General features: G+C 74.7%; 52 protein-coding genes. 22 read left to right on the plus strand and 30 right to left on the minus strand.

Going from position 1 to position 49,676, the window contains the following annotated elements; genetic code table 11:
• The 8 genes from VGI02_RS05005 to dapE form a co-directional block, all read right to left on the minus strand.
• Positions 1-74 (minus strand): DUF3117 domain-containing protein (locus VGI02_RS05005; protein ID WP_331626220.1); only part of this gene is annotated, 74 nt, incomplete at its 3' end.
• Positions 75-219: 145 nt separating this feature from the next.
• Positions 220-804 carry a DNA-3-methyladenine glycosylase I gene (locus VGI02_RS05010; protein WP_331626170.1) on the minus strand — a complete coding sequence of 195 codons (585 nt, stop codon included), beginning with the start codon at positions 802-804 and terminating at the stop codon, positions 220-222.
• The gene (locus VGI02_RS05015) at positions 801-1,262 is read right to left on the minus strand and encodes an SRPBCC family protein (protein ID WP_331626171.1); all 462 of its coding nucleotides are present in this window, start codon (positions 1,260-1,262) and stop codon (positions 801-803) included. The genes VGI02_RS05010 and VGI02_RS05015 overlap by 4 nt, the downstream gene beginning before the upstream one ends.
• On the minus strand, positions 1,249-1,689 hold the full coding sequence (locus VGI02_RS05020; protein ID WP_331626172.1) for a DivIVA domain-containing protein: 441 nt from the start codon (positions 1,687-1,689) through the stop codon (positions 1,249-1,251). Before VGI02_RS05020 ends, VGI02_RS05015 begins: the two co-directional genes overlap by 14 nt.
• A 36-nt stretch (positions 1,690-1,725) precedes the next feature.
• Positions 1,726-2,667 (minus strand): glucosyl-3-phosphoglycerate synthase, encoded by a 942-nt coding sequence (locus tag VGI02_RS05025; RefSeq protein ID WP_331626173.1) that lies wholly within the window; start codon positions 2,665-2,667, stop codon positions 1,726-1,728.
• Complete coding sequence (locus VGI02_RS05030; RefSeq protein WP_331626174.1) at positions 2,664-3,224, minus strand: LOG family protein; 561 nt, start codon at positions 3,222-3,224, stop codon at positions 2,664-2,666. The genes VGI02_RS05025 and VGI02_RS05030 overlap by 4 nt, the downstream gene beginning before the upstream one ends.
• Positions 3,221-4,030 (minus strand): LOG family protein, encoded by an 810-nt coding sequence (locus VGI02_RS05035; protein ID WP_331626175.1) that lies wholly within the window; start codon positions 4,028-4,030, stop codon positions 3,221-3,223. The genes VGI02_RS05030 and VGI02_RS05035 overlap by 4 nt, the downstream gene beginning before the upstream one ends.
• Before the next feature lie 173 nt (positions 4,031-4,203).
• Positions 4,204-5,295, minus strand: coding sequence for a succinyl-diaminopimelate desuccinylase (gene dapE, locus VGI02_RS05040; protein WP_331626176.1), 1,092 nt, complete (start codon positions 5,293-5,295; stop codon positions 4,204-4,206).
• A gap of 40 nt (positions 5,296-5,335) precedes the next feature.
• On the opposite strand from dapE, the gene dapD reads away from it, so the two are divergent.
• A complete protein-coding gene (dapD, locus tag VGI02_RS05045; RefSeq protein WP_331626177.1) occupies positions 5,336-6,316 on the plus strand; it encodes a 2,3,4,5-tetrahydropyridine-2,6-dicarboxylate N-succinyltransferase in 981 nt (326 codons plus the stop codon).
• A gap of 70 nt (positions 6,317-6,386) precedes the next feature.
• On the opposite strand, the gene VGI02_RS05050 is transcribed toward dapD, so the two are convergent.
• Positions 6,387-7,556: a PucR family transcriptional regulator gene (locus tag VGI02_RS05050; RefSeq protein ID WP_331626178.1), complete on the minus strand. Its 1,170-nt coding sequence runs from the start codon at positions 7,554-7,556 to the stop codon at positions 6,387-6,389.
• A 156-nt stretch (positions 7,557-7,712) separates the two neighbouring features.
• Here VGI02_RS05050 and hpnC point away from each other — a divergent pair, with 156 nt between their 5' ends.
• The 8 genes from hpnC (at position 7,713) to VGI02_RS05090 (ending at position 17,464) form a co-directional block, all read left to right on the plus strand.
• Positions 7,713-8,591, plus strand: a complete 879-nt coding sequence (hpnC, locus tag VGI02_RS05055) for a squalene synthase HpnC (protein ID WP_331626179.1) — start codon at positions 7,713-7,715, stop codon at positions 8,589-8,591.
• Positions 8,588-9,544, plus strand: a complete 957-nt coding sequence (locus tag VGI02_RS05060; RefSeq protein ID WP_331626180.1) for a squalene/phytoene synthase family protein — start codon at positions 8,588-8,590, stop codon at positions 9,542-9,544. Before hpnC ends, VGI02_RS05060 begins: the two co-directional genes overlap by 4 nt.
• On the plus strand, positions 9,541-11,007 hold the full coding sequence (gene hpnE, locus VGI02_RS05065; RefSeq protein WP_331626181.1) for a hydroxysqualene dehydroxylase HpnE: 1,467 nt from the start codon (positions 9,541-9,543) through the stop codon (positions 11,005-11,007). The genes VGI02_RS05060 and hpnE overlap by 4 nt, the downstream gene beginning before the upstream one ends.
• Entirely contained in the window at positions 11,004-12,140 is a 1,137-nt protein-coding gene (locus VGI02_RS05070; protein ID WP_331626182.1) for a polyprenyl synthetase family protein, read from the plus strand. The genes hpnE and VGI02_RS05070 overlap by 4 nt, the downstream gene beginning before the upstream one ends.
• Position 12,141: 1 nt before the next feature.
• Positions 12,142-14,094 carry a squalene--hopene cyclase gene (gene shc / locus VGI02_RS05075; protein WP_331626183.1) on the plus strand — a complete coding sequence of 651 codons (1,953 nt, stop codon included), beginning with the start codon at positions 12,142-12,144 and terminating at the stop codon, positions 14,092-14,094.
• On the plus strand, positions 14,091-15,683 hold the full coding sequence (gene ispH, locus VGI02_RS05080; RefSeq protein WP_331626184.1) for a 4-hydroxy-3-methylbut-2-enyl diphosphate reductase: 1,593 nt from the start codon (positions 14,091-14,093) through the stop codon (positions 15,681-15,683). Before shc ends, ispH begins: the two co-directional genes overlap by 4 nt.
• Before the next feature lie 2 nt (positions 15,684-15,685).
• Positions 15,686-16,702 (plus strand): adenosyl-hopene transferase HpnH, encoded by a 1,017-nt coding sequence (hpnH, locus tag VGI02_RS05085; RefSeq protein WP_331626185.1) that lies wholly within the window; start codon positions 15,686-15,688, stop codon positions 16,700-16,702.
• A gap of 102 nt (positions 16,703-16,804) precedes the next feature.
• Positions 16,805-17,464 (plus strand): VC0807 family protein, encoded by a 660-nt coding sequence (locus VGI02_RS05090; protein WP_331626186.1) that lies wholly within the window; start codon positions 16,805-16,807, stop codon positions 17,462-17,464.
• On the opposite strand, the gene VGI02_RS05095 is transcribed toward VGI02_RS05090, so the two are convergent.
• Entirely contained in the window at positions 17,461-18,600 is a 1,140-nt protein-coding gene (locus tag VGI02_RS05095; RefSeq protein ID WP_331626187.1) for an MGDG synthase family glycosyltransferase, read from the minus strand. The two genes, VGI02_RS05090 and VGI02_RS05095, sit on opposite strands and share 4 nt — an antisense overlap.
• A gap of 20 nt (positions 18,601-18,620) precedes the next feature.
• Here VGI02_RS05095 and VGI02_RS05100 point away from each other — a divergent pair, with 20 nt between their 5' ends.
• From VGI02_RS05100 to VGI02_RS05110, 3 genes are read left to right on the plus strand one after another with little or no spacing between them, the layout of a single operon-like run.
• Complete coding sequence (locus VGI02_RS05100) at positions 18,621-21,098, plus strand: MGDG synthase family glycosyltransferase (RefSeq protein WP_331626188.1); 2,478 nt, start codon at positions 18,621-18,623, stop codon at positions 21,096-21,098.
• Between the two features lie 33 nt (positions 21,099-21,131).
• Entirely contained in the window at positions 21,132-22,100 is a 969-nt protein-coding gene (locus tag VGI02_RS05105; RefSeq protein ID WP_331626189.1) for a DMT family transporter, read from the plus strand.
• Entirely contained in the window at positions 22,097-22,819 is a 723-nt protein-coding gene (locus tag VGI02_RS05110; RefSeq protein WP_331626190.1) for an SDR family NAD(P)-dependent oxidoreductase, read from the plus strand. The genes VGI02_RS05105 and VGI02_RS05110 overlap by 4 nt, the downstream gene beginning before the upstream one ends.
• Before the next feature lie 32 nt (positions 22,820-22,851).
• Here the strand turns inward: VGI02_RS05110 and dapC are convergent, their stop codons facing one another.
• The 11 genes from dapC to VGI02_RS05165 all read right to left on the minus strand — a co-directional run bounded on the left by dapC (position 22,852) and on the right by VGI02_RS05165 (position 34,851).
• Positions 22,852-23,955, minus strand: coding sequence for a succinyldiaminopimelate transaminase (dapC, locus tag VGI02_RS05115; protein WP_331626221.1), 1,104 nt, complete (start codon positions 23,953-23,955; stop codon positions 22,852-22,854).
• A 5-nt stretch (positions 23,956-23,960) separates the two neighbouring features.
• A complete protein-coding gene (fdxA, locus tag VGI02_RS05120) occupies positions 23,961-24,281 on the minus strand; it encodes a ferredoxin (RefSeq protein WP_331626191.1) in 321 nt (106 codons plus the stop codon).
• A 211-nt stretch (positions 24,282-24,492) separates the two neighbouring features.
• A complete protein-coding gene (locus VGI02_RS05125) occupies positions 24,493-25,329 on the minus strand; it encodes a hypothetical protein (RefSeq protein ID WP_331626192.1) in 837 nt (278 codons plus the stop codon).
• Positions 25,330-25,597: 268 nt separating this feature from the next.
• Complete coding sequence (locus VGI02_RS05130) at positions 25,598-25,960, minus strand: hypothetical protein (protein WP_331626193.1); 363 nt, start codon at positions 25,958-25,960, stop codon at positions 25,598-25,600.
• Between the two features lie 23 nt (positions 25,961-25,983).
• Entirely contained in the window at positions 25,984-26,853 is an 870-nt protein-coding gene (mshB, locus tag VGI02_RS05135) for an N-acetyl-1-D-myo-inositol-2-amino-2-deoxy-alpha-D-glucopyranoside deacetylase (RefSeq protein WP_331626194.1), read from the minus strand.
• 43 nt (positions 26,854-26,896) lie between these two features.
• The gene (locus VGI02_RS05140; RefSeq protein WP_331626195.1) at positions 26,897-27,913 is read right to left on the minus strand and encodes an ABC transporter ATP-binding protein; all 1,017 of its coding nucleotides are present in this window, start codon (positions 27,911-27,913) and stop codon (positions 26,897-26,899) included.
• On the minus strand, positions 27,910-28,959 hold the full coding sequence (locus VGI02_RS05145; protein ID WP_331626196.1) for an ABC transporter ATP-binding protein: 1,050 nt from the start codon (positions 28,957-28,959) through the stop codon (positions 27,910-27,912). The genes VGI02_RS05140 and VGI02_RS05145 overlap by 4 nt, the downstream gene beginning before the upstream one ends.
• 7 nt (positions 28,960-28,966) lie before the next feature.
• A complete protein-coding gene (locus VGI02_RS05150; RefSeq protein ID WP_414638197.1) occupies positions 28,967-29,893 on the minus strand; it encodes an ABC transporter permease in 927 nt (308 codons plus the stop codon).
• A 4-nt stretch (positions 29,894-29,897) separates the two neighbouring features.
• Positions 29,898-30,824 carry an ABC transporter permease gene (locus tag VGI02_RS05155; protein WP_331626198.1) on the minus strand — a complete coding sequence of 309 codons (927 nt, stop codon included), beginning with the start codon at positions 30,822-30,824 and terminating at the stop codon, positions 29,898-29,900.
• Between the two features lie 99 nt (positions 30,825-30,923).
• Positions 30,924-32,540, minus strand: a complete 1,617-nt coding sequence (locus VGI02_RS05160; protein ID WP_331626199.1) for a peptide ABC transporter substrate-binding protein — start codon at positions 32,538-32,540, stop codon at positions 30,924-30,926.
• A gap of 175 nt (positions 32,541-32,715) precedes the next feature.
• Positions 32,716-34,851, minus strand: a complete 2,136-nt coding sequence (locus tag VGI02_RS05165) for an ABC transporter substrate-binding protein (RefSeq protein WP_331626200.1) — start codon at positions 34,849-34,851, stop codon at positions 32,716-32,718.
• Positions 34,852-35,083: 232 nt separating this feature from the next.
• Between VGI02_RS05165 and VGI02_RS05170 the strand changes: the two genes are divergently transcribed.
• Positions 35,084-35,431 (plus strand): hypothetical protein, encoded by a 348-nt coding sequence (locus VGI02_RS05170; RefSeq protein WP_331626201.1) that lies wholly within the window; start codon positions 35,084-35,086, stop codon positions 35,429-35,431.
• 7 nt (positions 35,432-35,438) lie between these two features.
• Here VGI02_RS05170 and VGI02_RS05175 read toward each other — a convergent pair whose 3' ends face one another.
• On the minus strand, positions 35,439-35,861 hold the full coding sequence (locus tag VGI02_RS05175) for a (deoxy)nucleoside triphosphate pyrophosphohydrolase (protein ID WP_331626202.1): 423 nt from the start codon (positions 35,859-35,861) through the stop codon (positions 35,439-35,441).
• A gap of 68 nt (positions 35,862-35,929) precedes the next feature.
• Here VGI02_RS05175 and VGI02_RS05180 point away from each other — a divergent pair, with 68 nt between their 5' ends.
• The 3 genes from VGI02_RS05180 to VGI02_RS05190 are packed head-to-tail and all read left to right on the plus strand — an operon-like array spanning position 35,930 to position 38,038.
• Positions 35,930-36,223: a 4a-hydroxytetrahydrobiopterin dehydratase gene (locus tag VGI02_RS05180; RefSeq protein ID WP_331626203.1), complete on the plus strand. Its 294-nt coding sequence runs from the start codon at positions 35,930-35,932 to the stop codon at positions 36,221-36,223.
• 5 nt (positions 36,224-36,228) lie between these two features.
• Positions 36,229-37,401 carry an MFS transporter gene (locus VGI02_RS05185; RefSeq protein WP_331626204.1) on the plus strand — a complete coding sequence of 391 codons (1,173 nt, stop codon included), beginning with the start codon at positions 36,229-36,231 and terminating at the stop codon, positions 37,399-37,401.
• 46 nt (positions 37,402-37,447) lie between these two features.
• On the plus strand, positions 37,448-38,038 hold the full coding sequence (locus VGI02_RS05190; protein WP_331626205.1) for a hypothetical protein: 591 nt from the start codon (positions 37,448-37,450) through the stop codon (positions 38,036-38,038).
• A 35-nt stretch (positions 38,039-38,073) separates the two neighbouring features.
• Here VGI02_RS05190 and VGI02_RS05195 read toward each other — a convergent pair whose 3' ends face one another.
• Together VGI02_RS05195 and VGI02_RS05200 are read right to left on the minus strand one after the other, a co-directional pair.
• Positions 38,074-38,703, minus strand: a complete 630-nt coding sequence (locus VGI02_RS05195) for a hypothetical protein (RefSeq protein ID WP_331626206.1) — start codon at positions 38,701-38,703, stop codon at positions 38,074-38,076.
• 103 nt (positions 38,704-38,806) lie between these two features.
• A complete protein-coding gene (locus VGI02_RS05200) occupies positions 38,807-39,514 on the minus strand; it encodes a GPP34 family phosphoprotein (protein WP_331626207.1) in 708 nt (235 codons plus the stop codon).
• A 196-nt stretch (positions 39,515-39,710) separates the two neighbouring features.
• Between VGI02_RS05200 and VGI02_RS05205 the strand changes: the two genes are divergently transcribed.
• Positions 39,711-40,484 carry an isocitrate lyase/PEP mutase family protein gene (locus VGI02_RS05205; protein ID WP_331626208.1) on the plus strand — a complete coding sequence of 258 codons (774 nt, stop codon included), beginning with the start codon at positions 39,711-39,713 and terminating at the stop codon, positions 40,482-40,484.
• A gap of 279 nt (positions 40,485-40,763) precedes the next feature.
• Here VGI02_RS05205 and VGI02_RS05210 read toward each other — a convergent pair whose 3' ends face one another.
• Positions 40,764-41,126, minus strand: coding sequence for a VOC family protein (locus tag VGI02_RS05210; RefSeq protein WP_331626209.1), 363 nt, complete (start codon positions 41,124-41,126; stop codon positions 40,764-40,766).
• A 95-nt stretch (positions 41,127-41,221) separates the two neighbouring features.
• Positions 41,222-41,857 carry a maleylpyruvate isomerase family mycothiol-dependent enzyme gene (locus tag VGI02_RS05215; RefSeq protein WP_331626210.1) on the minus strand — a complete coding sequence of 212 codons (636 nt, stop codon included), beginning with the start codon at positions 41,855-41,857 and terminating at the stop codon, positions 41,222-41,224.
• 220 nt (positions 41,858-42,077) lie between these two features.
• Here VGI02_RS05215 and VGI02_RS05220 point away from each other — a divergent pair, with 220 nt between their 5' ends.
• Both VGI02_RS05220 and VGI02_RS05225 read left to right on the plus strand, forming a co-directional pair.
• Positions 42,078-42,269: a hypothetical protein gene (locus tag VGI02_RS05220; RefSeq protein WP_331626211.1), complete on the plus strand. Its 192-nt coding sequence runs from the start codon at positions 42,078-42,080 to the stop codon at positions 42,267-42,269.
• Between the two features lie 218 nt (positions 42,270-42,487).
• Positions 42,488-43,501: an LLM class flavin-dependent oxidoreductase gene (locus VGI02_RS05225; protein ID WP_331626212.1), complete on the plus strand. Its 1,014-nt coding sequence runs from the start codon at positions 42,488-42,490 to the stop codon at positions 43,499-43,501.
• An 18-nt stretch (positions 43,502-43,519) separates the two neighbouring features.
• On the opposite strand, the gene VGI02_RS05230 is transcribed toward VGI02_RS05225, so the two are convergent.
• The 4 genes from VGI02_RS05230 to ychF form a co-directional block, all read right to left on the minus strand.
• Entirely contained in the window at positions 43,520-43,834 is a 315-nt protein-coding gene (locus VGI02_RS05230) for a muconolactone Delta-isomerase (RefSeq protein WP_331626213.1), read from the minus strand.
• A gap of 78 nt (positions 43,835-43,912) precedes the next feature.
• Positions 43,913-44,179: a hypothetical protein gene (locus VGI02_RS05235; RefSeq protein ID WP_331626214.1), complete on the minus strand. Its 267-nt coding sequence runs from the start codon at positions 44,177-44,179 to the stop codon at positions 43,913-43,915.
• Between the two features lie 30 nt (positions 44,180-44,209).
• Complete coding sequence (locus VGI02_RS05240) at positions 44,210-45,166, minus strand: cyclase family protein (RefSeq protein ID WP_331626215.1); 957 nt, start codon at positions 45,164-45,166, stop codon at positions 44,210-44,212.
• A 52-nt stretch (positions 45,167-45,218) separates the two neighbouring features.
• Positions 45,219-46,292 (minus strand): redox-regulated ATPase YchF, encoded by a 1,074-nt coding sequence (gene ychF, locus VGI02_RS05245; RefSeq protein WP_331626216.1) that lies wholly within the window; start codon positions 46,290-46,292, stop codon positions 45,219-45,221.
• 114 nt (positions 46,293-46,406) lie between these two features.
• Between ychF and VGI02_RS05250 the strand changes: the two genes are divergently transcribed.
• The 3 genes from VGI02_RS05250 (at position 46,407) to VGI02_RS05260 (ending at position 49,652) form a co-directional block, all read left to right on the plus strand.
• Complete coding sequence (locus VGI02_RS05250) at positions 46,407-46,967, plus strand: methylated-DNA--[protein]-cysteine S-methyltransferase (RefSeq protein WP_331626217.1); 561 nt, start codon at positions 46,407-46,409, stop codon at positions 46,965-46,967.
• Positions 46,968-47,006: 39 nt separating this feature from the next.
• Positions 47,007-48,431, plus strand: coding sequence for a DNA recombination protein RmuC (locus VGI02_RS05255; RefSeq protein WP_331626218.1), 1,425 nt, complete (start codon positions 47,007-47,009; stop codon positions 48,429-48,431).
• Positions 48,432-48,533: 102 nt separating this feature from the next.
• A complete protein-coding gene (locus VGI02_RS05260; protein WP_331626219.1) occupies positions 48,534-49,652 on the plus strand; it encodes a DUF6542 domain-containing protein in 1,119 nt (372 codons plus the stop codon).
• Positions 49,653-49,676 lie beyond the last annotated feature (24 nt).

Here is a 49,676-nt window from a genome sequence, read left to right on the forward strand (position 1 = left end):
CGCATCACGATGCCGCGCCCCTCCTTGGTGACCTCGAGGGGACCGTCACCGGTCCGGGGCTTCATGGCCGCCATAGTCGTACTCCCTCCACACGGTCTCGGCGGCGACGGACCGGCGCCACCAGCGGTGGGCGTCGCGCGCCACACGATGATTCTTCCCCATCCGTTCGCCGCGCACGACACCGGAGCGATCATCGGGCGTGGCGGGACGGTCGGGCGGTCAGGAACGAGCGCTGCGGAAACACCCGGAGAGGTGCTCGTCGACCATCCCGGTGGCCTGCATCAACGCGTGCGCGGTGGTCGGCCCGACGAAGCGCAGCCCGCGCTTGCGCAGCTCCTTGGCCATCGCCGTGGACGCCGGCGTGGTGGCGTGGACGCCCTCGAGGGTCTCCGGCGGGGGCGCAGGTGGGTCGGGCGCGAACGACCACAGCAGCGCGTCCAGCCCGGGCCCCTCCTCCTCGATGCGCAGGACGGCGCGGGCGTTCGAGATCGCCGCGTCGATCTTCTGCCGGTTGCGGACGATCCCCGCGTCGTCGAGCAGCCGCGCGACGTCGTCGTCGGAGAACTCCGCGACCTTCCCGACGTCGAACCCGGCGAACGCCTCGCGGAAGCCGGGCCGCTTGCGCAGGATGATCAGCCACGACAGGCCGGACTGGAACGCCTCGAGGCACAGCCGCTCGTAGAGCGCGTCCCGGCCGTGCAGCTCGTGGCCCCACTCGGTGTCGTGGTACTCGCGCAGCAGCGGGTCCGAGGCCCCCCACGGGCACCGACCGACGCCGTCGTCGCCGACGATCGCCCCGGTCACGGCGTCTGTCCTGCCTCGGCCGCGCAGCGGAGGGCGAGGCGGCGCAGGGACACCGCGAGGCCGAGCCGGAACAGCGGCGAGATCACGGGCCAGCCGAGCGCCCCGAGGAGCCCGAGCGGGAGGTCCAGCCGCTCGCCCCACTCGAACCGGGACGCCCCGGGCCCCCGGTCGATGACCGTGAAGGTGCCGGAGCCGCGCACGAACGAACCGGTGTGGACGACGGTGGCCCGGTGCGGCGGGTCCCAGCCGACGATCCGCATGCTGTCGGTGACGCCGAGCGGGCCGATCCCGGTGGTGGCCGCGAGCTCGGAGCCGATGCCCACACCGTCCCCGTGCGTCACGCGGACCACGGTGCCGAGCATCCACTCGCCCTGGGACTCCCAGTCGGTCACCGCCTTCCAGAGCAGCTCCCCGGGGGCGTCGACGTCCACGCCGACGGTGATGTCACGGGTGACCATGGGAGATGCCCTTCGTGCTGGTCGCGGCGCCGGACGGCACGCCCGCGGTCGGGTCGGTGGGTGTGGGGTCCTCCTCCGGGGCCACCGGGGCGGGGTACCCGACGCCGGTGAGCGTCTCCGGATCCTCGCCCGCGGACGGCGGCAGGCTCTCGTGCACGGCCAGGCGTGCCCGCAGCGTGTCCACCTCGGCCGCGAGCCGGTCGAGGGCCCAGTCCACCTCGCTCATCCGGTATCCGCGGAACGACTGCTGGAACCGCAGCTCGCGCAGATCGCCCCCGGTGAGGTCACGCGCGGGCAATCGGGTCGGCGTGGCACCGGGCGGCATCGGCTCGAGATCCTCGCCCCGCCCGGCCAGCATCGCCGTCGCCACGTAGATCACGCCGGCGACCACCCCGACGACGAGGACGTAGACCAACGCGCTGCCCATGGGGTCGATCGTGGCACGAGGGACCGACAGCGGCCGTCAGGGCGGGTGGGGCGCCGTCAACGGGAGAAGCTCGCGGATCGGCGGCCGGTCGGTGGTGGCCACGTCGTGGACCTCGGGCAGCCACTGCCCGCCCACCGGCACGAACTGGGTCAACGGCCGGGAACCCTCGTCGAGGTCCGCGCAGCGGCGCAGCGCCACGTCCAGGACCTCCGCGGCGGTCACGCCCAGCGCCCGCAGGCTGCGGTGGCGGTGCTTGCGGACGCCGAGGTCGACCTGCCCGATCGCGCCCAGCCCCCGGGTGCGGTGGGTGTCGAGCAGCAGCCCGAGCTCGACGCCGTACCCGCCCGCGAACGGCAGCGACTCCAGCAGCTCCCGGGTCGCGGCGTACTCCCCGCCGAGGGGCTGGACGATTCCGGCGAGCTCCGGGCGCAGCGCGGCCAGCGCCGGCCGGGCGACCAGTTCGGTGACCCGGCCGCCGCCGGTGGCGAGCACGTCGTCCTCCGAGATCCGCAGCGGGCGGTGGTAGAAGCCCTTCACCAGCTCGACGCCGGGCACCGTCAGCAACGGCCCGAGCAGCGAGGTCACGAACCGCTCGTCCACGTCGACGAGGTCGGAGTCGAGGTAGACCAGGACGTCCCCGGTGGTCGCCGCCACCGCGCGCCACAGCACCTCCCCCTTGCCGGGCCGCACCACCACCCCCGGCAGGGCCTCCTCGCGGGTGATCACCCGCGCGCCCGCGGCGTGCGCGACGGCGACGGTGTCGTCGACCGAGCCGGAGTCCACGACGACGACCTCGTCCACCACCGTCCCGACCAGCGGCGTCACCGCCCCCACGACGCCGGCGACGGTGGCCTGCTCGTCGAGCGCGGGCAGTACCACCGAGACGGTGCGCCCGGCCTTCGCGGCCACCAGCTCCGCGGCCGTCCACGGCGGCTCGGTCCAGGTGCGGGCGGAGAACCAGGGTTCGTGAGTGCTCACGGCCGGGGCAGGACGTCCGCGGTGGCGGCCACGGCCTCGAGGGCGGCCCCCGCCGTCGTCGTGCGGGTCAGGGCGTCCAGCGACCCGCTCGAGAGGAAACCGGTCCCGGTCAGGCCCTCCAGCCACGCCAGCATCGGTGCGTAGTGGCCGGTGGGGTCGCAGAGCACCACCGGCTTGGCGTGCATGCCCAGCACCCGCGAGGTCCAGGCCTCGAACAGCTCCTCGAGGGTCCCCAGGCCCCCGGGCAGGGCCACGACGGCGTCGCTGCGCGCGTCCATGGCCGCCTTCCGCTCCCGCATCCCGTCGACGACGAGGAGCTCGTCCGACTCGTCGTCGGCGACCTCGCGGTGCACCAGGTCGGACGGGATGACGCCGAGGGTGTGGGCGCCGCCCGCGCGGGCGGCCCGCGCGACCTCGCCCATCATGCCGACCCGGCCGCCGCCGGAGACCAGCGTCCAGCCGCGGGCGGCGATCCCGGCGCCGAGCTCCCGGGCGAGCGCGAGGTGCTCCGGCGCGACCGGCCCCGAGGCGCAGAACACGCAGACCGCGAGGCTCACGGCTCGACCGGGCCGGGGTCCTCGACCAGCTCCTGGAAGCCCTTCTCCACGATCGCGACGACGTCGTCCACGTCGTCGGTGATCGTGATCAGGTCGACGTCCTTCGGGCTGATGACGCCGTGCTCGAGCGCGGTGGTCTTCAGCCAGTCGACCAGCCCGCCCCAGTAGCCCGAGCCGAACAGCACGACGGGGAAGCGGGTCACCTTGCCGGTCTGGACCAGCACGAGCGCCTCGAAGAGCTCGTCGAGGGTGCCGAAGCCGCCGGGCAGGCAGACGAAGGCCTGGGCGTACTTCACGAACATCGTCTTGCGGGCGAAGAAGTAGCGGAATCCGACACCGAGGTCGACCCACGGGTTGAGGCCCTGCTCGAAGGGGAGCTCGATCCCCAGGCCGACCGACAGCCCGCCTGCCTCGGAGCAGCCGCGGTTCGCGGCCTCCATGATCCCGGGGCCGCCGCCGGTGATCACCGCGTAGCCGGCCTGGGCCAGCGCGCCGCCGAGGGCCATGCCGGTCGCGTAGTCCGGGTGGTCCGGCGCGGTCCGGGCCGAACCGAAGACGGTGACCGCCCGCGGGATCTCGGCGAGCACGCTGAAGCCCTCGATGAACTCCGCCTGGATCCGCTGCAGGCGCCAGGCGTCGGAGTGGACCCAGTCGACCGGGCCGCGGGAGTCGAGCAGGCGCTGGTCGGTGGTCGACGAGAGCCGGGCCGGGTCCCGGTGCTCGGGGCGTCGTCTGTCGATGGTCGTCGGTCGCGGCGTCGTCAGATCGTCGGACTTCAGAGGATCGAACGGAGAGGGCCCGGTCATGCCCGCCAGCGTAGGGACGCCCGGACGTGGCGCGTCCCGCGGTCGCGCACCGGTCACCGGGAGTTGACCCGGTCGTCGTCTGGGCGGTTCGGAACGAACGACTCGTTTGTTGCTTCTAGCTGCACGAACGACCCGTTCGTTCGACACCAGATTGCGCCGGACGCACCACCGGGCTAGTCCAGATAGCCGCGCAGGGTCGTCGCACCCGCCGTGATGTTCCGGACGTCGACGTGCTCGTCGCGGGTGTGGGCGAGGTTCGGGTCGCCCGGACCGAAGTTCACCGCGGGAATCCCGAGCGCGGAGAACCGCGAGACGTCGGTCCACCCGTACTTCGCGACCGGCGTCGCCCCGCTCGCCGCGACGAACTCGGCCGCCGCGGGCGCGGACAGCCCCGGGAGCGCCCCCGGTGCGGCGTCGGTCACCCGGACCTCGAACCCCTCGAGCACCGACCGGACGTGGGCCTCGGCGTCGGGCAGGGAACGGTCCGGGGCGAAGCGGAAGTTCACCGTCACCGCGGCGGCGTCCGGGACGACGTTGCCCGCGACGCCGCCCTCGACGCGCACCGCCTGCAGACCCTCGCGGTAGACGCAGCCGTCGATGTCCACCTGGCGGGGCTCGTACGCAGCGAGCCGCGCGAGCACCGGCGCCGCGGCGTGGATCGCGTTCTCCCCCAACCACGAGCGCGCCGAGTGCGCCCGACGCCCGTGCAGGTCCACGACGACGCGCATGGTGCCCTGGCACCCGCCCTCGACCAGACCCGACGTCGGTTCCCCGAGGATCGCGAGGTCGGCGTCGAGCCACTCCCGCAGGTCCCGCTCGATGCGGCCCAGCCCATTGCGCGAGGCGTCGATCTCCTCGCAGTCGTAGAGCACGAGGGTCACGTCGTGGGCCGGTTCGGTGAGGACCGCGGTCAGGTGGGCCATCACCGCGACGCCGGCCTTCATGTCCGAGGTCCCGCACCCGTAGAGCAGGTCGCCGTCGCGGTGGGAGGGCACGTTGTCCGCGATCGGGACCGTGTCGAGGTGCCCGGCGAGCAGGACGCGGCGCTCCCGCCCGAGCGCCGTCCGCGCCAGCACCGCCTCCCCGGAGCGGACCACCTCGAGGTGCGGCTCGCGACGCAGCGCGGCCTCGACGACGTCGGCGAGCGCCTTCTCCTCCCCCGAGACGCTGGGGACGTCGACCAGCGCCGCGGTGAGGCCGACCGGGTCGGCGTGGAGGTCGAGCCGGGGAACGTCGATCAGGGGCAGGTCCGGGTCCGTGCTCACGGCGACCCACCCTAGGAGGCCGTCGCTAGGCTGGTCGGCGATGAGCACCCCGACCTCCCAGACCCCCACCCGCGCCGTCGGTGTCGGCATCGCGACCGTCACTCTCGAGGGCACCGTCCTCGACACCTGGTACCCGCTGCCGGAGCTCGCCGGCTCCGACCCGGTCACCGCGGAACCGGGCACCGTGATGGTCCCGGCCGGGGAGCTGGAGCCGGCGCTGGTCGACGCGCTGGGCACCGACGAGGCCCGGGGCGTCGAGGTCGTCGCGGTGCGCACCGTCGCGGACCTGTCCGGGCCGCCCGCGAGCGCCTACGACGTCTACCTGCGCCTGCACCTGCTCTCGCACCGCCTGGTCCGCCCGCACGGCGTCGACCTCACCGGCATGTTCGGGCTGCTCGCGAACGTCGCGTGGACCAACCACGGGCCGTGCGCCGTGCCCGGGTTCGAGCAGGTCCGGGCCCGGCTGCGCGGCCGCGGGCCGGTGACCGTGTACTCCGTCGACAAGTTCCCCCGGATGGTCGACTACGTCATCCCGAGCGGGGTCCGCATCGGCGACGCCGACCGGGTCCGCCTGGGCGCGCACCTCGCCGAGGGCACCACGGTGATGCACGAGGGCTTCGTCAACTTCAACGCGGGCACGCTGGGCGCCTCGATGATCGAGGGTCGGGTGTCCGGCGGCGTGGTCGTCGGCGACGGTTCCGACGTGGGCGGCGGCGCGTCGATCATGGGCACGCTGTCGGGGGGCGGCAAGGAGGTCATCTCGCTCGGGGAGCGCTGCCTGCTCGGCGCGAACGCCGGGATCGGGATCTCGCTCGGCGACGACTGCGTGGTCGAGGCGGGTCTCTACGTCACCGCGGGCACGCGGGTCACTCTCGACGATGGCTCCGTCGTCAAGGCGGCCGACCTCTCCGGGCGCTCGGGCCTGCTGCTGCGCCGGAACTCGACGACGGGCGCCGTCGAGGCCCTTCCCCGCACCGAGGGCGCGAAGGTCGAGCTGAACGAGGCGCTGCACGCGAATTAGGTGGGCGAAGCCCTGGTGAGCACTTTCGGGGGGTATAGCCCCCGAAAGTGCTCACCAGGCCGGAGGCCACCTACTCACGAGGCGGAGCCACCCAGGAGAGCGCCAGCATCAGCCGCGCCCGCACCTCCGGGTCGTCGAGCGAGTCACCGAACAGCTCGTGCAGCCGACCCATCCGGTACCGGACGGTCTGTGGGTGCACGTGGAGCTCCTCGGCCATCGACCTGCGGTCGCCCATGTGCCGCAGCCACGACCGCAACGTCTCGCGCAGCCGCTCCCGCGAGGACGGCGCCGACGCGTCCAGCGGGGCGAGGACCTGGTTGCCGAGCGCGTCGAGCAGCCGGCGGTCGCGGTGGACGATGATCGCGTCGAGGTGGTCGGCGACGAACACCGGATCGTCGGAGAGCAGGTGCTCCTTCGTCAGCCGCGCGGCGATCTCGGCGAGGTGCAGGCTGCGGGCCAGGTGCTCGGGAGGCACCGCGGCGCCGACGGTGGCGTGCGCGCCCCGCAGCAGGCCGGTGAGCGCGGCCCGCTCCGCCGAGCGCGAGCCGTTCGGGACCACGGCCCCGACCAGCGGCGGGCGACGGATCGGCAGCGACCGGGCGTCGAGCCGGGAGAGCGCCCGCCGCCCGGAGGCGTCGTCGGGCTCGACGAGCACCACCGACACCTTCTCCGGCACCGGCCAGTCGGCGCGACGGGCGGCCGCGCGCACCGCGGCGGGGTCGGAGGACTCCGAGAGCATGAGGTCGACGAGCTCTTCGCGGTGGCGCTCGCGCAGCGCCCCGGCCTCCTCCTGCTCGAGCACGTAGCCGTGGGCCGAGGCCGAGGAGAGCTGGTCGACGAAGAAGAACACCGTCTCGGCCAGGGCCGCCAGCGCGTCCGGCGCCAGCTCGACCTCGAGCGCCGCGGCCGAGACGTGGTGCCAGAAGACCCGGACGCCGATCTGGTAGACGGCGAGCAGGTCGGGCAGATGCGCGCCCTGCCGCCACTGGGAGCGGCCGAGGTTCTCGAAGAACTCCCGCTCGCCCGGACGGTCGATCGACCCGTCGTGCGTGAGCGAGATGATCCGACCCAGGACGGCCCGGACGCCCGCCGTCACCTCCTGCTCGTGCTCGGAGAGGAACTGCGCATAGTCGGGGACCCGGGCATCGAGTGCGTCGCGCACCTCGACCATGAGTTCGGGGACACGGCGCCCGACAGCGGCGGACAAGGCATCGAGCGACGGTGCGGAGATCTCGGTCAAACCCCACCTCTGCCTTCTGAGCCGCGACGAACGGCAGCTCTGCCCCCTACCCCGACGATAATCCGGCTCGTTCTGTGCCGCGATGACAAAAACGGGCGTTCGAACTGATCGTCCGAGTCAAGACTTGTCGCGTGCCCCACAAGCACCATCGACGCCATGGAAAATCGCGCGCCTGCCCCCGCCGACGGGACGTCGCGATTACGTGTCGCGGAGCGGGCGGAGAACTTCCCGGTCGCGCTGCGGGTGCTCCCCGCGCGCAGGCGGGCGGTGCTGCGCGCGATCTACGACGTCGTCCGGACCGTCGACGACGTCGGTGACGAGGGCGATCTCGGTCCCGTCGAGCGGCTCGCCGCGCTGGACGCGCTCGACGAGGATCTCGATCGCGTGTTCGCCGGTGGAGATCCGCACGACCCGGTGATCGGCGCCCTCGCGCCCCACGTCGGCCTGCTGCCCGCGGTGCCGTTCCACGACCTGGTCGCCGCGAACCGGGCGGACCAGACCGTCACCCGCTACGCCTCCCGCGACGAGCTGATCGGCTACTGCCGGCTGTCCGCGGTGCCCGTCGGGCGGCTCGTCCTCGCCGCGTTCGAGGTCGCCCCCACCGGCGCGATGCTCGCCCGGTCCGACGACGTCTGCGTCGCCCTGCAGCTACTCGAGCACCTCCAGGACGTCGCCGAGGACCGCGCACGCGGCCGCATCTACCTGCCCGCCGACGCCCTCGACGCCGCAGGCGTCGCCGAGACCGACCTGGACGCACCGAGCGCCTCCCCGGCGCTGCGCCTGCTCGTGCTCGCCGAGTCCGCCGCCGCCCGCGACCTGCTCGCCGGAGGCGCCGGTCTGGTCGGCCGGGTTGACGGCGCGGCCCGCCTCGCCGTCGCGGGCTACGTCGCGGGCGGCGCGGCGGCCGCCGACGCCGTCGACCGCACCGGGGGCGACGTCCTCGGGCGCACCGCCCGCACCCGCCGTCGGGACGTCGTGACCCACCTGGCCCGACTCGGACTCCGCCCCCGCAGGACAGGAGGTTCCCGCCCGTGACCACCGTCGTGACGGACGCCCGCACGGCCCGTGCCTACGCCACCTGCGAGGCCATCACCCGGACCCAGGCCCGCAACTTCCACTACGGGATCCGGCTCCTGCCCCCGGACCGCCGGGCCGCCCTCTGCGCGGTCTACGCCCTCGCCCGCCGCGTCGACGACCTCGGCGACGAGCACGGCGGGGCCGCCGCCAAGCGCGCCGCGCTCGCCGACCTGCGCACGCAGCTCACGACCCTCGACGACGCCCCGGGCGACGACCCGGTGATGCTCGCCGTCGCCGACGCGTCCCGGCGCTTCCCGATCCCGCTCGGCGCCTTCGACGAGCTCGTCGACGGGGTCGAGGCCGACGTCGCCGCCGACGACGCGTACGCCCGGGCCGGAACCCCGTCCGCGCCGTACCGCACCTTCGATGACCTGCTCTGGTACTGCCGGTGCGTCGCGGGCTCGGTCGGGCGCCTCTGCCTGGGGGTGTTCGGGACCCGCCCGGGCGCGGACCCCGACGGCGAGGCCCCCCGGCTCGCCGACGCCCTGGGCCTCGCGCTGCAGCAGACGAACATCCTGCGCGACGTCCGTGAGGACCTCCTCAACGGCCGCATCTACCTGCCCGCCGACGAGCTGGCGTCGGCGGGCGTGACGCTGCGCGTGCGCTCCGACGGCGTCCTCGACGACCCCCAGGGCGCCCTCGCCGATCTCCTGCGCGACGCCGCCGTCCGGTCCCGCGAGTGGTACGACGAGGGCCTGCAGCTGGTCGGGCTGCTCGACCGCCGCAGCGCCGCCTGCACGACCGCGATGGCCGGCATCTACCGGCGCCTGCTCGACGACATCACCGCCGACCCCCGCGCGGTCTACGACCGGCGGCTGTCCCTGTCCGCCCCGAAGAAGGCCCTGGTCGCCGTGCGCGCCCTGACGGGCCTGGACCCGGCGGGCGGGCACCGCAGGGGCGTGGGTCGATGACGCCGGGGAGACGGTCGCGGGAGCACATCGGCGGCGGAGCCCGGCCGTCGAGGCGGGTCGCGGTCCTCGGCGGTGGCCTCGCCGGACTGTCCGCCGCGCTGCGCTGCGCCGACGACGGGCACGAGGTGACCCTGCTGGAGAGCCGGGCGCGCCTCGGCGGCCTCGCCGGGTCGTTCCGGCGCCGCGACGCGCACGTCGACACCGGCCAGCACGTCTTCCTGCGCTGCTGCCACGCCTACCGCGGGCTGCTCGCCCGCCTCGACGTCACCGGCTCCACCACCCTGCAGGAGCGGCTCGACGTCACTGTGCTCCGCCCGGGCGCGGCCCCCGCCCGGCTGCGACGCGACCGCCCTCCGGCCGTCCTGGGCCTCCTCCCGGGGGCGCACCTCGCCCGGGCACTGCTGCGCTACGACCCGGTGCCGTGGCGCGAGCGGCTCGCCCTCCCCCGGGCCGCCGCCGCGCTGCGCCGCCTCGACCCCGCCGATCCCGCGGTCGACGCACAGAGCTTCGGCGACTGGCTGCGCCGCTACGGGCAGGGCCCCGCCGCGGTGGCGGCACTGTGGGACCTCGTCGGGACCCCGACGCTCAACGCCCGCGCCGACGAGGCGTCGCTGGCGCTGGCCGCGACGGTGTTCCGCCTCGGGCTGCTCGGCGACCCCGACGCCTCCGACATCGGCTGGGCGAGGGTTCCGCTCTCCGACCTGCACGACACCGCCGCCCGCCGCGCCCTCGACGACGCCGGGGTGCGGGTGCGGCTCGCCACCCGGGTCCGCCACGTCACCCGCGCCGACGACGGCTGGCGGATCACCGTCGCGGGCCGCGACGGCGCGCGGGACGCCCTCGCCGTCGACGCCGTGGTGTGCGCGCTGCCCCCGGAGGCGGCGGCCGCGGTGCTGCCCGACCCGGTCGGCACGCAGGTCGGCGACGCGGCCGAGGCACTCGGCGCGAGCCCGATCGTCGACGTCCACCTCGTCCTCGACCGCCCGGTGCTCCCGGTGCCGTTCGCGGCGGGCCTGGACACCGAGGTGCAGTGGGTGTTCGACCGCTCCGCGGCCCACGGCGCGCTGCCTGCGGGCGCCCAGTACCTGGTCGTCTCGCTCTCGGCCGCCGACGCCTACACCGGGCTCGGCGCCGCGGTGCTCGTCGAGCGCTTCCGCACCGAGCTGACCCGCCTCCTGCCCGCCGCGGCGGAGGCGCGACTGATCGACGGATTCGTCACCCGGGAGCCCCGGGCGACGTTCCGGCCGGCCCCGGGCAGCGGCGCCCGACGACCGGCCGCCCGGACCGCGCTGCCCGCGCTCGCGCTGGCCGGCGCGTGGACCGACACCGGATGGCCCGCGACGATGGAGGGTGCCGTGCGCAGTGGACGGACTGCGGCCGCCGTGGTGACCCGGGGACATGACGACCCCAGACCCCGATACGACGGCCCCGAGCGCGACGGCCGGGGACGGGTCGCCGCATGACCGCCGCGACGACCGACGGCGGGGCGGCGCTCCCCGATCCGGCGACCCCGTTCCCCGACCCGACGTTCCCCGACCAGACGTTCCCCGACCCGACGACGGTGGACGTGGCCGCCGTGCTGCGCCGCTGCCGGGACCTGGTCGACCCCGCACTGCGCGCGGTGGTGCCCCGCCTCGACCCGGCCAGCGCCGGCCAGACCGCCTACCACCTGGGATGGGTCGACGCCGAAGGTCGCCCGTCGCGGGGTGGCGGCAAGGCGCTGCGGCCGGCGCTGGCGCTGCTGGCGGCCCGGGCCTGCGGCGCGCAGGACGACGTCGCGGTGCCCGGCGGGGTGGCCCTCGAACTGGTGCACAACTTCTCGCTCGTGCACGACGACCTCATCGACGGCGACACCGAGCGGCGCCACCGCCCGACGGTATGGGCCCTCTGGGGCGCGCCCGCCGCGATCCTGGCCGGCGACGCGATGCTCGCGCTCGCCACAGAGGTGCTGCTCGAGGTGCCCGCCCCGGCCGCGGCCCTGCTTCTGACCCGGACGGTGCGCGAGCTGGTGGGCGGCCAGGTCGCCGACGTGGCGTTCGCCGACCGCGACGACGTGGGCGTCGACGAGTGCCTCGCGATGGCCCACGGCAAGACCGGGACGCTGCTCGGCGCGAGCACCGAGATCGGCGCCGTCCTCGCGGGCGCCCCCACCGGGGCCCGGGACGCGCTGCGGACCTTCGGCGCCGAGCTCGGCCTGGCGTTCCAGCTCGTCGACGACCTGCTCGGCATCTGGGGCGACCCCGCGGTCACCGGCAAGCCCGTGCTCGCCGACCTGCGGGAGCGCAAGAAGTCGCTCCCGGTCACGTGGGCCGTCGTTCACGGCGGCGACGCCGGACGCGACCTCGCCGCCTGGCTCACGCGGCCGGCCGACGGCAGTGCCGGTCCTGACGAGCTCACCCTGCGTCGCGGCGCCGCCCTCGTCGAGGCGGGCGGCGGGCGCGCCTGGGCGGGCGCCGAGGCCCGTCGTCGGCTGGCCGCCGCCGAGGCCGCGCTCGCGACGCTCGCCGATCGTCTGCCCACCACCGACCCCGCCACGACGCGGGCCCGGGCCGAGCTCGTCGCGCTCGCCCGCCACCTCGCCGACCGGGAGGCCTGAGTTGACGCTGTCCGTCCCCGCTGTCACCTCGACCGGCGTCCGCACCGCAGCGGACGCCCTCGAGGCCGGGATCGACCACCTGCGCTCGCGCCAGGACGCGGCCGGGTGGTGGAAGGGCGACCTCGACACCAACGTGACGATGGACGCCGAGGACCTCCTGCTCCGGCACGTCCTCGATCTCTCCGACCCGGAGCGCACCGCGGGCGCCGCCCGCTGGATCCGCTCCCAGCAGCGCGCGGACGGGACCTGGGCGACCTTCGCGGGCGGGCCCGGCGACCTCTCCACCACCGTCGAGGCGTGGGTCGCGCTGCGGCTGGCCGGAGACGATGCCGCCTCGAGTCACATGGCCGCCGCCGCCGCGTTCGTCCGGGAGCAGGGCGGGGTGGAGTCGACCCGGGTGTTCACCCGGGTCTGGCTGGCGCTCGTCGGGCTCTGGTCCTGGGACGACCTGCCCGCGATGCCCCCCGAACTGATCCACCTGCCCCGCTGGTTCCCGCTGAACGTGTCGGACTGGGCGTGCTGGGCCCGCCAGACGGTGGTCCCGCTGACCGTCGTCGCCACCCTGCGTCCGTCGCACCCGGTCGGCTTCGGCATCGAGGAGCTACGGGCCGGGACGGCCGCGCCCCGGTGGGCCCCGGTCTGGACGTGGTCGGGGTTCTTCTCCCGGCTCGACGTCGGGCTGCACGCCTATGCGCGCGCCGCCCGCCGCGGACCGGGACCGTTGGCCGCGATCCGCCGGGGGGCGATGCGCAAGGCCGGCGAGTGGATCCTCGCCCGCCAGGAGGCCGACGGCGGGTGGGGCGGCATCCAGCCGCCGTGGGTGTACTCGGTGATGGCGCTCGTGCTGCTCGGCTACCCGCGCGACCACCCGGCCGTCCGCGCCGCGATCGCCGGGCTCGACGGGTTCACCCTGGTCACCGGCTCGCCGGACGGCCCCGTGATCCGCCTGGAGGCCTGCCAGTCGCCGGTGTGGGACACCTGCCTGGCGGTCAACGCCCTGCACGACGCCGCCGTCCCCGCCGACGACCCCGCCGTCGTCGCGGGCACCCGGTGGCTGCTCGACGAGCAGGTCACCGCCACCGGCGACTGGACGGTGCAGCGGCCTGCGCTGCCGTCGGGCGGGTGGGCCTTCGAGTTCGCCAACGACGTCTACCCCGACACCGACGACACCGCCGAGGTCGTCCTCGCGTTGCGCCGCTCCGAGCACGCGGGGCTCGACGACGCCGACCGGGTGCGGCTGCGCGCCGCGGTCGACCGCGGCCTCGACTGGGCCGCGGGCATGGTCTCCGCCGACGGCGGATGGGGCGCGTTCGACGCCGACAACACCCGCGCGCTGGTCACCAAGCTGCCGTTCTGCGACTTCGGCGAGGTGATCGACCCGCCGTCGGCGGACGTCACCGGGCACGTCGTGGAGGCACTCGCGGCCGAGGGCCGGGCGGGCTCCGAGGTGTGCCGGCGCGGGGTCGCCTGGCTGCTCGACGCGCAGGAGGCCGATGGGTCGTGGTTCGGCCGCTGGGGCGCGAACCACCTCTACGGCACCGGTGGCGTCGTCCCGGCGCTGGTGGCGGCGGGGGTGGATCCCGCGTCGACACCGATCCGACGGGCGGTGCGGTGGCTGCACGCCCACCAGAACGACGACGGCGGGTGGGGCGAGGACCTGCGCTCCTACGTCGACCCGGCGTGGATCGGGCGCGGTGCCTCGACCCCGTCGCAGACCGCGTGGGCGCTGCTCGCGCTGATCGCCGCGGGTGACCGCTCGCCGGCCGCCGAGCGTGGGGTCGCCTGGCTGGTGGAGACGCAGCGCCCCGACGGCGGGTGGGACGAGGAGCAGTTCACCGGCACCGGGTTCCCGGGCGACTTCTACATCGCCTACCACCTCTACCGGGTCGTGTTCCCGATCTCGGCCCTGGGCCGCTGGGTGCACGGGTGGGACCTCGTCGGTGGTGGCGCATGACCGACACCGGACCCGTCGTCGCCACCCCGATGGCGATCGAGCGGCGGGCCGTCGCCGGGCCGGGTGGATGCCGGGTCCCGACGGCGAGCGTGATCCGCACCGGCGCGGGACCGCGGCGATCCCGGGAGGCCGCGCGGCGCCTGGCCGGTCGGCCGGTGCTCGTCGCCGGGGTCGCCGGAGCGCTGCGCGAGGTGCTCCGGCCCGGCGAACTCGTCGTGGCCGACGAGGTCGTGGGGCCCGACGGCGGGTCGGTGCGGGTGGCGAGCGCGCCCCTGCTGGCGGCGGCGCTGCGCGCGGCCGGGTTGACGGTGCACGTCGGGCCGGTGATCTCGGCCGAGCACGTGGTGACCGGTGCCGAGCGGCCGGCTCTGGGTCGCGCGGGGCCGTCGTCGTGGGTGAGTGGCGCCCCTCGCTCGTCAGGTGAGGGCAATGGACCATTGCTGCCACGGGGGCGGGCCCCACTCGCCGTCGACACCGAGTCGGCCTGGCTCGCACCGGAGGACGCCGCGACCCCGTTCGCCGTCGTCCGCGCGATCGTCGACACCCCGGAGCACCCGCTCGTGCACCCGGGCACCGTCGGGCGGGGGATCGCCGCGCTGCGCTCCCTGCGCCGGGCCGCGCCGGTCCTCGCCGCCTGGTCCGCGGCCCTCGGGGAGCGCGAGGTGCTGCTCGCCGAGCCGCGCTCGTTCTGCGCCGGGGTGGACCGCGCGATCGCGACCGTCGAACAGGCCCTCGACCGGCACGGCGCCCCGGTGTACGTGCGGCGCCAGATCGTGCACAACAGCCACGTCGTCGCCGACCTCGAACGCCGCGGCGCCGTCTTCGTCCAGGAGGCCGAGGAGGTCCCGACGGGCGCGACCCTCGTGCTCGCCGCGCACGGCGTCGCGCCGTCGGTGCGGCGGACGGCGGCCGCGCGGCACCTCGCCGTCGTGGACGCCACGTGCCCGCTGGTGACCAAGGTGCACGCGGGCGTGCGGCGCCACGCCGGGCGCGGCGCCACGGTGCTCCTCATCGGCCACGCCGAGCACGAGGAGGTCGAAGGCACCGTCGGGGAGGCGCCCGGGGACGTGATCGTCGTGGGCAGCGAGGCCGAGGCGGAGGCCGTGACCCCGCCCGATCCGGGGCGCGTCGCATCCGCCGTGCAGACCACGCTGGCCGTGGACGAGGCCGAACGGATCGCCGCGGTGCTGCGACGACGGTTCCCGGCGCTGGTCGAGCCGCGCTCGACCGACATCTGCTACGCGACCACCAACCGCCAGGCGGCCGTGCGCGCGGTCGCCGCCGAGGCCGACCGGCTCGTCGTCGTCGGCTCGGCGAACTCCTCGAACTCGGTGCGGCTCGCGGAGGTCGGGGCCCGCGCCGGGGTCGAGGCCCGCCGCGTCGACCGCCCCGACGAACTCGACCTCACCTGGCTCGTGGGGGCCCGGCGCGTCGCGGTCACCGCGGGCGCCTCGGCACCCGAGGCCCTCGTCGACGGCGGGGTCGGCAGCGTCGTCGACCTCCTACGCGGGCTCGGGCCCGTGACCGTCACCCCCCGGCCGACCACGACCGAGGACATCCGCTTCACCCTCCCCAAGGACGTGAGCTGACCATGGGATTCCCCCTCCGACAGAGCATCCGGCTCGGCACGTACCTCATGGCGCAGCGCATCCGTCGCCGGGAGAAGTTCCCGATCCTCGTCGAGCTGGAGCCGCTGTTCGCCTGCAACCTCAAGTGCGCGGGCTGCGGGAAGATCGCCCAGCCGGCGTCGCTGCTGAAGCAGCGGATGCCGGTCGAGCAGGCGGTCGGCGCCATCGAGGAGGCCGGCGCGCCGATGGTCTCCATCGCGGGCGGCGAGCCCCTGATGCACCCGCAGATCGACGATATCGTGCGGCAGCTGCTGGACCGCAACAAGATCGTGTTCCTGTGCACGAACGCGCTGCTGCTGCCCAAGCACATCGGGAAGTTCGCGCCGCACAAGAACTTCGCGTGGATGGTGCACATCGACGGCCTGCGCGAGCGCCACGACGCCTCGGTGCGCAAGGTCGGGGGCTTCGACGCCGCGGTCGACGCGATCAAGGCGGCCCAGGCGGCGGGGTTCAAGGTCTATACGAACACCACGTTCTTCGACACCGACACCCCGCAGGACGTCATCGACGTCCTCGACTACCTCAACGACGACCTCGGCGTCGACAACATGCAGATCTCGCCCGCCTACGCCTACGAGCGGGCGCCCGACCAGGAGCACTGGCTCGGCGTCGACCAGACCCGTGAGCTGTTCCGCAAGGCGTTCGCCGACGGGCGCCGCAAGAAGTGGCGGCTCAACCACTCACCACTGTTCCTGGACTTCCTGGAGGGCAAGCGGGACTTCGACTGCACCGCCTGGGCGATCCCGTCCTACTCACTGCTCGGGTGGCAGAAGCCCTGCTACCTGCTCGACGACGGGTACGTCGCGACCTATCGGGAGTTGATCGAGGACACGGACTGGGACTCGTACGGACGAGGCCGTAACGCCAAGTGCGAGAACTGCATGGCCCATTGCGGGTACGAGCCGTCGGCCGTCTTCGCGACGATGGGGTCGCTGCGGGAGTCGATCCGCGCGGCGACGGACACGGTCGGTGCGCGATAACGCGTGAAGGGCCCGTGAATGGTGGGGGTCCGGAAAGGCGGCGTCATCGGGGTCGCTACCGTCGAACGCGACCGGTACCCGGCCGAGAGGCGGCGCAGCCGCATGGCGCACCACCACGGCACGACGATCCACCTGCCGCACTGGCGGGAGATGGCCCGGCACGCCGTGGTCCCGCTGCTGGAGTCGGTCCTCGTCCCGCTCGGGCTCTTCGCGCTCCTGCTGCACACCTCCGGCTTCGCCGCGGGGCTCTGGGCCGCGCTGGCGTGGTCAGGGCTCGCGGTGCTGGCGCGCCTGCTGTGGCGCCGGGCGCTCCCGGCGATCCTCCTCATCTCCACGGCGATCCTCGTGGTGCGGACCGTCGTCGGACTCTGGACCGGCAGCGCCCTGGTGTACTTCCTGGAGCCGTCCGCACAGAACTTCATCTTCGCGGCCGCGCTGCTGGTGACGCTGTTCGGTGGAGGGCGCCCGCTGCTGGCCCGGCTCGCGGACGACTTCGTGGCGTTCCCGACGGCACTCACCGAGCGCCCGAAGGTCCAGCAGTTCTTCCGACGGGTCTCGCTGCTGTGGGCGCTGGTGTTCCTCGTGAACGGCGCGACCACGCTGCTGGCGTTGGCGGTGGCGACCGTCGAGGCCTATCTGCTGGTCGCCACCGTGGGGTCGTTCGCGCTGGTGGGCGTGGGGATCGGGATCTCGCTGTGGTGGTTCCGCTCGTCGCTCGCCGGCGAGGGTGTGCGGCTGCGCTGGGGTCCCGCGACCGCCTAGTCGCCCAGGGTCCGGGCGGCCAGCCCGGCCAGTGTGCCGTCGAAGTCGCGCGACGAGAAGGCCCGCGCCGCGGCAGCCAACTCCGCCCGGCGGGACGGGTCGTCGCGCAGCCCGGCGACCGCCTCGGTGACGTCCGCGGGGCGCGGGCAGACGACGGCGAGCCCGGCGTGCGCCAGCGCCGCCGCGCCCGCGCGGCCGTGCCCGGGCACCGGGGTCGCGAAGAGCACCGGGCGGCCCACGGCCAGCGCCTCGCTCGCGATCATCCCGCCGCCGGTGGTGAGCACCGCGTCGGCGGCGGCCATCTCGGCGGGCACGGCATCGGTCCAGCCCAGGGTCCGCAGCCGCGGGTCGCCGCGGGCGTCGAGACGGCCCCGGAGGACGTCGTTGCGCCCGCACAGCACGACCGCCCGGATCCCGCTCCCCGCGCCGAGGACGGCGTCCACCGCCGTTGCGAGCGAGCCGAATCCCAGCGAGCCGCCGGTGACCAGGACGGTGAGGTCCTCGCCGTCCGGCGGCGGGGTCGGGACGAAGCGGGGGTCGACCACGGGCGGGACCACCCGCACGTCCGCGGCCCCGAGACGGCGCGCCGCGGTGGCGGCCCCGTCGAGCATCACCCAGGTCTCGTCGACGTCGCGCCACACCCAGAAGGGGTGCACGGCGGGGTCGGTGACGACCGCGACGGTGCGGGCGGCCAGCTCACCCCGGCGGCGCAGCAGGGCGAGCCCACCGGAGGTCACCGGGTAGGTGCAGACGACGAGGTCGGGCCGGTGCCGGGCGAGGACCGGTCGCAGCGCGCGGGCCGTGGCCGGTGCGCCGAGGCGCTGGAACACCCCGGCGACGCGCGGGAGCCGGCCGAGCACGTCGTAGGCGAGGCCGTAGAGCCCGGGCGCGGCGCGCATGACGAGCCGGTACGCGGCCCCGAGCAGGGCCGTGCGGCGCGGACCGCCGGCCACGGTCTCGACCTCGGTCACGGCCGCCGCCGGCCACACCACACGCATCCGCGCCGCGAGAGCCCGGGCGGCCGCGACGTGGCCCTCACCCACCGGCGCGGAGAGCAGCAGCACGCGCGAGGGGGTCGGGGATGACGACGACGGTCCCGGATTCCGGCGCAGTGGCGACTCCGTCTCCCGGCTCACCGACGCACGCTAGCGCCGCCGTGGCCGGTGACGCCTCTCCTGGGCCCCGACGGGTGCTGCTGCTCTCCGGGTCGATCGGCGCCGGGCACCACGCGGCGGCGCGCGCGGTCGCAGAGGCGCTCAATACGGCGTGGCCCGACGCCGAGGTGGTGACCGGCGACGTCCTCGCGGGGATGGGTACCGGCGCCCCGCGGACGTTCTCGGGCATCTACGCCACCAGTGTGCGGGCGCTCCCATGGCTCTACGGGCTGTACTACTGGCTGCTCGCCCACGTCGGCTTCTTCCGCGCGGGGACGCGGGCCGTGCTGGGGCGCTGGAGCGCCCGGGGGATCGCGCCGCTGCTCGCCCGGCATCGCCCCGACCTCGTCGTCACCACGTTCCCTGAGGGGGTGCAGGGGCTCGCGCGCCTGCGCCGGGCCGGGCGGCTGAGCGCCCGGGCGGTGGTGGTCCCCGCCGACCCGGCACCGCAGCCGCTGTGGTGCGACGCCGACCTCGACGCCCATCTCGTCACCACCGAGGAGGCCGCGCGGCGGGTGCGCCGGTCCGCGCCCGGGGCGGTGGTGCACGTGGTCGGCTGGCCGGTGGTGTCGGCCTTCCACCCGCCGGCCCCCGCGGAGCGTCAGCGATGCGGCGTTGCTGACGTCCAGTGTCAGCAACGCCGCATCGCTGACAACGCCCGACCCCGGCTCCGCGTCCTCGTCTCGGCCGGCTCGCTGGGATTCGGCGACCTGCCGGCCATCGCCGCCGCGGTGCTCGCCGCGGGCGCCGATCCCGTCGTCGCCACCACCGATCGAGCCGCCCGCGCCCGCCTGGACGTCCTCGCCGCGGCGCACCCCGGCCGCGTCGAGATCCACCGCTGGATCGACGACCCCGCCACCGTCACCCGCGGCGTCGACGCCGTCGTCACCACCGGCGGCGGGGCCGGCGCGTTCGAGGCGCTCGCCTGCGCCCGACCGCTGCTCGTCGCGGACCCGATCCCCGGCCACGGCCGCGACAACGCCCGGCTGCTCGCCCGCGCCGGCCTCGCGCAGCGCTGCGCCGGCCCCGCGGGCCTCACCGACGCCCTCCGCCGGCTCGCCGACCCGGAGCTCCACGCGGCACGGGTCGCCGTCCTGCGCGACCGCCCGCCCCGCGAGGATCTCGCCGACGCGCTCGTCGGCCGCCGCGTGGAGAGGATGCGCTCGCAGGACGCGTTGTTCTGGCACGCCTCCACGACACGGGTCCCCCAGGTGCTCGGCGCCCGCATCACGATCGACACCCCGGCCGACGACGCCACCGACTGGCCCGCGTTCGTCGCCGACCGGGTCCGCGAGCGCGGCGCCGGGATCGCCCTGCTCGCCCGACGGCTCGATGACGCAGGCCCGCTGCGCTGGGTGCCTGCCGTCCCGGACCCCGACCGGCACGTCGACCCGGTGCTGCGCCACGGCGACGCGGACGCCGTCACGTCCACGGCCGCCGTCGGCGCCCCCGTCGACCCCCGTGACGGTGGCTGGCGGATCACGGTCGCCCGCACCGGCCCCCGCGAGGTCTCCCTCCTCGCCGCGGCGCACCACTGCCTCGGCGACGGGCTCGCGGTCACCGACGCCCTCGTGCGCCTGCTCACCGACGAGGGCGCGACGGTGCCCGCGGGGTCCCGTCCGGCCGACGGGCCCATCGGACCCGACCGCGCCGCGCGCCGCGCCCTGGCCCGCCGTCGCGCCGCAGGCATCGCCGCCCTCGCCCGCGCCGGGGGCGCCCGCCGCGGTGCCCTCGGCGGACGGTCACGCCGCGGACGGTCCCGAGGTGACCGCTCCCGCGGCGGCGCGGTGACCACCCGGCTCGTCACGCGGATCGTCGACGCCGGCGAGGTCCGTACCGTCGCCCGCGCGCTCGGCACGAGCACCACGATCGTCGTGCTCACCCTCGTCGCCGAGGCCCTGGCAGCCCCGGGGGCGACCACGGTGCGGGCGATGGTCCCGCTGACCGCCCGGCTACGCGCCGGCGCGGACGCGGACGGGACCGGCAACCGCACCGCGGCCGTCGCGGTCGATCTCCCGGTCGCCCCCGCCCCGGTACGACGACGGGTCGCTGCGGTCGCCGACGCCGTCGCCCGCGCGCAGGGCTCCGGGCAGGCCGAGGGGTCCGCCGCGGTGCTGTCGGCGCTGCGCTGCCTCCCCGGCCCGGCGCAGCGGCTCTTCGCGCGGCTGACCTATCACGGGCGGTTCTTCCACCTCATCGTCTCGGTCATGCCGGGGGTGCGCCGGCCGCTGCACATCGGTGGCGGGCTGGTGCGGGAGGTGGTGCCCGTGCTGCCGCTGGCCGAGGGGGTCGGCGTCGCCGTGGGGGCCCTCGCGTGGGGCCGCACGCTGGGCCTCGGGCTGTCGGTCGACGAGGCCGTCCTCGGCGGTGATGACCTCCTCGCGCGGGTGGACGCCGCGTGGACGGGACTCATTCGTGAAGCAGGTGTTGCCTCGGAGGGGGAGGATGGACCCGCACGCAGGTTGGACACGGTCCGCTGATCAGGGGCGGACACTGCTCGGAGGCGTATCGCGGTGACCGAAGCCGTCTCGCTGCTGGTCGCCGTCCCCGCCGCGGTCGTCGGGGCCGCCGGGTTCGGGATGGCCAGCGCTGCCCAGCAACGGGCCACGCACGAGGTGCCGGTGTCGTCGACGCTGAGCCCGCGGCTCGTCGTCGACCTCATCCGTCATCCCTGGTGGCTGCTCGGACTCGTCATGACCGTGCTGGCGCTGTCCATGCAGCTCGTCGCGCTGGCGTTCGGGCCGCTGACCGTCGTGCAGCCGCTGCTCGTCACCGGTGTCGTCTTCGCGGGGGTCTTCTCGGCCCTGCTGCACCGCCGCGCCCCGGACCGCTGGGTCGTCGTCGGCGGCCTGTTCACCGCGGCGGGTCTGGCGGCGTTCCTGCTGCAGGCGCGCCCGGTCGCCGCCCCCGAGGGCGAGCGGCTCGACGTCACCGCGTCCCCGGCGTTCCTGGTGACGATCGTGGTGCTCGTCATCGCCTGCCTGGTCTACGCCGGGGTGACCTCGCGCCCGACGCGCATCCTCGCCCTGGCGCTCGGCACCGGGATCCTCTTCGGGATCACCGCCGCCCTGATGAAGGCCGTGACGACGGCGGTGCGCGGCGGCCTGGGCGAGCTGTTCACGACGCCGGCGCTCTACGCCGCCTGCGTGATCGGTCCGATGGGCTTCCTGCTCAGCCAGAACACGTTCCAGCAGGGGCGGCTGGTCTCGCCGTCGGTCGCCGTCATCACCACCGCCGACCCGATCATCGGGGTCTTCGCCGGGATCGCGTGGCTCGGCGAGAGCCTCGACACCTCGGGCCCGCTCCTCGCCGGGCAGGCGGTCGCCGGGGTCGTGGTGCTCGGCGGGATCGCCTCGGTGACCCTGCGCAGCACCATCCTGCTGCGCCGCGGTGACGCGCCCGAGGACGCGGCCACGTGGGAGCACCACGACGCGGAACCGGAGTCGTCGCCCTCGTCGAGGTCGCAGCGCTGCCCCGGATGACCCCGGACGGCGCCCCGGCCCTGGTCACCGGCGCCTCGTCCGGCATCGGTGAGGCGATCGCCCGCCGGCTCGCGGGACGGTCCGCGCCGCTGGTGGTCACCGGCCGGGACGCCGGCCGCCTCGACGCGGTGGCCACCGCCACCGGCGCGCACGCCGTCGCCGCGGACCTCACGACGGCGGCCGGTCGCGCGGCCGTCGTCGCCACATGCGGCGAGCACGGCGTCGGGCTGGTCGTGCACGCCGCGGGGATCGGGGCGGCGGGGCCGTTCTCGGGAATCGACGAGGCGGGCGTCGACGCGGTGCTGGCCGCCGACCTCGCGGCACCGGTGCAGCTCACCCGGGCGCTGTGGCCCTCGGTGCGGTCCGCTCACGGGCACGTCGTGTTCGTCGCGTCGATCGCCGCGCTCGGGGTCGCCGGGGAGGCGGCGTACTCGGCGGCGAAGGCGGGGCTGCGGACGTTCGCGGATGCCCTGCGCCTGGAGGAGCCGGGCATCGGGGTCACCACCGTGCTGCCCGGAGCCGTCGACACGCCATTCCTGGCGCGGCGGGGCTACGACCGCGCGTTCCCCCGTCCGGTCCCGGCCGACCGGGTCGCCGCGGCCACGCTGCGGGCGGTGGAGCGGGGCCGCGCGGAGGTGTTCGTCCCGCGCTGGCTCCGGGTCGCCTCGGTGGTGCAGGGCGCGGCGCCGGGGGTCTTCCGGTGGGCTTCGCCCTCGTGAGCACTTTCTGTCGCTATAGCACCAGAAAGTGCTCACGAGCGACGTAGTCGCACCTCTGCCGCCTCGATCCGCTCGTCGGACGCCGTCAGCGCCACTCGCACGTGCTGCGCCCCGGCCGGCCCGTAGAACTCCCCCGGCGCGACGAGGATCCCGAGCTCGGCCAGCCACCCGAGGGTCTCGCGGCACGGCCGGCCCGCCGTCGCCCACAGGTAGAGCCCCGCCTCGGAGTGGTCGACCCGCAGGCCGGCCTCCTCGAGCGCGGGGCGGAGCAGGGCGCGGCGGGCGTCGTAGCGCTGCCGGGTCTCGGCGACGTGCGCGTCGTCGGACAGCGCCGCCGTCATCGCCTCCTGCACCGGCCGCGGCATGATCATCCCGGCGTGCTTGCGCACGGCGAGCAGGCCCGCGACGAGGGACGGATCGCCCGCCACGAACGCCGCCCGGTAGCCCGCGAGCTGCGAGGTCTTCGACAGCGAGTGCACCGCGAGCAGGCCGTCGAGAGAGCCGCCGTGCACCCGGGGGTCGAGCACGGACACCGGTTCCGATCCCGGCCCTGGCAGGCCGAGGTAGCACTCGTCCGACGCCACGACGGCGCCCCCCGCCCGGGCCTGCTCCACCCGCGCCGCCAGCTCCTGCGCCGAGAGCACACGTCCGGTCGGGTTCGACGGCGAGTTCAGCCAGAGCAGCCGCGTCTGGGCCGGCAGCGGCTCGTCGTCGGCGACCCGGACCGTCGTGGCCCCGGCCAGCAGCGCCCCGACCTCGTAGGTCGGGTAGGCGAGGTCGGGGATGGCGACCACGTCATCCGCGCCGAGCCCCAGCAGCGTCGGCAGCCAGGCCACCAGCTCCTTGGACCCGATGGTGGGCAGCACGGCGTCGGGGACGACGCCCCCGACCCCGAACCGGCGCCCGAGCGCCTCCACCGCCGCCGTCCGCAGCCGCGGCGTCCCCCAGGTCTGGGGATAGCCCGGCGAGTTCCACGCGTCCGCCAGCGCCGACGCCACGATCCTCGGGACCGGGTCGACGGGGGTGCCGACGGAGAGGTCGACGACGCCGTCGGGGTGCGACCGCGCCGTCTCCGTCTCCGCCGCCAAGCTGTCCCACGGGAAGTCGGGCAGTCCCGGGAAGGAAACCGCGGGGATCGTCGTCACTCCCCCTGCGGCGGCAGCTCCGGCACCGGACCGACGTCGCGGTCGACCTTGCCGACCTTCGAGGCCCCGCCCGGCGAGCCCAGCTCGTCGAAGAAGTCCACGTTGGCCTTGGTGTAGACCGACCACTGGTCGGGGACGTCGTCCTCGTAGTAGATGGCCTCGACCGGGCACACCGGCTCACAGGCACCGCAGTCGACGCACTCGTCGGGGTGGATGTACATCATCCGGCCCCCTTCGTAGATGCAGTCGACCGGGCACTCCTCGATACAGCCCTTGTCGAGCACGTCCACACACGGTTCGGCGATCACGTACGTCACGTCGGCTCCTGCTCCTCGCTCTCGTCACCGTCGCGGGTCTCGGACGGACCGGTGGTGGTCGGGCGTCCCTGCTGGCTCCCGCGACTTCGGTGAAACCTCACGCAGTATTCCGTTCGGCGGCGCCTCACGCCCGGGTGGGCTGCCTTCTGTCTGACGTGGGTGACACCACACCCGGATCTCGAGGCCTCGCGCTTGCGGCGGAGCCCGGTTCTCAGTGCTCCGCTCCCCGTCGTACCAGGTCGGCTGCCCGGCGCGCGGCACGCTTCAATCCCGATCGCTCGCTCTTGTAGGCCCCCACGGCACCGACGAGGGGCAGATTCGCGAGGCTGCGCCACCACCACCGGCCCTGAGGCCGGCGGTCGAGCTCCTCCTGGAGGGCGAACAGGGACCGGCCCATCCGCCACACCGCCCGGGCGAGGGCCTTGAGCTTCCCGTCGCCGGGGTGGCTCTGACCGGTGTCGAGGTCGCCCGCGAGCTCCCGCGCGTCGCGCTCGACCGACTCGGCGTGCGCGTCCCCGTGCTCGCCGGGGCGCAGGTCGCGCGCGAAGAGGACGGTGCCGAGCAACCGCACCTGCTCGTCCCGGGTCCTCACCCCGTGCTCGCCGGCGATGGCGCACACCACGAGGCCCTGGGCGGCGAGCCCGAGGATGTCCGAGACCGGGAGCCGCCGGGCCAGCGCCCCGCCGATGCCCGGGATCGACGCGATCGCCGAGGTGAACCGGCCCACGCGGCCGACCCACCAGTGATCCCGTTCCTCCGGCGTCATCACCGCCCAGCGCGGCGTCCCGGGCAGGCGTGAGGTCGCGAGGCGGTCCAGGGCGCGGTGGCGCGTCGTGCGCGCGACCTTCACCACCCGCCCCCGCCTCGTCGTCGGGCGGGGCTCGGCGGCCGCGTCGGCCGGGGCCGCCTCCAGCTCGAGGGCACGTCGGTGCGCGAGGCGTCCGAGCCGGAACGGGTCGGCGTCGCGCAGTCCCGACAGCACCGGGCCGGTCGCGGCCACGAACGGGCGCAGCACGCTGATCATGTACTGGTCGGACACGGCGGGCATGACCGCCTCGTTCCCGATGTGGTTCCGGGCGAACCTCCCGATCCGTCCGGTCCCGCGTCGGGATCGGCCGTCAGGGCTGATCACGAGCACACTGCGCACGCCCGCGGACCACGGCGCCTGCCCCACGTGCTCCTGATCAATGCATGCGGGCGCTGCTCCCCGACGAGAGGCACACCAGACAGCCTCGCAGGCCCGCCCAGCTGCCTGATGTGCTCCTGATCATGGCCGGCCGGGCGCGTCATCGAGGCGCCCCGGAGGGGCCGAGACGCTAGGGAGCGGGCTGGGTCGCGGGCCGCGGCACCCGTCGTACCGGCCGGCTCGCGACCCACGTGCCCGGCAGCAGCCCGGCCGCCACGAGCAGGATCCCGCGCCAGTCCGGCGGGAACATCCCCGGCCCGGCGGGGCTCCACAGCCCGGTCACGGCCACGACGAGCAGCCATACCACCAGCGGCACCAACGCGGTGCGCGTCCCGGGCCGGAGCTGGTCGGCCGCGCGCACGAGCAGCGGAGTCGTCACGGCCGCGACGAGCGCCGAGACCGGCAGCGGCACCGTGCCGATGCGCACCGACAGCCAGGCCACCTCGCTCAGTGCGAGCAGCACCGTGTCGAGCAGGAGGATCGCGCCGGCCACGACTCGCAGGAGTACCTGTCCGCTCACGCGGACAGCGCCGCCAACGTCGCCACCGCCCCGGCCGGGCCGCGCAGCAGCACGAAGTGCTCGCCCGCGAGGACGGGCTGGGCGAGGTCGTTCGACAGCGCGAACGCCGGGGGCTCGTGCCCGTCGTCGAACACCTGGATCTGCGTCTCGTGCGCCCGCAGCGCCGCGAGCTTGCGGACCCGTGCGGGCCCGAGCGCGACCCGGACGGTGACCGTCGCGTCCGGCACCGTCGGGAGATCCGCCGCGGGCGGGACGGGCAGCGGCAGCCACGCCCGCCGCGTCAGGGCGGTCAGCCCGGCCGCGACCTCGTCATGCGCGGCCGCGGTCGCCCACAGCCCGATCCGCTCGCCGAGCGGGTCCAGCCGTTCCACCGCGCCGCCCGCGATCTCGTGGGCGCGCACGTGGTCGGGGTGGCCGTACCCGCCCGAGGCGTCGTAGCTGACGACGACGTCGGGCTCGACCTCGGTGAGGATCTCGGCGAGCTGCGCGACCTGGAGGTCGACGTCGGCGCGGCGGGAGAACGCCCCCTCCCCCAGGTCGGCCGGGGCGGCGGCGCGGATGCCGTCGCCGGTGGCGACCATGCCGGAGTCGTGCCAGCGGCCCCGCCCGCCGAGCAGGCGGTGGTCGGTGACGCCGAGTGCCGCGCAGGCCCGGTCCAGCTCGCCCGCCCGCTGCGCGGCGAGACCAGGGCTGCCCTCGAGGGACTTCATCGACGCCGGGATCACCTCACCGAGCTCGCCGAGGGTGCAGGTCACCAGGGTGACCCCGACCCCGGCCCCGACGGCCAGCGCCATCAGCCCGCCACAGGTGATCGTCTCGTCGTCCGGGTGAGCGTGGACCAGGACCATTCGCCGGGGGGCGGGCACGCCGGGCAGCCTATTTCGTCCGCCCGGGCGGGCACCGCGCGCGTCACCCCGAGGCGACCGGGAGGGACCGGCGCGCCTCGGCGAAGTGGCAGGCCGAGGGGTGGTCACTCGCGTCGCCCGAGACCAGGGGCGGCTCCTGCTCGGCGCAGAGGTCGGCGGCCTTCGGGCAGCGGGTGCGGAACCGGCATCCCGAGGGCGGGTCGGCCGGGCTGGGCACGTCCCCGGTCAGCCGGATGACCTCGCGCTTCCCGCGCACCGACGGGTCCGGTACCGGCACCGAGGACAGCAGGGCCTGGGTGTACGGGTGGGTCGCCCCCGCGTAGATCTCCTCGCTGGTCCCGGTCTCGACGATCTTGCCGAGGTACATGACGGCGACCCGGTCGGAGAGGTGCCGGACGACACCGAGGTCGTGGGCGATGAAGATGTAGGAGAGCCCGAGCTCGGTCTGCAGCTCACCCAGCAGGTTCATGACCTGCGCCTGGATGGAGACGTCGAGCGCGGACACCGGCTCGTCGCAGACGATGACTCGCGGGCGCAGCGCGAGAGCCCGGGCGATGCCGATGCGCTGGCGCTGCCCGCCGGAGAACTGGTGCGGATAGCGCCGGATGTGCTCGGGATTCAGCCCGACGACCTCGAGGAGCTCCTGGACCTTGCGGCGCCGGTCGCCCTTCGGCGCCACCTCGGGATGGATCTCGAACGGCTCACCGACGATGTCGCCGACGGTCTTCCGCGGGTTGAGCGACGTATAGGGGTCCTGCAGGACGATCTGCATGTCCCGGCGCCATGCCTTCAGCGCCGCCCCGGTCTTCGCGAACAGGTCCTCGCCGTCGAAGGTGACCGAACCCGACGTCGGGGGCTCGAGGCGCATGAGGACCTGCGCCAGCGTCGACTTGCCGCACCCGGACTCCCCGACGACGCCGAGGGTCTCGCCGGGGTGCAGGTCGAACGACACACCGTCGACGGCGTGCACCTGGCCCACGGTCTTGCGGAACAGCACCCCCTGGGTGATCGGGAAGTACTTCACCAGGTCGCGCACGGACAGGATGGGATCGGAGCTCATCGGCTGAGCACCTCCTCGGGCGCTGCGTCGGCGGGGAGGAACCGCTCGGCGAAATGGCAGGCGGCGCGGTGGCCACCCTCGGCGGAGGCGGGGTCGACGAGGGCCCGCAGCGCGGGCACCTCGGTGCGGCAGCGGTCCTCGGCGTGAGCGCATCGTGGGTGGAACGGGCAGCCCGGAGGGATCGCGGACAGCGAGGGCGGCAGACCCGGAATGGGGTCGAGCTGGCCTCCGCCTCCATCGAGTCGCGGCACCGAGGCCATGAGCCCGCGGGTGTAGGGGTGGGCAGGGTGCGCGTACAGCGTGGCCGCGTCGGTCTCCTCGACGATCCGGCCCGCGTACATCACCGCGATCCGGTCGGCGACCTCCGCGACGACCCCGAGATCGTGGGTGATCAGGATCATCCCCATGGTGCGTTCACGGCACAGCTCGTCGAGCAGCTCCATGATCTCGGCCTGGACGGTGACGTCGAGCGCGGTGGTCGGCTCGTCCGCGATGAGGAGCTCGGGGTCGAGGGCCAGGGACATCGCGATCATGGCGCGCTGGCGCATGCCGCCGGAGAACTGGTGCGGGTACTCCTTCACGCGCTGCGCCGCGTTCGGGATCCTCACCAGATCGAGCAGTTCCGTCGCCCGGGCCATGGCGTCCTTCTTGGACATCCCGCGGCGGAACCGGAACTGCTCCGCGATCTGGGCGCCCACCGTGTAGACGGGGTTCAGTGCCGACAGCGCGTCCTGGAAGATCATCGCCATCGACTCGCCGCGCAGGAGGCGACGTCGCTCCGGGTCGGCACCGAGCAGTTCCTCGCCGCGGAACCGGACCGAGCCTCCGGTGATCCGTCCGGGCGGGGTGTCGAGGATGCCCATCACCGTCTGCGCGGTGACGCTCTTGCCGGAGCCGGACTCGCCGAGCACGGCGAGGGTCTCCCCGGCCCTCACGGAGTAGCCCACGCCGTTGAGGACTGCGGCGACCTCGCCACGACGGGGGTCGCCGAACTCCACACGGAGGTCGGAGACCTCCAGCAACGGGGCGGCGGTGGTATCAGTCATGCCCCGCTCACCGTCCTCTCGGATCGAGCGCGTCGCGCAGGGCGTCGCCCATCATCACGAACGCCAGCACGGTGATCACCAGGAAGGCCGCCGGGAAGAACAGCGCGTGTGGCATCTGGATGATGCGCGACTGCACCTCGGAGATCATGACGCCCCAGGAGACGACGGGGTCCTTCAGGCCGATCCCCAGGTAGGACAGCGTCGCCTCGGCCCCGATGTTCACGCCGAGCTGGATGGTCCCGTACACGAGCACGGGCGCGAGACAGTTCGGCAGCATGTGCCGGAACATGATCCGCAGTGGCCCGGCCCCCAGCGCCCGGGCGGCGCGGACGTAGTCCTGCTGGGCCGCGGACAGCGCCGCCGCCCGCATGATGCGCATGGCCAGCGGCCAGCTGAGCAGCACGATCGTCAGGACCACCTGCACGATGAGCCGGCTCGGCGGCACGATCTCGCCGGGCGGGTTGAAGGCCGTGAGGATGACGATGCCACCGAGGACGAACGGCAGCCCGGCAAAGATCTCCGCGACCCGGGAGAGGAGCGTGTCGGTCAGCCCCCGGTAGTAGCCCATGGCCAGGCCGGCGAGCGAGCCGACGACGACGGTCCCGAGCGTCGCGAGCAGCCCCACCGCGAGCGACGGCCCCGCCCCGTAGACCGCGCGGGCGTAGACGTCGCGGCCCTGCAGGTCGCGCCCGAACCAGGCATCCGCCGAGGGCTTCGCGCCCGATGTGTCGATGTCGGCGAACTTCGGGTCGATCGAGGTGAACAGCGACGGGAACAATGCCATCACGAGGACCAGGAGCACGACCAACCCGGAGATGATGAACAGCGGCCGCCGACGCAGCTGCTTCCAGGCATCGGACCAGAGGCCGCCCTCGTCCCCGTGGACCGGATCGGCGGTCCAGCCGATCTCCGCCTCCGCCTCCGGGTCGGTGATCGTGTCAGTCATAACGGATCCTCGGGTCGAGGACCGCGTAGAGCAGGTCCACGACCAGGTTGACGACGAGATAGATGATCACGAGCAGGACGACGACCCCGACGACCTGGGTCTCCTCCTGGCGCTGGATCCCGGTGAAGATGAGCCCCCCGAGCCCGCGGATGTTGAACACGCCCTCGGTGACCACCGCCCCACCCATGAGCGCACCCAGGTCGACCCCGATGAACGTCACCACGGGGAGCAGCGAGTTGCGCAGGATGTGCGCGACCACGACCCGGCGTCGTGACAGGCCCTTGGCGACGGCGGTCCGCACGAAGTCCGCGCGGGCGTTCTCCATCATGCTGGTGCGTGTCAGGCGGGCCACGAACGCCATCGACAGGCTGCCCAGCACGAGACCGGGCACGAGCAGGTCGATGGCCGTCGGGTCCGTCGGCACCGAGGTACGGATGACGTCCAGCTCGACGCCGAAGACCTGCTTGACCACCAGGCCGGTGACGAACACCGGCAGCGAGATCAGGAACAGCGTCGAGACCAGGATCAGCGAGTCGACGAAACCGCGGCCGCGCAGCCCGGAGACGACGCCGGCGAGGATGCCGATGACGGCCTCGAAGACCACCGCGACGGCCGCGAGCCGGAACGAGATCGGGGCGGCGTTGGCGATCAGGTCCGAGACCTCGTTGCCACTGAAGGTCCGGCCGAAGTCGCCGGTGAGGAGCCCGCCGAGGTACTTCAGCCACTGGACGATCACGGGGTCGTCCAGGTTGAGCCGGGCGGTCATGAGGTCGACGTAGGACTGCGGGCAGGCGCGCTGCCCGCACTTGCCGGCGAACGGATCGTTCGACAGGCCCCAGACCAGGTAGTAGATGATCAGCGTGGTCCCCAGGAACACGGGGATCGCCTGCAGCAGGCGCCGCAGGGTATAGCGGCCCATCGGTCCTCCTCGGGCGGGACGCGACCCGGACGCGGCCGGCTCCCCGGCGTCGGGGAGCCGGCCGTGACCGGTGGTGGACGGTCTTCTCCGTCGCCCGGATCAGCCCTGCGGCTTGAGCTGGAAGCTCGAGGTGACCAGACGGTTCAGGGGATTCTGGACCCCGTCGCTCAGGCGCGCTCCATTGCCCCAGATGACCGGCCGGCTCCACAGCGGGATGCTCGGCATGTCATTGAGGGCGATCTTCTCGGCCTGGGCGTAGGCCTGGTCGGCAGCCTCGACGGTCGGGGCGCCGTCCGCGGCGTCCATCGCCGCGTCGAAGGCCGGATTCGAGTACTTCGAGTCGTTCGATGACGCCCCGGTCCGATAGAGCTGGGTCAGGAACGTCTCGATGTTCGGGTAGTCGCCCTGCCACGCCGCGCGGAACGGCCCGGCGTACTGCTGGGCGTTGGCCAGCTTGCGCGCCTCCTGGAAGGTCGGCACCGGCGCGTAGCGCACGTCGATCCCCAGGTTCTGGCGCAGCTGGTTGGTGATCGCCTGCATCCACTCGTCGTTGCCGCCGTCGGAGTTCGCCACGAGGGTCACCGGACCCTGGATGCCCCCGGCCTGGGCGAGCAGCGCCTTGGCCGCGGTCGGGTTGAACGTGCACGCCTCGCCGCACTGGTTCGGGACGTAGCCCTGCACCGATGGCGTGGTGTAGCCGTCGGCCGGTGTGTAGAGCCCGTTGAACAGCTGGTCGATGATCGCCTTGCGGTCGATCGCCATCGAGAACGCCTTGCGCAGCAGCGGGTTCTGGAAGCGTGGGTCGTAGAGGGGGAAGGCGAGGTCGGTCGTCACCAGACCGGGGACCGTGCCTGCACCGGCACCGAGATCCTGCTTGTAGCGCCCGCCCGCCAACGCCGAGGACGGAATCTGGCGGACGTGGTCGAGGTTGCCCGACACCACGTCCTGGTAGGCCGTGTTGAGGTCCGAGTAGACCTTGAACTGCAACCGCTGGACCTGGGGCTTGTCGTCGCCCTGGTACTGGTCGTAGCGGACCAGGTCGAGCTCCTGGTTGGGCGTGCGCGAGTCGAACTTGAACGCCCCGTCGCCGACCGGCGCCGCTTCGTACCCGGCGCGGTCGGTGAAGAACTTCTGCGGCATCGGGTCGTAGGCGGTGTAGCCCAGAGTGACCGGAAAGATCGTGAACGGCTTCGTCAGCGTCACGGTGAAGGTGGTCGGGTTGACGACCTTCAGCCCCGACATCGTCTTCACGGTGGCGTTCGAGGGACTGACCTGGTCGTAGCCCTCGATCTTCTCCATGAACGTCTGGTCCTGGGCGCCGTTGGGCCCGAACGCCGTCCAGTTCCAGGCGTCGACGTAGCTCTGCGCCGTCACGGGGGTGCCGTCGTGGAACGTCCACCCGGGCTTGATCGTGATGGTGAAGGTCCGGTTGTCGGTCGTCGCGATCGACTGTGCCTGCTCGTTGGACGGCTGGCCGGTCTTGGGGTCGTACTTCACGAGCCCGGCGAACAGCGCGTCGACGGCGTCGCCGCCGTTCTCCTCGTTGGTCGACCCGGGGATGAGCGGATTCTCCGGCTCCCCCCACTCGACCGACACCGTCTGGGCGTCGTTGCCGCTGCTGCCACCACCGCACCCGGAGAGCACCAGCGCAGCAGCGGCCGCCACCGCTCCGAGCACGATCCAGCGCGACCTACCGCGCCCGGTGAACCTGATCACCACACCTCCAGGGGAGTTTGCGCGGCGGGAACGCCGCCGCCGCGGGCAACCTAAGTGGTCCAGACCTGTCGCGCTACCCCGGGGTGTTTCCGCAGTGTCACGACTTGGTCGCCGCGTGTTCGGATCTGTGCCCCGTTCGGAGGACGGCCGCCGTCGCTCCGTTCGCCCGTCCGGGTCAGTTGTTGGCGTCGCCGTTGGCCTGGGCCTGCCGGGCGGGGGGCGTCCACCGGCCGGCCGAGGCGAAGGGGCTGGCGCCGAGCGGGGGCACCACGACGTCGGTGCGGCCCGCCGGGCTCACGAGGGTCGAGGCCGCCTGGAAGAGCGGCACCACCGGCGTCGCGCGCCAGAGCAGCGGCTCCGCCAGGGCGAGCGCGGTGTCCTCGCCGATCGCCCCGGACGAGGCGCCGTCGAGCACCGACTGCAGCGCCGGGTCGCAGAAGCCGGTCACCGAGAGCGCCTCGGAGGTCTCCGGGGTGCCGACCGTGTCCAGCGGCGTCGTGGTGCCCGCTCCCGACGACGTCGTCGTCCCCGACGCCGTCGTCGCCCCGGGCGGCGTGGTCGCGACGGGCGCGCCCGAGGTCGTCACGGGAGGGCTGGTGCTGGTGGGCGCGGCGGTGGTCGTCGGCGGCGCGGGAGCGGTGGGCGCGACGGCCGAGGTCGTCGCGGGGGACGCCGTCGTCGTCCGGGGCACGGCAGGCGAGGTGCCCGACGTCGTCGGGGCCTGGCGGCCGGGGCACCCGACGACCGAGTCGAGGTCGGCGATGGCGTCACCGCCCACGGGCAGGGCGAGCACCGTGATGTCGGCGACCGCCATGTCCGACGCCGACTTCGGCGTGCCGGGTACCGAGGTCGTGGTCCCCGCCGACGTGGTCGTCGTGGTCGGGGTCGAGGACGGCGGGGCGGGCGAGGTCGTGGTGGTGCCCGGCAGCGCCGAGGAGGTGAGGGGACCCGGCGTCGACGGGGTGGCGGGCGCGACGGCGGTGCTCGACGGGATCGGGCCCCGCCCCGGCGGGAAGGGGTTGGCCCCGGTGTCGGCCACGATCGTCGTCCCGATCCCCGCCGCGTTGAGCTCCTGGGCGACGGTGTCGAGGAGCCGGCCGTAGGGCGAGGCCTGCGCGGGCGCGGAGAGCCGCAGCCGCAGGCCGCGCCCGTCGATGGTCCAGCGGCCGTCCGCGCCGCGGAGGTACCCGGCGGCGGCGAGCAGCCGGCCCGCCTCGGCCGGGTCGGGCGCGCGGGCGGGTGAGTCGGGGGTCAGGGTCGGCCGGTAGCCCGGCTCCGACGGGGCCGTCGCGAACGCGTCGGCGCGCAGCCCCGCAGCCGGTCCGCCACCGGTGCCCGCGGCGACGAGGGCGTCGCGGTCGAGCAGCGTGACGACGGCACGGCGCACCCGGGGGTCCGCGAGCGGGCCGTCGTCGCTGCGCAGCGCCAGTTGCACCTCGCTCGCCTCCGGGACGGTGCGCACGGCCAGCGGGCCGGCGGGACCCGGCGGCGCGGCACCGAGGGCGGTGAGCGCGGCGAGGTCCGACGCGTCCGCCCGGAACTGGGTGGCCTGGACGTCCCCGGTGCGCACCCGGTCGATCAGCGAGGAGTGGTCGGCCGCCTGCAGCACGATCTGGTCCGGGACCGGAGGAGTCCCCCAGTAGACGCTGTTGCGGGCCAGGGTGACCTGACCACGGATCCGGTCCACGAGCCGCACCGCGTACGGCCCGCCCGACACCGGGATGCTGTCCTGCAGCGCGCCGCCCCACGAGCCGGGCGCGTCCTTGAGCAGGTGGCCGGGCAGCAGGTTGTCGAACAGGGTCGGCCACGCCGGGTAGGGCCGGTCGAAGACGACGTCGACGGCCTTGCCCCCCGCACGGGAGCGCACGTCCGAGATCGCCCGGTAGCCGGCCGCGTCCGCGACGCCGGGCTGCGAGCGCATCTGCTGCCACAGGTAGACGAAGTCCTCGGCGGCGATCGGGGCGTTGTCCGACCACGCCGCGGCCGGGGCGATCTCGTAGGACACGGTGTAGGGGTCGGTCGAGGTCACCTTCGCCGACGTCACCACCGAGGTGTCCAGCCGCCGCGCACCGTCCGCCCCGACACGGAAGACCGAGGGCAGGACCAGGGCGGCGGCGGTGAGGCTGCTCGGGGTGAGGTCGGCGATGCGGTGGACGTTGAACCCGACCCCGAGGTCGTCGACCCCGATCCGCAGCTGCGTGGGGTCCGGCTCCAGCTGCGGGGCTGGCGCCGGGGTCGGGGCCTGCCCGACCAGCGGCGGCGGCGACGTGCTGCATCCCGCCAGGAGCGCGAGGGCCGCGAGCACACCCACCGCGACGATCCGCAGCCGACCACCGCGACGACGCCACCCCGCGACACGGCGGGCTGCTCGGGGTGTCGGGGCCATGTCGGGGTGGGGAGGAACCTCTCCGCCGCCGCCCGACGGCCATTGCCATCGGGCCCGCGGCCTGCTGGAGTGCGGGGTCGTCATCGTGACACGCGGCCCCGTTCGGAGCATCGCCGGGCCCTTCCGTGGCGCCCTGAGATCAGGTTAGCCTCACCTCATGCGCACCGCGGCAACGACGACGAGCTGGGTGGACGCCCTCGCCCGCCTGCGCCCGCGGGACGGGGGCAAGGCCTCGTCCCGGAAGCGGCCCGTCGCCGCCGCGCCTGCCCCCCGCATCGCGGCGGTACCCACCCCCGGCGACGTCCCGGCCGCGCCTGGGCGCCGTCTCGGCGCCGAGCAGGCCTGCGCGATCACCGGGGCGAAGCGCGTCAAGAAGAAGTGCTGCCGCTCCACTCCCCGCTGCAAGGGGTGCCCGGTCGTGCTCATGCGCGCCGCCCGCGCCGCCGAGTCCGGCCTGACCGGCAAGGACCTCGCGAAGGCCGTCAAGCGCGCCCGCGCCGCCTAGGCCCGGCTCACCCCGGTTCGCCTGCGGGCTCGGACTCGAGCAGGGCCGCACGCAGCGCGGGGAGCAGGGCCCGGTCGGAGGGCAGCCAGTCGAGATCCTCGAGCTCCTCGGGGCCCACCCAGCGCACGGCGAGGTGCTCGAGCACGTGCGGCTCCGCGCCGTCCACCGGGACGCAGCGGTAGAAGCGCAGCACCAGCTCCGCGCCCCGGCGCCCCAGCACCGGCAGATCCGGACCGATCCGCTCCCCGACCGCCACGGGTAGCGCCAGTTCCTCGCGCAGCTCCCGGGCCAGAGCTCCGGGCTCGCTCTCGCCCGGCTCCACCGACCCGCCCGGCAGCTCCCAGCGCCCCCGCATGTCCGGCGGTTCGGCGCGCTGCGCCGCGAGCAGCCTCCCGTCGGCGATGACCGCCGCCCCCACCACGACCTGCACGGCGTCATCGTCGCCCGCCCGGCTCCGGCGCGCTGCCCGGGCGGGTCGGGGCATGACACGATGGCGCCATGGCCGACCTGCTCTCCGACGACGCCGTCGCCGACGCCCTGTCCGGGCTGCCCGGGTGGGAGCGTGACGGCGACTCCATCGTGCGCACCGTGAAGCTGCCGACGTTCCCCGCCGCGATCGCCACCGTCGACGACGTGGCCGACGCCGCCGAGAAGGCGCAGCACCACCCGGACATCGACATCCGGTACAACACGCTGACCTTCCGGCTCTCCACGCACTCCGAGGGCGGGCTCACCGCGAAGGACCCCGACCTCGCCGGGAAGATCTCCGCGGCGGTCGACGCGCACTCCTGACCCCCGTGGCGGGCGGATCGCCCCTGCTCGCCCGGCCGTTCCTCGCCGTCCTCGCCGCCACCCTGGCGACCTTCGGGGGCTACTCGCTGCTGCTGCCCGTCCTGCCGCTGTGGGTGGCCTCCGGCGGCGCGGGGCCGGCGCTGGCCGGGTCCGTCACCGGCGTGTTCATGGCCGCGACGGTGATCACCCAGCTCGGGGTGCCCGCGCTGCTGCGCGCGGTCGGCCACCGTACGGCGCTGGTCCTGGCGGCGGTGGCCCTCGGAGCACCCACGGCGCTCCTGGTCCTCACCCCCTCCCCGTGGCTGGCGATGCCGGTGTCCGTCGTCCGCGGCGCGGGCTTCGGGGTCCTGACGGTGACCGGGGCGGCACTCGTGTCCGACCTCGTCCCCGCCCGGGTCCGCGGCCGCGCCACCGGCATCTACGGCCTCGCCCTCGGGGTGCCGCAGCTCGTCCTGCTCACCGGCGGGGTGTGGGCGTGGGCGCGGCTCGGGCCCACGTCGGTGCTCCTCGCCGGGGCGCTGCTGCCGCTGCTCGCGCTGCCGGCCATGGGCCTGCTCCCCCGCCGGGTGGCCCCCGCGACGCCGTCCGAGGACACCGTTCCCGACGCCGGGCGCCCGCATCTCCTCCGCGCGGCCGTCGCGCCGTGGCTGGTGATGCTGGTGTGCGCCGCGAGCGCGGGCGGGGTCATCACGGTGCTGCCGCTCGCCCAGCCTGCGGGCCCGGCCGCGGGCGCGCTGTTCGCGCTGACCGCCGCCCAGCTCGTGGGTCGCAGCATCTCCGGCGAGCTCGGGGACCGGCTCGGGCTCGGCGGGCGGGTCACCGCGCCCGCGCTCGGTGTCGCGGCGCTCGGGGCGGGGATGGTCGCCTGGGGCCTGAGCGGGGTGGGGACGGCGGCCGTGCTCGCGGGGGCGGGCCTGGTGGGCCTCGGGTTCGGCGCGGTGCAGAACGACACCCTCGTCACCCTGTTCGCCCGGGCCGGTCCAGGACGCTCCGGGCCCGCCAGCAGCGTGTGGAACACCGCCTATGACGCTGGCACCGGGCTGGGCGCGACCACGCTCTCCGCCGTGCTCGGCGCGGCAGGCGCGCCCTGGTCGTTCGTGGTCGCGGCGCTGGCCTGCGTGCTCGCCCTCGGCAGCGCTCCGTGGTTGCGCCCGGACCGGACTGGGACACCCGGGTGACGGCGACCCGGCGTCCGGGTGGCCGTTCCGGGGGACGCTGACGTTCGTGCGTCGTCGCACGATCACGGGGACGCCGGCCGCTGCGGAGCCGGGGATCCACGGGGGCGTCGTGCGCCGGATGTTGCTCGCCGTCGCGATGGGCGCCCTGGGGATGATGGTGCTCGCCAGGGTCGCGACGGTGCTGACGCTCGCGCCGATCGGCCTCCCGGAGCCCTGGGAGCTCACCGGGCCACCCGCCGCCGTCGCGCAGGGTCCCCCGCCCGGCGGACCGGCCCCGGGCACCCCGGTACCCGCGCCTGCCGTCGCCGCCGTCGTCACGGGGCTGCCCGCCCCGTCCTCGGCACCGCCGTCCCAGGTCGCGCCCCGGCGCACGAGCCCCGCCACGCCGGAGCGCGCGACGGCGGACGCCCCCCGAGCGGGAGGCCGGACGCCGTCCGGGGCGGGGTCGGGATCGGCGCCGTCCGGGGCCGGGGCGAAGGCGGCGGCCCCGGCTACCGCGTCGGGTTCCGCGTCCGACGCTTCCGCCGACCGGGCCTCGTCGGGCTCGTCGGCGGGGAGCTCGGGTGGTGCCACGCGGGCCCCGGCAGCGCGCGTGTGCCTGAAGGTGGTCGCCGGGATCTGCGTCCAGCTCGGCTGAGCGCCCCCCGCACCACCAGGGCCAGCCGGCGGGGGTCAGCCGGCGGGCACCGCGTCCGTGACCGGCGTCCGCTCGTCGCGCGCCGTCGCGAGGCAGTCGTCGAGCAGGTCGACGAGCACCGCGTCCCGGGCCGTCACGTCCAGCCCGGCCGCCCGGGCCGCGACGAGCAGGTGGGCGCAGGCGTGGTTGACCGGGCCCACGTGCAGCAGCGTCGCGATCCGCCCGCCCGAGCCGTCCCCGGCGTCGTGACCGTCCGCCCGGCGCCGCTCGGCCTTGGCCCGGGCCTCCTCGACGCGCCGCTCGAGACGGGTGAAGAAGCGGTTGTCCGGGTCGAGGCGCAGACCCGCCCGGGCGACGGCGGCGAGCACGACCGGGCGCACCGGCCCGTCGACGTCCCGCCCGGCGCCCACCAGGTCGACCGCGCGCATCCCCAGCTGCTGGCGCGCCTCGTGGGACACCGCGTCGTTCACCTGCCACGCCAGGGCGGCGACGGCAGGATGGGTGCAGGTCGGGCGGTCGGTGAAGCGTTCGCCCGCCAGGACCGACACGTACTCCATGACGCAGCTGCCCGAGCGCGCGTCGCGGTGGGCACCCGCCTCGAGCACGGGTAGCCCGTCGGGCGCGGTGGGTTGGACGAACGGCGACGACGGTTGGCTGATCGGCATGGCGTGCCCCCTCGGTCCGGGCGCTGCTCGCGGAACGCTCCGAGCCTAGACCGCTCAGCGCCCGATCGGGACCCGTCGGCGCCCGGGGATCCGTCGTCCGGGGTCAACGGCCGGAGCTGAGCACCTCGGTCGCGGTCAGCGCGGCGAGAACTGCCTGCACCGTCGGGCTCACGAGCCGGATGATGTCCTGGTCGATCCCGGGCGGGACGAACCGCCCGTTCGCGACCCCCCGGGCCCGCGCGGCGGCGGCGTGCACGTCCAGCGGATGCAACGCCCGGACCCGGCGTCCGTGGTGGAGCAGCACGGTGATCATCGCGGTGTCCTCGTCCGGGTCCGCCCCGTCGAGGACGGCCCGCACGACGGCGCGGTCGTGGTGCAGCGCAGCGGTCTCGTGGACCCGCAGCGCGGAGCCGAACACCGGCATGGCGAGGTAGCCGAACACGCGGCGGGGCTCGCGGTGGGCGAGCCCGCGGTCCACGAGCCGGTCCATGGTGTGGCGGATCATCTGCGCGCCCCGGGGCCCGGTGACGGCGTGCCCGAGGTCGGCCTTCCGGCCGCCGCCGCGCATCAGGCCCTCGGCGACCCAGCCGAGCAGCGGGTCGGTGGGGTCGACGGGCCCTTGACGGAAGGTCGACCCGGCGTCGAGGAGGGAGGCGTCGAGCAGCAGTTCCACGAGGGCGGCGGCGACGAGCAGGCCCGCGGGCTCGGTGAGGCTCGAGACCGGGCGCCCGTCCTCGTTGCCCAGCACCCAGGCGACGCGCTCGGGAAGGGTCAGATCCCGGGTCGGGGTCGACCACCGTTCGGAGCGCACGAGAGACAGCCTAGGCACACGAACCCGTGACGCCTCACCCGGTCAGGGGCCTCGGATCGAGACGATTCGCCACGCGGCGTCCACCACACGACGGGCGGCGGGGCGACGAGTCCGGACGGACCACCCGTCTGGGCCGGGCCGGTCCGGATTCCGGTCCGCGGGGAATTGGTTGTGCACGATCTAAGTTGCTTCCGGTATGAGCACCCTCGACAAGGCCCAGGAGCTCCGACGGCTGCACGCCGCCCCGGAGCTGCTCCTCGTGGTGAACGTGTGGGACGCGATCACCGCCCGCACCGTCGCCGACGTCCCCGGCACGACGGCGCTCGCCACGGCGAGCCACGGCATCGCCGCCGCCCGCGGGTACCCCGACGGCGAGGTGATTCCGCGCGACGAGATGATCGCCGAGGTCGGCCTCATCGCCCGCCAGACGGAGCTGCCCGTGAGCGCCGACCTCGAGGGCGGCTACGGCGACCCGGGCGGCACGGTGGCCCGCGCGATCGACGTCGGCATCGTCGGCGCCAACCTCGAGGACCAGGCCAAGCCGCTCGACGCCTCGGTGCGCGCGGTCGAGGCCGCGGTCGAGGCCGCCGAGCGGGCCGGCATCCCCTTCGCGCTCAACGCCCGCACCGACGTGTTCCTCAAGGCGGGCGACCGGGACCCCGAGGAGGTCCTCGCCGACGCCGTCGCGCGCGGGAGGGCCTACCTCGAGGCCGGGGCCACCAGCTTCTTCGTGCCCGGCCGCCTCGACGAGACGCAGCTGACCCGCATCGTGTCCGAGCTCGGCGAGCGCAAGGTCAACATCATCGGCATCCCGGGATCGATCTCCCTCGAGGGCGCACGCCGGGTCGGGCTCGCCCGGGTCTCCTACGGGCCGTGGAGCCAGAACGCCGCGCTGACCGCCCTGGCGAAGCTCGCCGAGGACGTCTACGCGGGCGGCGGGCTGCCGGCCGACACGCGCAAGCTCAACTGACCGGACGGCTCGCCGCCGACGTGCGCGAGGTCAACTGAGCGGCGGCCTCGAGCGGACCGTGTCGGTGGGACGACCGCGGACAGCCCGATCTCGACCTCGGACTGGTCGCGGCGCCCGACCGTCGGCCGGTGGTCGTCGTCGCCCACCGCCGATCCGCGGTCCCGGCGGCATGCCGTGTGAGGCCGAAACGGTCGTAGATCCGGACTTCGGTCGCGAGTCGCACCGAATCTTGCGCGTGTCGCACCCGAGTTCGTGATCATTCTCGGCGGGGCGGCGTCGTCAGCCGGCCGGCTGGAGGAACTCCAGGCGGTTGCCGAACGGGTCGTGGGCGTAGAAGCGCCGGAACCCCGGGAACTCGGTGTCCCACGTGACGTCCTGACCCGTCGTCGCCACCCGGCGGGCCGCCTCGTCGAGGTCGTCGACGACGAGGCCGGGGTGGGCCTTCCGGGCGGGGGCGAACTCGGCCTCGACCCCGAGGTGGATCTCGAACCCGCCGTCGCGGAACCACGCCCCGCCCCGGGCAGCCAGCACGGGCGGCTTGTCGATCTCGGTCATGCCGAGCACGCCGACGAAGAACGCGCGGGCGTCGTCCTCGCGGCCGGCGGGCATGGCGAGCTGGACGTGGTGCAGTCGGCTCAGCACGCGGCCCATTCTCCCGCCGGCGGGGCGGCATTCCTCACGTCAGCGATTCGGCGTCGCTGACGCTGGACGTCAGCAGCTCCGCATCCTCGCCGGTCTCAGGCGAACCGGCGCCGCGCCTCCACCAGACCCTCGCCGTCGAGTCCGTCGAGCCCTGCCGCCCGGCCGTTCGCGGCCAGCAGCAGGGCACCGACCGGACCGCGGACCTCCGGGCCGTCGCCCTCGGTCCACTCGGCGTCGGTCGCGGTCAGGCGCAGCCCGGCGAAGCGCTTCGCCGACCCGACGAAAGGCGCCGCCCAGGTGTGGCGCAGGCACGGCAGCGCGCGCTCGACCGGGAGATCCCGCGCCCGCCCGAGCGGGATCGCCAGGTCCTGGGAGTGCACGAGTAGATCGTTGAGCGGGTCGAGCTCCCCGGCCAGCGCCAGGCGCCGGTCCACGTGCGCCATCTCCCGGAGCTGCACGATCAGGTCCGCGGGCGGGTACTCCCGTGCGCGCTCGCGTGCCATCTCGGCGAACGCCCGCTCGAGGTTCCCCCGGGCGCGCAGCGTGCGCCACGCCGTCCAGGGCACCGACTGGCGCGTCGAGAGCGTCAGGTGCGCGACGACGTCGTGCACCGTCCACCCCGCGCACAGCGACGGGGTCGCCCACTCCCCCGGCGTCAGCGACTCCAGGTCGTCGGCGAGCCGGAGCCGTTCCGCGGCCACGTCGTCGAGCATTCCCACCTGTGCACCCATGTCCGGCTCCTCCCGATCCCGTTCCTCACGAACTGGGACCGATCGACCGGACGGAAATCATCGCGCGAGTCGCGATCGCCCGGGTGCACCTTCGTGGCCCAGCGCATGTGACCGGTCGGAGCTGCGGATTGGTCCCGTCAGGTCATGACCGACCCCGGGTCCCTGACCCGGGCCCCCGCCCGAACCACGGTGAGTCCTCCGGTCGCGAGAGGAAGCACCCATGATGGCTGCCGAGCACCGTCGCAACTCCGACGGCTCCGACGATTCCGACGGGCGCACTCCCTCGCTGCCCGAGACCGAACACCGCACGCGCGAGGAGGAGGCCGAGGCCGACGGGGGCAAGCACTCCGGGTCCCCCTCCCTTCCCGAGGCCGAGCGCCGCGCCCGCGAGGCCGAGGCCCGGGACGACTGAGCTCGCGGGCGGACGGCGGTCACGGACCGAAGAGCCGGTCGTCGAGGGCCGCCGACGCGGGGCGCCTGCACGTCGATCAGCGCGACGCCCGACGTCCGGGCGGCCCAGACGTCCGCTCGCGAGCTCCTCGCCGACGCGCTGCGGGTGCCCGACCTCCCCGGCAAGGAGGTCCGGGGCCGGGCAGGAATGCGTTCCGCCGGACGGAGGTTAGTTGAACCGTGAAGAAGATTGGGTTCCTGTCCTTCGGGCACTGGTCGCCGTCCTCGCACTCGATGGTGCGCTCGGCCGGGGACTCCCTCCTGCAGTCGATCGAGCTCGCCGTCGCCGCCGAGGAAGTGGGCGCGGACGGCGCGTACTTCCGGGTGCACCACTTCGCCCAACAGCTCGCCTCCCCGTTCCCGCTGCTGGCTGCCGCCGCTGCGCGGACCAGCCGGATCGAGCTGGGCACCGGCGTGATCGACATGCGCTACGAGAACCCGCTCTACATGGCCGAGGACGCGGGCGCCGCGGACCTCATCTCCGGCGGCCGCCTGCAGCTGGGCATCAGCCGGGGCTCCCCCGAGCAGGTGGTCGATGGGTACCGCTACTTCGGCTACGAGCCGGGGACGACGGACGCCGACCTGGCCCGGGAGCACACGTCGCGCTTCCTCGACGTGCTCGGCGGTGAGGGCTTCGCCCGGCCCAACCCCCGCCCGATGTTCGCGAACCCGCCCGGCCTGCTGCGCATCGAGCCCCACGCCCCGGGGCTGCGGGACCGGATCTGGTGGGGCGCCGGCAGCCGCGCCACCGCGGAGTGGACCGCCGAGCAGGGGATGAACCTCATGAGCTCGACGCTGCTCACCGAGGACACCGGCGTGCCCTTCCACCAGTTGCAGGCCGAGCAGATCCAGCGCTTCCGGGACGCCTGGACCGCGGCCGGGCACGACCACGAGCCGCGCGTCTCCGTCAGCCGGAGCATCTTCCCGATCGTCAGCGACCTCGACCGACAGCTGTTCTGGCGGGAGCGCCACAGCACCGACCAGGTCGGCCACCTCGACGGCGGCGACGCCCGCTTCGGGAAGACCTACGCCGGCGAGCCCGACAAGCTGGTCGACGAGCTCGCCGAGGACGAGGCCATCGCCGCCGCGGACACGCTGCTGCTCACGGTGCCCAACCAGCTCGGGGTGGACTACAACGCGCACGTGATCGAGAGCGTGCTCACCCACCTCGCCCCGGAGCTCGGCTGGCGGTGACCCGACGGCCGGGCCGGCTCAGCTCTCGCGGAGCTTGGTGACGGTCGCGGCGAAGTCCTCGTAGCGACGGAGCGCCGTGACCTTGATGTCGACGAACTGACCCATCTCGATCATGATCGGGAGGGTGAAGGCGATCTCGTCGAGGGTGTCGTGGCTGTCGACGTCGAGGATGGCGATCACCCGCCGCTCGCCCGCGCACTTCCAGAGGTCGACGACGACGCCCGCCTTCTTGGCTCCGAGGGCGGCCTCCGCCTCCCGGGTCCAGGTGCTGAACAGATCCTGCTGGCTCATCGTGGCGCCGTACTCCACGTGGAAGTCCAGGTGGAAGAGCATCGTCGGTCCTCCGAACGCGGGGGTCAGGTGATCTTGACCATACCGCCGGACGCCCGACGGCCACACGCAGGTTCCTGATCAGTCGTGCGGACCGACCGCGCCGGCCTGCACCCCGATCACGCGGGCCGGCCGGTTGATCGCCTGCAGGGCGCGCTCCAGGACGCCGCAGACCTTGTCGACCGCTACCCGCGCGTCCGCGGCGTCGGTGCTGCCGGTGATCTCGAGGACGCCGTACGGCACCGCGGGGACCCCGCCGACCTCGACGAGGCGCTCGAGGATGTCGTCGAGCCCGTCGTCGTCGAGGCTCCGCAGGTCGGTCATGAGGTGCACGCGGTACTCCGTCATGTGACGAGTGTCCCGGACGGGGTCAGCCGGTCAGAACGTGGCGATCGGGTTGACCGGGCTGCCGGACGTCCCGGCGAAGCGGACCGGCGCGACGGCGAGCTGGAAGTCCCAGGTACCGAGCTCGGCGGCCGTCGTCGCGCACGCCTCCAGGTCGCAGTTGTCGAGCAACCACAGACCCATCGCGACGAGACCCACGGCGTGTACCGGCATCAGCACGCCCTCGTACCCCGACGGCTGCACGTCCTGGGGGGTGTCGGCGCCGATCAGCGCGACGGCCCGCTCGTGCAGCCACGGCAGGCAGGACGCGTGCCAACCGGCCTGGATCACGCCCGCATCCGCACCGGCCTCGTGCCGGACACGGCCGCGGCCGGTCCGCAGGAGCACGGCATCGCCGGGTCGGACCCGCACACCCTGTCGACGCTCGGCCTCCTCGAGATCGTCGGGGAAGACACCCTGCCCCGGATCCAGCCACGGCACGTCGCGGGCCCTCGCGACGTCCAGCAGGACACCGCGCGTGACGATCCCGTCCGCCGCCGCCGTGACGGCCGCCCACCCCGATCCCGTCGCGGCGTCGACCAGCGAGTGCGACCGCCCGTTGTACGTCGTCCCGTCCCAGAAGATGTGGCACGGCGAGTCGACATGGGTGACCGTGTTTCCGTGGAACGTGAAGCCGAGCCGCTCGGTGGAGAACCCCCACCGACGGTCATCACGGAACCCGGCAACCGGCATGTCCTCGGCACCCGGCATGTCCGCGGCGCACGGACACGCCGTCGTCGACCGCTCCATCTCCTCCGGCGCGGCCACCTCCCACGCGCACGACACGCTCCGGCCGTGGCGCACGGCCTGCGCCGCCGCCAGCCGGACGTCGTCGGTGATGTGGTTCAACGTGCCGCGCTCGTCGTCCTCGCCCCACCGGCCCCAGTTCGACAGCGTGTCGAAATACCCCAGCACGTCGTCCCGGCCGGGCATCGGCCGCTCCCCCGTCATCCCGGCATCGTCTCCTCCGGTCGGGCGGTTCGGAGTGGCGACGAGTGCCCGCCTAAACGTTGAAGCGGAACTCGACCACGTCGCCGTCGTGCATGGCGTAGTCCTTGCCCTCCATGCGGACCTTGCCCGCGTTCTTCGCGGCGTTCATCGATCCGGCGGCGACGAGGTCGTCGTAGGAGACGATCTCGGCCTTGATGAAGCCCTTCTGGAAGTCGGTGTGGATGACCCCGGCCGCCTCGGGCGCGGTCGCGCCGATCGGGATCGTCCAGGCCCGCGACTCCTTGGGGCCCGCCGTCAGGTAGGTCTGCAGGCCCAGCGTGCGGAACCCGGCGCGGGCGAGCGCGTCCAGCCCGGGCTCGGGCTGGCCGATCGACTCCAGCAGTTCGGCCGCCGACTCGTCGTCGATCTCGAGCAGCTCCTGCTCGACCTTCGCGTCGAGGAAGACCGCCTCGGCGGGCGCGACCAGTTCGCCGAGCTCCTTGCGCCGCGCGTCGTCGGTGAGCACGCCCTCGTCGGCGTTGAAGACGTAGAGGAACGGCTTCACGGTGAGCAGGTTCAGCTCACGCAGCGCGGGCGAGTTCATCCCGGCCGAGAACAGGGTGCGGCCCTCGTTCAGGACCGTCGCCGCCTGCTGGACCTCTTCGAGGACCGCGCGGCGGTCCTTCTGCATCCGCGACTCCTTCTCGAGGCGCGGCACCGCCTTCTCGACGGTCTGGAGGTCCGCGAGGACGAGCTCGGTCGCGATGGTCTCGATGTCCGCGCCCGGGTCGACCCGGCCGTCCACGTGGACGACGTCGTCGTCGTCGAAGACGCGCACCACCTGGCAGATCGCGTCCGCCTCGCGGATGTTCGCGAGGAACTTGTTGCCCAGGCCCGCGCCCTCGCTCGCGCCGGCGACGATCCCCGCGATGTCCACGAACGAGACGGTCGCCGGGACGATCTTCTCCGACGAGTGCATCTCGGCGAGCCGGTCGAGCCGCGGGTCGCGCAGCGGCACCACACCGACGTTCGGCTCGATCGTGGCGAACGGATAGTTCGCCGCGAGGACGTCGTTGCGGGTCAGGGCGTTGAACATCGTCGACTTGCCCACATTGGGCAGCCCGACGATGCCGAGGGTCAGGCTCACGGTCGCCCAGTCTAGAGACCGGGTCCGACGGTCCCCGGAAACCGGAGGGAGCCGAACGGGCTCCGGCCGCGTCCAAGCCCCCGAGAACCACTCCCGATCCTCTCGGAGGCCCCGATGTCCGACGACCACCCTGACGACCGCCCCGGCGCCCGCGCCACCCTCGACACCCCCTTCGGCCCGTTCACCGTGGTCGCCGACGCCGACGCCGACGGCGTCGTCCTCGCGGCCGGGTGGACCACCGTTCCCGACGACGAGCTGCTGCCGCTGGTGCACCCGACGCTGCGCCCGGCCAAGATCGTCGACCGCTCCGAACTCGGTGCGGTGACGGACGCCGTCCTGGCGTTCCACGACGGCGACCCCGGACCGGCCGCGACGCTGCCCGTGCGCCAGTACGGCGGGCCGTTCCTGCAGGAGGTGTGGGCGCGGATGCGGGAGATCCCCGCGGGCACCTCGCTCTCCTACACCGAGCTGGCCGCCCGGGCCGGACGTCCGCTCGCCCCGCGCGGCGCCGCCCAGGCGTGCGCCCACAACGCCATCGGGCTGTTCGTGCCGTGCCACCGGGTGCGCCGCGGCGACGGCTCGCTCGGCGGGTTCCGCTGGGGTCTCTCGCGCAAGGAGGAACTGCTGGCGGCCGAGGCGGCCCACGTGGCCGCGCGGACCGCGACCGAGGCGTGAGGGCCGGCGCTGTCGGACCCCTCTGGCAGCGTCCTCGCCATGACGATCACCGGGGAGGGCGTGCTGCTCGGCCTGCTGCTCGGGGCGCTGCTGGGCGCCCTGGGCGGCGCCGTCGTCGCGAGCCGGTTCGCCGCGGCCCGGCAGGAGGCGGCGGTCGCCGAGGCGGTGCGCCGCTCCGGGGCCGCCGCGTCCGCCGCCCGGGCGGAGCTGGACGCCGAGCGCCGGTCCGCCGCGGAGCGGGAGGCCACCGAGCAGCGTCGTGACGCCGCTGTCCGGGAGGCGTTCGCGTCGCTGTCCGGCGAGGCCCTGGCGGCGAACTCCGAGAGCTTCGCGCGGCTCGCGGAGTCGCGGATGCGGGAGGTGACGGGGGCCCTGGCCTCGTCGTCGGCCGCCGACGCCGGCGCGCGGGAGCGGGCGATGTCCTCGCTGCTCGATCCGGTGGCCTCCACCCTGCAGCGTCTCGAGGGGCAGATGCGGACCGCCGAGTCGGCGCGCGAGGCGGCCTTCGCGGGGCTGCGCGAGCAGGTCGGGGCGGTGGCGGAGTCGGCACGCGGGGTGGCCGGCGAGACCCGGGCGCTCACCACGGCGCTGCGCACGCCGCACGTGCGGGGGCGGTGGGGCGAGATGCAGCTCGAGCGGGTCGTGCACCTCGCCGGGATGATCGAGCACTGCGACTTCACCAAGCAGTCCACGGCCGGGGCGGAGGGCGCGGGCCAGCGGCCGGACCTCGTCGTGCACCTCGCGGGCGGCAAGCAGGTGGTGGTCGACGCGAAGGTGCCCTGCGAGGCCTACCTGGAGTCGCTCGAGTCCGCGGACGAGAGCGGGCGCCGCGAGCGGACCCTGGCTCACGCCCGCCAGCTGCGCACGCACGTCGACGCCCTCTCGGCGAAGGCCTACTGGCGCTCGTTCGACCCCACACCGGAGTTCGTCGTCATGTTCGTCCCGGGCGAGGTGTTCCTCTCCGCGGCGCTCGAGGCCGACCCGGGACTGCTGGAGCACGCGTTCGCCGCCGATGTGGTGGTCGCCACCCCGACGACGCTCATCGCGCTCCTGCGCACCGTGGGCTTCGCCTGGCGGCAGGAGTCGCTCGCCCGGGACGCGGCCGAGATCCACACGCTCGGACGCGAGCTGCACTCCCGGCTGGGGACCCTCGGCGGGCACCTCGGCAAGCTCGGCCGGTCCCTGGACGCGGGCGTGCGCGCGTACAACGACACGGTCGGCTCGCTGGAGTCCCGCGTCCTGGTGACGGCACGCCGGTTCTCCGAGCTGTCGGTCACGCGCGGGACGCTCGAGGAGGTGGAGCAGGTCGACCGGAGGGCCCGGGTGCCGGGCGCTCCGGAGCTGACCGGGGAGGACGGTGTGCCTTTCGCGGGAGATCCGCTCCAGCCCGACGACGAAACCGACGGGGACGGGTCCGACGAGGGATCGTCGGGTGGGGCGGGGGTGCACCGACTGACCGGCTGAACCGGACGTCGCGATCCGGACCGGGACGATCTGACACCCGGGCGTGCCGTGGCGTCACGAGGGGGCCCGGATCCGTGAGGAGGGACCGCTACCGTTGATCGGGTGACCACCACGCGGGACGACGCGGCGCCGTCGTCGAGCTCCCCCGAGGTCGGGGAGGCGTCCGCGTTCCCGGGGGTGCAGGGGATGCGCTGGTGGGCGGTCCTGCTCCTCGCGCTGGTCCTCACCGCGGCCGGGGTCGCGATCGACGTGGTGCGCTCCGGCAGCCTCGAGATGGTCTTCCTCGCCGCGTACCCGGGCGGGTGCGTGCTCGCCACCCTCCTCGCCCAGCGGCGTGACCTCTTCGTGCCGATGGTCCAACCGCCGCTGCTCCTGGCCGTCTCGGTGCCGGTCGCCGTCGCGGCGACCGGCTCGCTGCCCGCCTCCGGCGGCCTGGTCTCCAGCGCACTGGCCATCGGCGCCCCGCTGATCAACGGCTTCCCGGCGATGGCCATCACCACCGTGGTGTGCGTCGTCATCGGTCTGATCCGGATGCGCGTGCAGCGCTGGCGCCGGCCCGGCGACGAGGCCCGCCGTGACGCGGTGCGCCCCGGCCCGCCGGAAGCGGTCGCCCGTGAGCGCAAGAAGTCCGGCGGTTCGCCGTCGCGGGACCGCGCACCGTCGGCCCGGGAGGACCGGGACGACCGGAAGCGGCGGGAGACCGAGCGCGAGCAGGACGAGCGCGACCGCCGCCGGGCCCAGGAGCGCGCCCGGTCCGAGCGGGACCGGGAGAAGACCGAGCGGGAGCGCGCCGAGCGGGAACGCCGGGAACGGGAGCTCGCCGAGCGGGACCGCCCGCGCCGCGAACCCGCGCGGGGCGACGGTGCGGAGCGCCGCCCCGCGGCCCAGCGCAGCTCTCCGCCTCCGGCCAAGCCGGAGCGCGACGAACCGCGTCCGGCGGCCCAGCGCAGCCCCGGCCGCGCCATCCCGAAGTCCGAACGACCGGCCCCCGCGCCGGCGCCCGATCCCGCGCCGGCACCCGCTCCCGCGCCGGCCCCCGCCCCCGCGCCGGCCCCCGCCCCTGGTCGGGGCGGCGGGCCGGGGCCGAAGGAGCCCCGCACCCGCGAGGACCGGATGCGGGAGGAGCGGCTGCGCGAGGAACAGGAACGACGCGGACCGGGTCAGCCGCCGCCGGGAGTGCACCCGGTGCGCGAGCGCCGGCCGGACGACCGGCCGCGCTGACCACCCGAACCGACGACCGGCCGC

This window comes from Actinomycetospora sp., from assembly GCF_036497245.1.
GTDB lineage: Bacteria > Actinomycetota > Actinomycetes > Mycobacteriales > Pseudonocardiaceae > Actinomycetospora.

Coding starts and splice junctions, on each gene's coding strand:
- hpnE (WP_331626181.1), top strand. CDS start 9,541: ATGACGCCGGGGAGACGGTCGCGGGAGCACATCGGCGGCGGAGCCCGG.
- dapD (WP_331626177.1), top strand. CDS start 5,336: ATGAGCACCCCGACCTCCCAGACCCCCACCCGCGCCGTCGGTGTCGGC.
- ispH (WP_331626184.1), top strand. CDS start 14,091: ATGACCGACACCGGACCCGTCGTCGCCACCCCGATGGCGATCGAGCGG.
- VGI02_RS05125 (WP_331626192.1), bottom strand. CDS start 25,329: ATGCCCGCCGTGTCCGACCAGTACATGATCAGCGTGCTGCGCCCGTTC.
- VGI02_RS05250 (WP_331626217.1), top strand. CDS start 46,407: ATGTCCGACGACCACCCTGACGACCGCCCCGGCGCCCGCGCCACCCTC.
- VGI02_RS05255 (WP_331626218.1), top strand. CDS start 47,007: ATGACGATCACCGGGGAGGGCGTGCTGCTCGGCCTGCTGCTCGGGGCG.
- VGI02_RS05240 (WP_331626215.1), bottom strand. CDS start 45,166: ATGACGGGGGAGCGGCCGATGCCCGGCCGGGACGACGTGCTGGGGTAT.
- VGI02_RS05140 (WP_331626195.1), bottom strand. CDS start 27,913: ATGAGCTCCGATCCCATCCTGTCCGTGCGCGACCTGGTGAAGTACTTC.
- VGI02_RS05235 (WP_331626214.1), bottom strand. CDS start 44,179: ATGACGGAGTACCGCGTGCACCTCATGACCGACCTGCGGAGCCTCGAC.
- VGI02_RS05020 (WP_331626172.1), bottom strand. CDS start 1,689: ATGGGCAGCGCGTTGGTCTACGTCCTCGTCGTCGGGGTGGTCGCCGGC.
- VGI02_RS05220 (WP_331626211.1), top strand. CDS start 42,078: ATGATGGCTGCCGAGCACCGTCGCAACTCCGACGGCTCCGACGATTCC.
- VGI02_RS05070 (WP_331626182.1), top strand. CDS start 11,004: ATGACCGCCGCGACGACCGACGGCGGGGCGGCGCTCCCCGATCCGGCG.
- VGI02_RS05090 (WP_331626186.1), top strand. CDS start 16,805: ATGGCGCACCACCACGGCACGACGATCCACCTGCCGCACTGGCGGGAG.
- hpnC (WP_331626179.1), top strand. CDS start 7,713: ATGGAAAATCGCGCGCCTGCCCCCGCCGACGGGACGTCGCGATTACGT.
- VGI02_RS05145 (WP_331626196.1), bottom strand. CDS start 28,959: ATGACTGATACCACCGCCGCCCCGTTGCTGGAGGTCTCCGACCTCCGT.
- VGI02_RS05215 (WP_331626210.1), bottom strand. CDS start 41,857: ATGGGTGCACAGGTGGGAATGCTCGACGACGTGGCCGCGGAACGGCTC.
- VGI02_RS05015 (WP_331626171.1), bottom strand. CDS start 1,262: ATGGTCACCCGTGACATCACCGTCGGCGTGGACGTCGACGCCCCCGGG.
- VGI02_RS05110 (WP_331626190.1), top strand. CDS start 22,097: ATGACCCCGGACGGCGCCCCGGCCCTGGTCACCGGCGCCTCGTCCGGC.
- VGI02_RS05230 (WP_331626213.1), bottom strand. CDS start 43,834: ATGCTCTTCCACCTGGACTTCCACGTGGAGTACGGCGCCACGATGAGC.
- VGI02_RS05155 (WP_331626198.1), bottom strand. CDS start 30,824: ATGGGCCGCTATACCCTGCGGCGCCTGCTGCAGGCGATCCCCGTGTTC.
- hpnH (WP_331626185.1), top strand. CDS start 15,686: ATGGGATTCCCCCTCCGACAGAGCATCCGGCTCGGCACGTACCTCATG.
- VGI02_RS05170 (WP_331626201.1), top strand. CDS start 35,084: ATGCGCACCGCGGCAACGACGACGAGCTGGGTGGACGCCCTCGCCCGC.
- VGI02_RS05195 (WP_331626206.1), bottom strand. CDS start 38,703: ATGCCGATCAGCCAACCGTCGTCGCCGTTCGTCCAACCCACCGCGCCC.
- VGI02_RS05205 (WP_331626208.1), top strand. CDS start 39,711: ATGAGCACCCTCGACAAGGCCCAGGAGCTCCGACGGCTGCACGCCGCC.
- VGI02_RS05180 (WP_331626203.1), top strand. CDS start 35,930: ATGGCCGACCTGCTCTCCGACGACGCCGTCGCCGACGCCCTGTCCGGG.
- VGI02_RS05035 (WP_331626175.1), bottom strand. CDS start 4,030: ATGACCGGGCCCTCTCCGTTCGATCCTCTGAAGTCCGACGATCTGACG.